This window comes from Bilifractor sp. LCP21S3_F8 (genome assembly GCF_052117805.1).
Classification (GTDB): domain Bacteria; phylum Bacillota; class Clostridia; order Lachnospirales; family Lachnospiraceae; genus Bilifractor.
On the sequence record NZ_JBQKIK010000025.1, the window covers coordinates 1 to 49619 of the forward strand.

General features: G+C 49.1%; 34 protein-coding genes, 1 tRNA gene and 1 other RNA gene. All 36 read right to left on the bottom strand.

Features of this window, described 5'->3' with window-relative positions:
- Window positions 1–148 (bottom strand): type IV pilin protein (locus ACTQ3A_RS10890; RefSeq protein WP_441495319.1); only part of this gene is annotated, 148 nt, incomplete at its 3' end.
- A 7-nt stretch (window positions 149–155) separates the two neighbouring features.
- Entirely contained in the window at window positions 156–335 is a 180-nt protein-coding gene (locus ACTQ3A_RS10895) for a type IV pilin protein (protein ID WP_441494588.1), read from the bottom strand.
- Window positions 336–521: 186 nt separating this feature from the next.
- Window positions 522–1040 (bottom strand): type IV pilin protein, encoded by a 519-nt coding sequence (locus ACTQ3A_RS10900; RefSeq protein WP_441494601.1) that lies wholly within the window; start codon window positions 1038–1040, stop codon window positions 522–524.
- Window positions 1041–1096: 56 nt separating this feature from the next.
- The gene (locus tag ACTQ3A_RS10905; RefSeq protein WP_441494587.1) at window positions 1097–1579 is read right to left on the bottom strand and encodes a type IV pilin protein; all 483 of its coding nucleotides are present in this window, start codon (window positions 1577–1579) and stop codon (window positions 1097–1099) included.
- Between the two features lie 65 nt (window positions 1580–1644).
- Window positions 1645–2091, bottom strand: coding sequence for a pilin (locus ACTQ3A_RS10910; protein WP_441494586.1), 447 nt, complete (start codon window positions 2089–2091; stop codon window positions 1645–1647).
- 157 nt (window positions 2092–2248) lie between these two features.
- A complete protein-coding gene (locus ACTQ3A_RS10915; protein ID WP_441494585.1) occupies window positions 2249–2617 on the bottom strand; it encodes a type IV pilin protein in 369 nt (122 codons plus the stop codon).
- Window positions 2618–2933: 316 nt separating this feature from the next.
- The gene (locus ACTQ3A_RS10920; protein WP_441494584.1) at window positions 2934–3359 is read right to left on the bottom strand and encodes a type IV pilin protein; all 426 of its coding nucleotides are present in this window, start codon (window positions 3357–3359) and stop codon (window positions 2934–2936) included.
- 187 nt (window positions 3360–3546) lie between these two features.
- The gene (locus ACTQ3A_RS10925) at window positions 3547–4179 is read right to left on the bottom strand and encodes a hypothetical protein (RefSeq protein ID WP_441494583.1); all 633 of its coding nucleotides are present in this window, start codon (window positions 4177–4179) and stop codon (window positions 3547–3549) included.
- Complete coding sequence (locus ACTQ3A_RS10930) at window positions 4176–4922, bottom strand: hypothetical protein (RefSeq protein WP_441099988.1); 747 nt, start codon at window positions 4920–4922, stop codon at window positions 4176–4178. The genes ACTQ3A_RS10925 and ACTQ3A_RS10930 overlap by 4 nt, the downstream gene beginning before the upstream one ends.
- Window positions 4923–4937: 15 nt before the next feature.
- The gene (gene pilM, locus ACTQ3A_RS10935; protein WP_441494582.1) at window positions 4938–5939 is read right to left on the bottom strand and encodes a pilus assembly protein PilM; all 1002 of its coding nucleotides are present in this window, start codon (window positions 5937–5939) and stop codon (window positions 4938–4940) included.
- Window positions 5940–6132: 193 nt separating this feature from the next.
- A complete protein-coding gene (locus tag ACTQ3A_RS10940; protein WP_441494581.1) occupies window positions 6133–6906 on the bottom strand; it encodes a prepilin peptidase in 774 nt (257 codons plus the stop codon).
- A gap of 192 nt (window positions 6907–7098) precedes the next feature.
- On the bottom strand, window positions 7099–7674 hold the full coding sequence (locus ACTQ3A_RS10945; RefSeq protein WP_441494580.1) for a hypothetical protein: 576 nt from the start codon (window positions 7672–7674) through the stop codon (window positions 7099–7101).
- Between the two features lie 82 nt (window positions 7675–7756).
- Entirely contained in the window at window positions 7757–8971 is a 1215-nt protein-coding gene (locus ACTQ3A_RS10950; protein ID WP_441494579.1) for a type II secretion system F family protein, read from the bottom strand.
- A 14-nt stretch (window positions 8972–8985) separates the two neighbouring features.
- On the bottom strand, window positions 8986–10038 hold the full coding sequence (locus tag ACTQ3A_RS10955) for a type IV pilus twitching motility protein PilT (protein ID WP_441494578.1): 1053 nt from the start codon (window positions 10036–10038) through the stop codon (window positions 8986–8988).
- Window positions 10035–10223 (bottom strand): hypothetical protein, encoded by a 189-nt coding sequence (locus ACTQ3A_RS10960; protein WP_441494577.1) that lies wholly within the window; start codon window positions 10221–10223, stop codon window positions 10035–10037. The genes ACTQ3A_RS10955 and ACTQ3A_RS10960 overlap by 4 nt, the downstream gene beginning before the upstream one ends.
- A 3-nt stretch (window positions 10224–10226) precedes the next feature.
- Window positions 10227–11903, bottom strand: coding sequence for a GspE/PulE family protein (locus tag ACTQ3A_RS10965; RefSeq protein WP_441494576.1), 1677 nt, complete (start codon window positions 11901–11903; stop codon window positions 10227–10229).
- Window positions 11904–12228: 325 nt separating this feature from the next.
- Window positions 12229–13164: a Fic family protein gene (locus ACTQ3A_RS10970; RefSeq protein WP_441494575.1), complete on the bottom strand. Its 936-nt coding sequence runs from the start codon at window positions 13162–13164 to the stop codon at window positions 12229–12231.
- A gap of 323 nt (window positions 13165–13487) precedes the next feature.
- On the bottom strand, window positions 13488–28991 hold the full coding sequence (locus ACTQ3A_RS10975; RefSeq protein ID WP_441494574.1) for a Spy0128 family protein: 15504 nt from the start codon (window positions 28989–28991) through the stop codon (window positions 13488–13490).
- A gap of 94 nt (window positions 28992–29085) precedes the next feature.
- The gene (locus tag ACTQ3A_RS10980) at window positions 29086–29739 is read right to left on the bottom strand and encodes a hypothetical protein (protein WP_441495317.1); all 654 of its coding nucleotides are present in this window, start codon (window positions 29737–29739) and stop codon (window positions 29086–29088) included.
- A gap of 368 nt (window positions 29740–30107) precedes the next feature.
- The gene (locus ACTQ3A_RS10985) at window positions 30108–30752 is read right to left on the bottom strand and encodes a recombinase family protein (RefSeq protein ID WP_441099973.1); all 645 of its coding nucleotides are present in this window, start codon (window positions 30750–30752) and stop codon (window positions 30108–30110) included.
- 320 nt (window positions 30753–31072) lie between these two features.
- On the bottom strand, window positions 31073–31801 hold the full coding sequence (locus ACTQ3A_RS10990; protein WP_441495318.1) for a YdcF family protein: 729 nt from the start codon (window positions 31799–31801) through the stop codon (window positions 31073–31075).
- 291 nt (window positions 31802–32092) lie between these two features.
- Window positions 32093–32167: transfer RNA gene (locus tag ACTQ3A_RS10995), tRNA-Pro, on the bottom strand.
- Between the two features lie 245 nt (window positions 32168–32412).
- The gene (gene leuD / locus ACTQ3A_RS11000; protein ID WP_441099969.1) at window positions 32413–32901 is read right to left on the bottom strand and encodes a 3-isopropylmalate dehydratase small subunit; all 489 of its coding nucleotides are present in this window, start codon (window positions 32899–32901) and stop codon (window positions 32413–32415) included.
- 12 nt (window positions 32902–32913) lie between these two features.
- Window positions 32914–34179, bottom strand: coding sequence for a 3-isopropylmalate dehydratase large subunit (gene leuC / locus ACTQ3A_RS11005; RefSeq protein ID WP_441099968.1), 1266 nt, complete (start codon window positions 34177–34179; stop codon window positions 32914–32916).
- 409 nt (window positions 34180–34588) lie between these two features.
- Window positions 34589–35608, bottom strand: coding sequence for a ketol-acid reductoisomerase (ilvC, locus tag ACTQ3A_RS11010; protein ID WP_441099967.1), 1020 nt, complete (start codon window positions 35606–35608; stop codon window positions 34589–34591).
- 230 nt (window positions 35609–35838) lie between these two features.
- Window positions 35839–36339 (bottom strand): acetolactate synthase small subunit, encoded by a 501-nt coding sequence (gene ilvN, locus ACTQ3A_RS11015; protein WP_441099966.1) that lies wholly within the window; start codon window positions 36337–36339, stop codon window positions 35839–35841.
- Window positions 36340–36753: 414 nt separating this feature from the next.
- Complete coding sequence (locus tag ACTQ3A_RS11020; RefSeq protein WP_441099965.1) at window positions 36754–38910, bottom strand: RNA degradosome polyphosphate kinase; 2157 nt, start codon at window positions 38908–38910, stop codon at window positions 36754–36756.
- Between the two features lie 256 nt (window positions 38911–39166).
- Window positions 39167–40714 (bottom strand): Ppx/GppA phosphatase family protein, encoded by a 1548-nt coding sequence (locus ACTQ3A_RS11025; RefSeq protein WP_441099964.1) that lies wholly within the window; start codon window positions 40712–40714, stop codon window positions 39167–39169.
- Between the two features lie 165 nt (window positions 40715–40879).
- Complete coding sequence (gene pheA / locus ACTQ3A_RS11030; protein WP_441099963.1) at window positions 40880–42013, bottom strand: prephenate dehydratase; 1134 nt, start codon at window positions 42011–42013, stop codon at window positions 40880–40882.
- A 58-nt stretch (window positions 42014–42071) separates the two neighbouring features.
- Window positions 42072–43412, bottom strand: coding sequence for an ATP-binding protein (locus tag ACTQ3A_RS11035; RefSeq protein WP_441099961.1), 1341 nt, complete (start codon window positions 43410–43412; stop codon window positions 42072–42074).
- A 62-nt stretch (window positions 43413–43474) separates the two neighbouring features.
- Window positions 43475–43912 (bottom strand): aspartate carbamoyltransferase regulatory subunit, encoded by a 438-nt coding sequence (locus ACTQ3A_RS11040; RefSeq protein WP_441099959.1) that lies wholly within the window; start codon window positions 43910–43912, stop codon window positions 43475–43477.
- The gene (gene pyrB, locus ACTQ3A_RS11045) at window positions 43913–44833 is read right to left on the bottom strand and encodes an aspartate carbamoyltransferase (RefSeq protein WP_441100114.1); all 921 of its coding nucleotides are present in this window, start codon (window positions 44831–44833) and stop codon (window positions 43913–43915) included.
- A 202-nt stretch (window positions 44834–45035) separates the two neighbouring features.
- The gene (locus tag ACTQ3A_RS11050) at window positions 45036–45725 is read right to left on the bottom strand and encodes an HdeD family acid-resistance protein (RefSeq protein WP_441099957.1); all 690 of its coding nucleotides are present in this window, start codon (window positions 45723–45725) and stop codon (window positions 45036–45038) included.
- Window positions 45726–45818: 93 nt separating this feature from the next.
- A complete protein-coding gene (locus ACTQ3A_RS11055) occupies window positions 45819–46463 on the bottom strand; it encodes a Maf family protein (RefSeq protein ID WP_441099955.1) in 645 nt (214 codons plus the stop codon).
- Between the two features lie 257 nt (window positions 46464–46720).
- An RNA gene (gene rnpB / locus ACTQ3A_RS11060) (RNase P RNA component class A) lies at window positions 46721–47081 on the bottom strand.
- Between the two features lie 179 nt (window positions 47082–47260).
- Window positions 47261–49619, bottom strand: a 2359-nt coding sequence (locus ACTQ3A_RS11065; RefSeq protein ID WP_441099954.1) for a Cna B-type domain-containing protein, incomplete at its 5' end; no start/stop codon positions are given.

Here is a 49619-nt window from a genome sequence, read left to right on the forward strand (position 1 = left end):
ATCGAAGATTAGCTACGGTAACTGCATCCCTTGCCTTCTCCAGCTGCTTACTGAAGATCGGGATGGATATTGCAACGAGTACTCCAATTATAGCTACTACGATTAAAAGTTCCGCAAGAGTGAATCCATTGTTGTCTTCTCTCCTCATGTTGTGTTCACCTCCGGTCTATAACTTCTGAATATACATTTCGCAAATTTGCCAGTGTCGTTGCGTCCCTTGCCTTCTCCAGCTGCTTACTGAAGATCGGGATGGATATTGCAACGAGTACTCCAATTATAGCTACTACGATTAAAAGTTTCGCAAGAGTGAATCCCTTGTTGTCATCTCTCCTCATGTCATGTTCACCTCCGGTCGCTATCTTGCTATAATCTTGCTCCCCCTATTTTCATTCTTGCTTTCCTGGACTGATGATTGAAATGCTGGTGACGACAAGCGCTCAATTGATGGCAGTCACGGTGAGGAAAGCAAGGAGTTTGAAGTTCTTTGTAACCGCTCCTCATCTCCAAACGCCTGCCTTCCATTACCACAAGCACACAATTGCCAGGAAAGTTCCATCTCCCTGCATGGCAACATCCCAATAGCGGTAAATGCGGTCGGTGAGGACGGTATTAGGATGTTGTTTCGCATCATATTTTACTTGGCTTGTTGTATTCTCATCCCATTTTGAAACATCACTTATACCTAGGCCGTTATGGTTAGGTTGATACCCTATGTTTGCAAAGCTATTATAAACCGTTCCCTTATATGGGCTCGTGTCACTGACTCCCAGATAAGTACATTTCCCTGTTGCGGTATCGTACCTGAAGTACATGTGCTTGGGGTCTCCATTAGGTGTTTTTGCCTTATGTTCCTCCGGTGCATCAATGAACTCAGCCATCGCTGCAGATAAAGCAGATCTCGCGTTTGCTTTGTTTGTTGCAAGTCTAGCTTTCTTGAGCTGGGCGGTAAAGATCGGGATGGATATCGCAACAAGTACTCCAATGATGGCAACCACGATCAGGAGTTCCGCTAATGTAAAGCCCTTCTTATTCTTTTTTATAGAGCATCACTCCTTTCGTTTGATATGGATCTGTACTGCATCACCGCGATACTCTATCAATATGGGTCCCTTACATTTTTACTTTTGTAGTTATCGTTCGCCTGTATCTTTGTGATGGATTCATCTTTATCGAACGTATAAATGTAGTGGTAGAAATAGTAATCTCCAAACTTATAATCCTTATTTTGCGCCAACGGAGTATTAACATTCCATGATGAAATATCAGTAGGAACTATATTGGCATCCGGACTATAACTATTAATTATCAAATCGCTCTCTATATTCGCGCCAGTACTTTTCGATTTTGCGACCTTACCCGAGCGTATATCATACGCAATAATATCGTAAGAAGGATCCTCGAGATATGCAGCATACGCCGCAGCCTCTCCCGCTCTCGCATTTGCCTGGTTTACTGCAACTCTCGCTTTTCTAAGTTGTGAGGTAAAGATCGGGATGAATATTGCGACAAGCGCTCCAATTATTGCGACTACGATGAGGAGTTCTGCAAGGGTGAAGCCTTTATTCAGTTTTCTCTTCATCCCGCATCACTCCTTATCTGATCCGGCCTAAGATCTCATTTCAAGAGACAGATTCCATGTATACCTTAATAGTCGTAGAATAAATAACGTGTCGTTCCAGGCTTGTAATCATTTTTTGAACTATCTCTTTCGATGCCTATCTTGCTGTATACTCTTTCTGTGAGTATCCCGTGAAATGATTTCATAGTCCACGTTTCTGGCTCAGTATATGTCTGAGCAAATAATATGCCACCTTTATCTGCAGCTTGATAGTCCAAAGCATTATTATATTTCGGATCCGATACAGTCCCAGTCTTTATATCATAAACCTTGCATTTCATCTGTTCATTAGTGTCATAGTAAGTTGCAAATACAGCTGCTTTTGCGGCCCGCGCATTTGCAAGATTGGTCGCAAACCTTGCCTTTTTCAATTGAGTATTGAAGATCGGGATGGATATTGCAACAAGGACTCCAATGATGGCAACCACGATCAGGAGCTCCGCTAATGTAAAGCCCTTCTTATTCTTTTTCATAGAGCATCACTCCCTTTCGTGAACAGTTTTATTGAGACCAATAAAGCTCCATAGTGCGGAATTTATTCCCGAACCTGTGAATAGTAAATATATCTAATACTTCCGTCACTATTTAATACAAACGACCATCTCTTCATGATTTGACGATAAAAGGATTCTATATCTTTCGTGTCACTCGGATAATCAGGCCAGCTTTCAATACTTGTCGCACCGGGATCATGAATAAAGGCGCCCAAGCCGCCCCCGGTATTGTTTTATTTATCGTATAATTTTCATACGCTATATCCTTACCTGTTGTGACATCATAAGTGAAAGCCCATCCACCTATCGGCTGTGGCGCACCCATGGAGATATATTCCGCGACTGCCGCTGCATAGCCTGCTCTTGCATTTGCTTGATTGGTAGCCATCCGAGCCTTCCTAAGCTGATTATTGAAGATCGGTATGGATATCGCCACGAGCACTCCGATTATCGCAACCACAATGAGGAGTTCAGCAAGGGTGAAGCCTTTATTATTCTTTTTCATTGGGCATCACTCCCCTCTCATAATTACGCCCACAGTTCTTAAAATTGCGGAAAACGACCTTATTACGCGCAAATGTGCACGTTGAAAATTGCAGGTCAGGTGGTCCATCCCGGTCGTCTCCCTATGGGCTGATGAACCACATTCTTATATTACGCCCGCAGGTTCCGAAATCTGCGGAAAATAGCCTCATACTGCGCAATAGTCTAGGGTCATTACAAGCGATGGACAGGCGCGCGTAATAGCTTATGATATGAAGAAACCCTCCAGATTGCTCCGGAGGGCATTAATTTCTAATGCTGAATAAGTTAATCTTTAATTAATTATATGTTAATGCAGCAACACCAGTAGAACGCGTCACGGTAATTGTAGCAGTACCATTAGCAGTAGGATCACCAGCATCCATGCTACCTATTTTGCTACCTTTAAGGTTGGAGCTCTGCCAACCAGCAGTTGTTTGCGTTAACTGTACTGTGGCTGTCAACGTATCTGAATCAGCCTTTGCATCATTTATTGTAATATTACCTTCAGTAGACGCTGTAACTGCTTCGCCCGTAAGAGCATCAGCGGCAAGTTCTGCGTAAGCAGAGCGAATGTTAGCCGCATCCGTCGCCTCTCTTGCCTTCTCGAGCTGTGCTGTGAAGATCGGAATGCTGATCGCCACCAGAACACCAATGATTGCTACAACAATGAGCAGCTCAGCAAGTGTGAATCCCTTCTTGCTGTTTTTTAATTTTTTCAACATTTTTCAGGTCCTCCTCTTAAATATCATTTCCTCTTAACTAAGGAAATAAAAATTATTACTGATATTATAATATATGCTTTTTCGTCATTTGACAAGTCTAGTCATGTGAATTACTGCCCAAATTTTGTCGATTATTTTAATCAATCTAGACGAAATTAGAGAATCGGCGGAATTTTATGGGCTTCATTCAGTATGATGCAGCGGAACTTGAAGTGGTGTCGTCTGTCTGGCTTTCGTCGGATGAACTATCGACGATGATGCCGCTGGTGTCTGTCGCTCCCTGGAGTGTCTCAAAGAAGGTCACCTTCATGGATACACTGACCGGTCCACTCTGCAGAACGCCGCTGTCGCTGCCGGCTGCGATGTCGAGATCGCTGATCAGGCAGCGGTATCTGCAGGAGTACAGGCTGCTGATTATTTTTTCCGCCTCCGCATAGCTGTTGGAGGTGAAGGTGATGTTGATATTTCTGCGAACCGTATTGTCTGTCGCCTCCGGCTCCTCGAAATCGAAGTTGTAGACGGAGGTTCCGGAGAAGATGTTGTTCAGCTCCGTCATCTCATTGCTGAGGTTGTTGTAGGTGGCGACCTCGCCGGAATATGCCACTGTGCCGTTGGCGATGTCCTGCTTCATCTGGCTGATCATTGCCGCTCTCTTCTGCTCCAGTGTGATCTGGCTGTCCAGATCCGTGGTGTCATAACTGCGGAGCTGTGACTCGAGGTAATCATAGGTGAAAAAATAATAGATGAATCCCAGCAGGGCAAAGGTCAGTATCAGGATGAGGACAGTTTCTTTTTTGGAAAATTTACGATTAAGTTTCATTGATTTTCCATTCCCTCACTTTCTGCTTCCTGCTTCTTGGCCGCAAGCTGATCCGTCAGCGATGGCTCCCCGTCGCCGGACGAACTGGATACGGCACCGGTCGGGGAGGTAAAGGTGATGGTGATCTCCGCCGTCACAACGCCTGTGTCTGTGCTGTCATCTCCTGTGGATGCGGTAGAAGGCGAGACATACTGTACGATGTCGCTGCTCTGGAGTGCCTGGACCACGTCGGAGACTTCAGACAATGTCGTCCGCTCGATGGTCAGCGTCGCGGTGTTGCCGGTAATTGATATGCTCTTGATTCCGCTGTCAACCTGAACATCCTGGTCAATCACCTGCATCATTTTTGCCCGGTCCTGCATGGCCAGCTCGTCGGAATTCATGTATCCGGTTCCGTAGTGGCTGTACTGACCGCTCACATCGTCATAGACGCTGTTAGACGATACAAGTTCCTTGAGCTGTTCCTGCTTCGCGCCGTATTCCGCCTGTGCGGTATTGATCTCGTTCAGCTTGTCCAGCACCATGAACTTGGTGAAGATCCCGAGTGCCACGAGAAAAATGCCAAAGACCACCAGATCGAAGGCGATGCGTTTTCCGTTGTTCTCGTGGAAGACCAGATTGATGCTTGTCTTTGTCGGGTATTTTCCTTTTCCCCGTGCGCCGGTGCTGCTCTTTTGCGGCTTTTTGCCGCTTCCGGAAGCGCCGGGGCCGATTTCCATACTTAACAGATCTTTCAGGCTCAATGCTTATTCCTCCCCTTAGAACATGGTGATTCCGACCGACTGCGGCCCGAGGATCATGCTCTCATCAAACTCCGGTTTCGTCTCGATGAGATCGGCGATGCTGATCTGAGGCAGCTCGACGTTCTCTGCAATTTCCTTCATGAGTCCGTCGATTCTCGATCCGCCGCCGCAGTAGTACAGCTTGTCGATGTTGTTGTTCGGATTATTGAAGCTGTAGAAATTGAGCACACGCATGATCTGAACGGCCATGCTGTTGTACAGGTCCTGAATCTGCTGGTCATCCTGGATGATGTCCTTCTGATCGTCCAGACTGCTCATATCGATATTTTTCACCGTTTTCTCATTCAGGCCGACCACTTCCGCGTAAGCCTTCGCCAGTTCGTGACATCCCGGCTCCATGCTTCGTGTGATTTCGTACTCTCCCTTCGGAAAAAAATGAAGATTGATGGTACGGTCGCCGGCATCGAGGATGACATAGTCTCTGCTTCCTTTTTCGATGCTGTGCCGTTTCTCGAAGTCCTGAATAATCGTGCGGAAGGCGATTACCTCCGGAGCGATGATTTCCAGTCTGAGGCCGGCTCTTCTGCACATGGCGGTGTAGTTCTGAATCAGATTTTTACTGGCAGCCACCGCAAGGAGCTCCATTTTCTTCTCGTTTCGGCCGATTACCGCATAATCGTAGATATATTTGTCGAAATCCTCTGTGATGTAATCGTGAAATTCAAAGGGAAGGTTAACCTTCAGCTGACTGATCGTCATCAGCGGAAGTTCCATCCGCCGGATATAGGCTGTGTTCTCCGGCATCGCGACAGCCGCTGTCCGGCAGCTAATGCCGTTTGCCTTCATCAGTTCCTTGATGAAATCTCCTGCCGCGTCCCAGGATGTGACGCGTCCGTCCTTTACGAGGTGCTCCGGCACCCGCTCGCTCACAAATCGGACCGGGACATTGTTCTGGCACAGCGTCATCTTGATCCGGTAATTCCCGATATCGATTCCCAGTATCTTATTCTTTGGCATAGCACGCCCTCATTCCCGTTATGTTTTTTGCCTCGTGATACAGACTATTCTATATTATATCAGATCAGATCAAGTTCATATACCCTTCTGTTTGTCATATCGCACAGATCAGGTACTTCCTATTGTGGAACGATTCGAAAAACGTTTATGAATTTCTTCTGTAAATCTTACCGCGCGGATCAGGTACCTCCTGTCAGAACAGGCTCAGGTACCACCCGGTTACGGCTTGGCCGAACAGGATGCTGATCCAGGTTGCGATGGAGATTGCCGGACCGAAGGGGATTCTGTGTTCCCTGCGGATCGCGGCAAAAATCAGTCCGATGATACAGGACAGAATCAGATTAAACAGTCCGGTTACCGGTCCGGTGAAGAGTCCTGCCATGAAGAAAAGCTTGATGTCTCCGCCTCCGAGTCCTTCCTTGCCGGTGACCCTGTCAAAGAGAAGTGAAAGCAGAAGCAATGCCCCTGCAATGACGGCTCCGCCCAGAAGGCCTGAGATCAGCTGGTCTTTGATTTTTTCCCCGGTGAAGGGAAGGGTAACCGCCCACAGCACAATACCTGCCACGATGAAGCCGTTCGGAATTTCAAAGGTATCCAGGTCGGTCAGGGAAAGTCCGAGAAGGATACAGGACAGGATCATGTACCGCATCGTGAGAATGCTGATCCCGTATCGGAGATATACACCTGTGAAGGCGCAGGCGAGAATCAGCTCCGCGATCATGTACCGCGGGGAAATCTTCTCATGGCAGTACCGGCATCTGCCCTTCAGAAACAGGTAGCTGAAGATCGGCACCAGGTCCGCCGCTGAAAGCGGATGACCGCAGACCGCACAGTGGCTTCTGCCCTTCAGCACGCTCTCGCCGTGCACAATCCGCCACGCAAGGCAGTTGATAAAGCTGCCGAAGACGGCACCGAAGACGAAGCTGACGACTCCTCCGTATATTGTCAGAAATAGAGTTGGTTCCACCGTGATTACCCCTCATATCAAATACACAATTCAACGCTGTTCAAATACACAGTTCACCACTGTTCAAATACGCAGCTCAAATGCTCAGTTGCTTCCACAGATACTCCAGGAGCCGATCCCGTAAATCGATCAACTGGTGCGGCGTATTTTACCGCAGTGCACGGATGCCACAGCCTCCGATATCTGTCTGCTTCATGATGATGCGGCCGCGCCGAGACCGGCTATTTTCGTCCCGGTTTTCGCGGCATCCTTCTCGATCTGATCCTTCTGCTCTGTGTTCAGCCGCCGTTTCTCACTGATGGTCATGAGGGTGTAGTCGTAGGCGGTCAGTGTGTGTCCCTGCCATCTTGGGTGAACCACCGTCCCGTTGTCCTCCACGGATAGCGCGAGAAGCTGCCCGCCGTTCTTTCCTCCGAGATTCGGAATACCGAGCGCTCCTGTCTCCCCGTTCGCGTTGTGCCTGCGGTCGGAGCGCCCGTACCCCTCGATCTTCCCGATCTCATCCCAGCCGAGCATCCGGCTGTTGACAGAGTCGAAATAGTAGGTGACATCACCTCCGAACCCGTCTTCCATGTACTGGACCTTTGCTGCCTTGATGGCATTCTCGACCTGGTTCCGGTCGAAGGTCATCTTCGCATCGTTCAGGTGACGGATATACATTCGAACCGCAAACATGCCGCAGAAAAAAATCACCGCGATCAGAAGAACTGCGGTCAGGTTCGCGATTCCCCGCTTATTTCTGATTATCGATCGATTTCGCTTCCCCATTCTTGCCGTTCCTCTGTTTCAGTTCATTCTCTGATCTGCCGTTCCCCTGCTTCAGTTCATTCTCTGATCCGCCGTTCCTCTCTTACATCAGGTTGTACATCGTAAACATCGGCAGGTAGACGGAGATGACGATGAACCCGGCAAAGAAGGCAAGAAAAATCAGAAGCGTGGGCTCCAGCTTTGCCAGTGCCTGTTTTGTCCGATAGTCCGCTTCGTTGTTGTAGTACTCTCCGATTGTCTGCAAGGTATCCTCCAGCGAACCGGTTTCCTCTCCGATCGCGGTCATCTGTTTGAGGTTGTCTGGAAAATAGGCGCTCGCCTCGATGCATTTGCCCAGGGGCTGTCCTTCCTCAATCTTCGGCTGCATAGCCGCTACATCACGCCGGAACAGCTCATTGTCCATGACCTTTGCCGTTACCGCCACGGCATTGTTGACCGTAAGACCGGATGCCAGAAGCACAGACATTGTATCCGCGAACTGAGCAGCACTGTTGGCTGTGTTGATTTTTCCCATGACAGGCATCCGAAGCTGGAGTTTTCCCTTGACAAGCGCGCCCTTATCGGTTCGGAAGTAGACGGACAGTCCGATCACGGCTGCCAGGATGATAATCACGAACAGTCCCCACCACTTTGCGAAGAAATTCGAGATCGCGATGGTGATCTGTGTCATCATGGGCAGATTGCCGCCGAGCGACTCAAAGGTGCTCGTGAGCGTCGGGATCACCTTCGCCATGATGATGATCAGGACAATGATCGCTACGATGACGACAAAGATCGGATAAGTCATCGCCGCCTTGATCTTCTCCTGATTTTTGCTTGCGTTTTCATAGTAAATCTGCATCTTGGAGAAGGAGTTCTCGATAGTACCTGACTGCTCACCTGCCCGGATTGTTTCAATAAAGGTCGATGGAAAAACGCCCTTCCCGTTTCGTTCGAGGCTGGACGCAAGGCTGCTTCCATCCTCAACATCAGCGGCGACCTCCTGCAGCATCTTCTTCAGTTTTTTGTCCTCGGTCTGCTCGGCGATCATTGAGATGCACCGCCCGACCGGCATACCCGATCTCAGCATTACGGCAAACTGGGAGCAGAGAACGGAAAGAATCTTGGCGTTTACCTTCGGTTTCCCGCCGAACTCCATGGACAGCACATTACGGGATTCCTTCACAGCGGAAATTTCAGTGATGATCGGGCAGCTCTGCCGGATCTTCTGCACCGCTGAATACTCATCCGGCGCCTGCACGACACCACGGATTGATTTGCCGTCGGTATCAATGGCGCGGTACTGGTATGTAGTCATATGCTATTTCCCTCTCAGAACATGAATTTCTTCTTCATATAATCGGCATCGTTGCACGCCTCCAGTGCGGTCTCCGGCGTGATCTTGCGGTCCGCGGCGAGCTCGAGGAGGAAGTTGTCCATCGTAACACTGCCCTCCGCTGCGGATGTGAGCATCGCGGAATGCATCTGCGGTGTTTTGCCCTCGCGGATCAGATTTCGTATGGAAGTCGTGACGATCATGACTTCCGCCGCAAGAATCCGGCCCTTGCCGCCTGCTCTGGGCAGAAGCTGCTGCGAGAGAACCGCGTTCAATGTGGTTGACAGCTCCATACGGATCTGTGGCTGTCTCTCTTCCGGAAAAACGCCGACCATGCGGTCGATGGAATCGACGGCTGAGTTCGTGTGCAGCGTCGCGAAGACGAGATGACCGGTCTCTGCTGCCGTCAGCGCCGTCTCAATTGTGGTCAGATCACGCATCTCGCCGATCAGAATGACATCGGGGTCTTCCCGCAGAACCGCCCGAAGTCCGTCCTCGTAGCTTCTGGTGTCTGTTCCGATCTCTCTCTGGTTGATGATGCTCTTCTTCGGCTCGTACAGGTACTCGATCGGATCCTCCAGCGTTACAATATGCTCGGCACGGGTCTCGTTGATCCGGTTCAACAGAGCCGCGAGTGTTGTGGATTTTCCGGAACCGGTCTCGCCGGTGACGAGCACGATGCCCTTCCGGTAATTGGCGAACTTCTCTGCCGCCTTCGGAAGCCCCAGCTCCTCGACCTCCGGGATATGATTGCTCAGGATACGCAGTGCTGCTGAGATATGGCCTCTCTGGTGAAACAGGTTGATACGGACACGCTCGCCGCCGATGGACGCCGCCATGTCCAGTTCTCCGATATCACGAATGGAATCGTAATGCTCTCCCGCCAGTTTCTCGGCTATTTTTTTGCAGTCATCATCGGTCAGAATATCACTTGTCAGATCCTGAAGTATTCCGTCCACACGAATTTTCGGCGGAAGTCCGCAGATCAGGTGGATATCTGATGCGCGCATCGCTGCTGCTGTCATAACCATTTGGTCGACCTTCATCATTTCTTTATGCCTCTCATTTCCCAAACCGCTCTATTCATGTCAGCTATCCCTGCCATTCTATTCAAGTCGGCTATCCCTGTAATTCTATCCAGGTCAGCTATCCCTGCAATCATAAATGCATCCCGAATTTTCAAATAAGCTTGTAAATTCCCAGGCTCAGCAAAGAAAGCAGTCTTACCATCCATTACTCAATCTGTAATACTTATTGTACGGATAATTTCATCAACTGTTGTGATACCGTCTTCTACCAGTTTATCTGCATGTTCCAGCATTGTCACGTAGTTTGTTTTTTCTGCCAGCTTCGTGAACTCCTGTTTGTCACCGCCGGAGGTGATGCAGTGACGGAGCTCATCGTTCATCATCAGGATCTCGAATACGCCGATTCGCCCGCGGTAGCCGGAATGGTAGCAGTTGTCGCAGCCTTTTCCGTGGTAGAACTTTCTTCCGGGGTAATTGTGGATTCTGGCCAGGGAAAGTGACGCCGCCTCGGGCGTGTATTCTTCCTTGCAGGCGGGGCAGATTCTCCGCAGAAGTCTCTGAGAGATGATGCCTCGAAGGCCGGCGGAAATCAGGTACGGAGCGACGCCCATATCCTTCAGACGGTCAATGGCCGATACCGCGTCCTCGGTATGAATGGTCGTGATCACGAGATGGCCGGTCATCGCGGCGCGCATCGCAATCTCTGCAGTCTCGCCGTCACGGATCTCGCCGACACAGATGATGTCGGGGTCCTGTCGCAGAATCGAACGAAGTCCGCTGGCGAATGTCAGTCCGACTTTTTCGTTGATCTGCACCTGAGTGGCGCCCTCGATGTGATACTCCACCGGATCCTCCAGCGTGATCAGGTTCGTGTACTCACTTAACAGCTCCTGCATCAGGGCGTACATCGTCGAGGATTTTCCGCTTCCGGTTGGACCCACGATCATGATTACCCCGCTGGTATTCTTGAGCAGCCGGTCGATCTTTGCATTCTCGTCCTGCGGGATTCCGATTCCCTCGCGGGTCAGCATGGAGCCCTCTGTACCGAGAATTCGGATTACGATTTTTTCTCCATAGATCGTCGGAAGCGTGGACATACGCATATCGACATCGTTCTGTTTCAGTTTCAGAATCGCCCGGCCGTCCTGCGGGATTCTTTTCTCAACGATATTCAGATGTGCCATGACCTTCAGTCTTGATGTTACCGAGCCCATCAGGTCGCCGGGGATCGTCATGATCCTGTGAAGCCGCCCGTCTACACGAAGGCGGATGACCATTTCCGTCTCGGTCGGCTCAAAGTGAATATCGGATGCCTTCTCATTGTAGGCGCGCTCGATGATCGAATTCACCAATCGGATCGTCGGCGCATCCTCGACATCCTCTTCCTCCGGTGTCTTGATCTCGTCCTTTGTCAGCCCGGCATCCGCCATCATCTGCGCCATTGCCTCGGCGGCGCCCTCGTTGCTGTAGAGTACATTGATCGCATGCTCCACGGCAGCCTGCGAAGCGATCATCGGAATGATCTTCTTCTTCGATGTATCATGCGCCTCCTCCAGCGCCATGAAGTTCAGTGGATCCGCCATCGCCAGGAACAGCGAGTCCTTGGAGACGGAAACCGGAACGATCAACGCTTTCTTCGCCAGCGACTTCGGAATATATTTTGACATCGTCGGATCAATATCGGCCTTACCCAAATCGATGTAATCGATACCGAGCTGAATACGAAGGGTATCGATCAGCTGCGCCTCCGTGATGAATCCATTATCAATGAGAACCTGTCCGAGCCGCTTCTTCTGCTCCTTCTGCATCCGAAGCGCCTGATTCAGCTGATCCTCTGTAATCACATGCGACGAGACAAGCATATCTCCCAGTCGTTTATTCTTCATAAACAAAGTCCTTTCGTTTGCTGCAGGCGGAAAACTACTACCTTCAGGTGTTGGGCAGTTGACTCCACATTTCCTCTATCGCCAATACTCTTTATCTCATATATTCATCATACCAAAAACTAAACCCAAATATACAACAAACCCAAAATACTGTCAATTTCAGCGGACGCCACGATCCCCCCACGATGACCTGTGCCACGATGAGATGCGCGTTAATAAGCTGCGCGACAATGAGCTGTACCACGATGGCCTGTGCCACGATGAGATGCGCGTTAATAGGCTGCGCGACAATGAGCTGCGTCACGATGAGCTGCACGACAGGTCGCTATTGCTCTGTTTTGCCGCAGGGGATTCCGAGCGTCTCCAGCAGAGCCTTGAAAGTATCCTGACCGTCAAGGCAAATGTCTGTCAACCATCCTTTTTCCTGTTTCCAGTTCGCCAAGCCGCGATAGTAGAAAGCTTTTTTGCTGTTCTCAATGAGAAATGGCACAATGTTGTAACGAAGGCACTCTTTTAATGCCACAAGTCTTCCAACTCTTCCGTTCCCGTCCTGAAACGGGTGAATGTATTCAAACTCCGCATGGAAGGCAATTATGTCATCCATCGTTACCCGCCTTACCTGTTCGATTCCGTTATAACGGTGAAGAAGATCGCTGATCCGTTTATGCACCTCCTCCGGTCTTGCCGTCTCGTGTCCTCCGACCATATTGGGGCGTTTCTTGTAATCCCCGACAGCAAACCAGTTCAGCGCGGCGTCCCTTGTATCATATTTCAGAATATAATGCAGTTGTCGGATAATCTCCTCTGTCAGTTTTTCCTCTGAATGATCAATCACATAATTAATTGCCCGAAAGTGATGTATGGTTTCCATAATATCATCCACAAGTACGCCTTCACCCGCATCAATCGTATTCGTCTCGAAAATCAGCCTTGTCTGATCTTCCGTCAGCCTGCTGCCCTCGATATGGTTGGAGTTATAAGTCATGCGAACCTGAAGCTCGTGGTAGAGACCGCCGGAAATCTTCGCCTCTTTCTCATCCCTGAGTGTCTGAAGAATGATGTTATCAGAAACCTCCCGCATAAGTTCTGCCGAATCACATCGGAGATAATCCGCAATTCTCTGCAGGGTTCTCCCTGAAAGTTTCTCCCCCTTCCCGATCTTTGCAATCGTCCGGCTGGAGAGACCGATGCGTGCTCTCAGATCAGTTTTTGTAACTCCCTTCTCTTTCAGTTTTCGGTTCAGTCCATCATAATTGAACACTGGAAATTCGAACCTCCTTTTAAATGCTTTACTTATTTTAGCATGATCCCGGAATATTAGTAAAGTTTTCTGGCCGTTCGATGTTCCAAAAGTAAAGCATCGGCCACTATTCTGCCTGCACTGTACGTAATCCGTGTGCTTCCTATTATATGGCATATGGCCTTCGCGCCATTTCATCACTCACAAGCAAGGCCGGTGAAATGGATGCAAGGATGATAAGCTATAGTAAAAAAACAATATCTGGCTGCAGATAAAAGAAATGCCGCCGCCCGAAACCGGGCGACGGCATTTCAATTACATTCAGAGTCAAGTTCTCAGGCTATTCAGTTGTTATTCTTATTATGTCTCTTCTTTTCAAATGCCAGAAGTCCAAGACTCATCGATGTAATCAACATGAGTACCCATCCGGCCATCGGCGTATTGTCGCCACTCTGAACGGGCTTACTATTGCTTGTTGAAACCGAATGAATCACCGGTGCTGTACTTGTATTTGACGTTGGATTATTGTTCGGCGTTGCTGTATTATTCGGTGCCGAATTATTATTTGGTATCGAATTATTGTCTGATGACGAATTATCGTTCGGCGTTGAATTATGATTCGTCGTCGAGTGATCGTCCGGTTTATCGTTTGGTTTCGGTTTATCGCCCGGCGTTGGCTTGTTGTTCGGTGTTTCATTTGTTTCGGGTTTGGAATACGTATTCTTGATCGTAAGGCTGTCTGCGCCGTCATACTTCACTGACGCAACAGAAAGCGCATTCGTCGTCTCGTCTTTGATTACCGTTACCTCTACCTCGTGACTTGTGGAATCGTAGGTGATATGACTGATTCCGCCGTTTTCCTCCGTGATGGTATAGCGGTATGTTCCTGCCTTATCAAATTGAATTTCACCAAACTCAGCTGTTCTATGATCTTGCGTTGCTTCTGCTACAGCTCCGGCTTCATTCTCCGGCATCGGTGAATCTCCCTCTGCCTTCAAGTCAAACTTAAATCCGGAAGCCTTGCTCCAGTCATTGAAATCCTTGGTAACCTTGAGCACAGCTTTTGCAGAAGTGAATGTATTCGTGATCTCCAAATTTTTCTGCCCATCGTAGGTGATCGAAGCGGAGAGCGCGTTTGTCTTGTCATCTGTCTTGGTCACAGTAACAACCACCTTGTGAACCTTCGGATTTCCTGTGCTGTCGGTATCATAGTCGACGCCATCCAGTCCACAGTTTACTTCCTGAAGTGTATATTCATAAGTTCCGGCTCTGTCAAAGGTCATCTGCGGGAATGCCGGTGAAGGATTCTCTTTCGTCGCTGTTATAACCGCCTCTGTTACCGGAGTATTGTCTTTCGAAGCATCCGCCTTCGATGTGTCTGCTTTCACAGTTTCCGGCATCGGTGCGTCCTTCGTAACAGGTTTCAGCACAAAATCGAACGAAGCTTTGTCGAAGAAATCTCCATACTTCTCAGAATCTGTCCATCCATTGAAGTTCTTGTGGATTCCATCCGCCGCAATCTTTACCGGAGTAAAGGTGTTCTGAATAATAAGTGAACTCTTGTCTTCCGGTACGGTGTCATTCTTGTCCGCCGCCTCATAGGTAACCTTCGCTGTCAGTTTGTTCGTTGCATCAGATGCTTTCTTTACGGTCACGGTTACCTTATGCTTGTTGCTGTCATAGCTTACGCCATCCCTGCCGTCGTTCTTCTCTGTAATTACATAGTTGTAAACACCTGCGTACTCGAAGGTCATATCATCGAAGACTGCTGTCTGTTTTTTCTCCGTTACGCTCTGTTCTGTCACCTCTCTTCCATCTTTATTCTTCGGCATCGGATTGACAACCAGATTACCATCTGCGTCTTTTGCCGTATTGCCTTCAGCTGCAATTTCGAAGGTAAAGCTGTCCGCTTTCGACCAATCATTGAAGTCCTTTGTAACCTCTGCGTGAGCGGTCACTGGAGTATACGTATTCTTCACCGTCAGGCTGTCCACGGACTTTACCGAGAGCTGATTCGTATCCTTATCTTTTTCAATTACAACTTTCACTTCATGAGCTGCCGGTTTCTGATACTTGCTGTTCTCGGTGTAATCGACACCATCCTCGCCGCCATTTTGTTCGGTAATCGTATACGTGTAAGTACCTGCTTTGTCGAACTCAATCTTACCGAATGTGGCGGTCGGTCTGCCGTTTTCATCCTTCTCACTGTCGCTGCTGATTTCTACAGTCGTTCCATCCGCCGGCATCGGAGCGTTATCCTTTGCCGCCAGGTTAAAGATAAAACTCTTTGCCTTCGTCCAGTCGTTGAAATCCTTGGAGACACTGAGGCTCTGGTAAACAGGGGTAAATGTATTCGTGATCATAAGACCTGTCTTGTCATCCTCTGCCACCTTTACGCCGTCAAACAGAACCTCTGAGCTCAGCCTGTTTGTCGCATCGTTTGACTTAGTAACCTTTATAACAGCCTTATGCGCATTTGTGTCATAGGCGATGCCATCGATTCCATCATTAACTTCTGTAATTTCATACTCATAAGTGCCTTTGCCTACTTCCCAGAATTCGATGTTCTTAAACGAAGCCGTTCTTTCCTTCTCTGTTGCCTTTGCGGTCAGATTCGTCGGCATCGGCGCACCCTCTGTAATAGCCTTTATCCGGAAGGTGAAGCTGTCGGCCTTACTCCAGTCATTGAAGTTCTTTGTCACATGCAGCGGCGGGTCTGCCGGAGTGAAGGTATTCGTGATCTCCAAATTTTTCTGCCCATCGTAGGTGATCGAAGCGGAGAGCGCGTTTGTCTCGTCATCTGTCTTGGTCACAGTAACAACCACCTTGTGAACCTTCGGATTTCCTGTGCTGTCGGTATCGTAGTCGACGCCATCCAGTCCGCCGTTTACTTCCTGAAGTGTATACTCATAAGTTCCGGCTCTGTCAAAGGTCATCTCCGGGAATGCCGGTGAAGGATTCTCCTTCGTCGCTGTTATAATCGCCTCTGTTACCGGAGTATTGTCTTTCGAAGCATCCGCCTTCGATGTGTCTGCTTTCACAGTTTCCGGCATCGGTGCGTCCTTCGTAACAGGTTTCAGCACAAAATCGAACGAAGCTTTGTCGAAGAAATCTCCATACTTCTCAGAATCTGTCCATCCATTGAAGTTCTTGTGGATTCCATCCGCCGCAATCTTTACCGGAGTAAAGGTGTTCTGAATAATAAGTGAACTCTTGTCTTCCGGTACGGTGTCATTCTTGTCCGCCGCCTCATAGGTAACCGTCGCTGTCAGTTTGTTCGTTGCATCAGATGCTTTCTTTACGGTCACGGTTACCTTATGCTTGTTGCTGTCATAGCTTACGCCATCCCCGCCGTCGTTCTTCTCTGTAATTACATAGTTGTAAACACCTGCGTACTCGAAGGTCATATCATCGAAGACTGCTGTCTGTTTTTTCTCCGTTACGCTCTGTTCTGTCACCTCTCTTCCATCTTTATTCTTCGGCATCGGATTGACAACCAGATTACCATCTGCGTCTTTTGCCGTATTGCCTTCAGCTGCAATTTCGAAGGTAAAGCTGTCCGCTTTCGACCAATCATTGAAGTCCTTTGTAACCTCTGCGTGAGCGGTCACTGGAGTATACGTATTCTTCACCGTCAGGCTGTCCACGGACTTTACCGAGAGCTGATTCGTATCCTTATCTTTTTCAATGACAACTTTCACTTCATGCGCTGCCGGTTTCTTATCCTTGCTGTTCTCGGTGTAATCGACACCATCCTCGCCGCCATTTTGTTCGGTAATCGTATACGTGTAAGTACCTGCTCTGTCGAACTCAATGTTACCGAATGCGGCGGTCGGTCTGCCGTTTGCATCCTTCTCGCTGTCTCTGCTGATTTCTACAGTCGTTCCATCCGCAGGTACCGGAGCGTTATCCTTTGCCGCCAGGTCAAAGGTAAATCCCTTCGCCTTCGTCCAGTCGTTGAAATCCTTGGAGACACTGAGTCTCTGGTGCACCGGAATGAAGGTATTCGTTATGGTAAGAGAAGTCTTGCCGTCATACTTCACAACCGCGCTTAGTGTATTTGTATTATTCTCCGGCGTTACAGAAACCAGTACGTTATGACTTGTCGTATCGTAGGAAACACCATCCAGATGATCATTTCTCTCTGTGATCTGATACTCGTAGGTTCCTGCCTTCGTGTAGGTAATCTCACCAAAGACTGCCTCCGGGGACTTCTTTGAAGCCGTTGCCTTGTCGCCGTTTTCTCCTGCCGGCATCGGTGCACCCGCTGATACCGGTGTCAGCGTGAATGTAAACTTGTCATCATTGAAAAGATCCCAGTCATTCCATCCGTTGAAGGATTTCTTCACCTTCAGCGTCTGTTTCAGCGGCGTGTAGGTGTTGCTGATGGTAAGAGATGTCTTGGCATCCTTCGGTACTGTCCCCTCATCATTCTTTGTTACATCATAGTAAACTTTTGCAGACAGCGCATTGTTGTTCGAATCTTTCGAGACAACTACCGCCACCGTGTGTCGAGCAGCGTCATAGCTGACCCCGTCAACCTGGCCGTTGCGTTCCGTCACCGTATAGTAATACGTTCCGGCCTTGCTGAAGGTGATATCGCCAAAGCTTACTTCCGGCTGATCCTTTGTTGCCGTGAGTGCTGTAACCTCCGGCATCGGATTCTTCGCAACACCTGCTGTGTTCGAATCCGCCTTAAGATCGAACGTGAAGCTCGTATCTACCGGCCAGTTTTCCTTCGTCTCCGGATTCGTGAAGCTCTTGGTAAGACCGATATCTGCCTTTGTTGCTGTGAATGTATTCTGAATGGTCAGACTGTCCTGAATGTTGTCATATTTCACATCCGCGGTCAGTGCATTCTTCCGGTCTGTCCCTTTGGTCACTGTTACGGTTACCTTGTGCTTTGTTGTGTCGTAGCTTACGCCGTCCTTACCATCATTTCTTTCAGTAATTGTGTAGTGATACGTTCCTGCCTTCTTGTACGTGATGGCGCCGAAATCTACATTCGGTGCACCAGAAGTTGCTGTTCCGGAAATGGCTCCGTCTTTTGCGCCTTCCGGCATCGGAACCGCCAGATCATTACTCGGCTCCGTTTCACCAGGTTTGCAATAATTCTCCGCCTTCAGTGTAAACGTAAAATTGCTCGCTGAATGGTTCCAGTCGTTGAAGTCTTTCTTGACCTGGATGTGCGCCGTTTCAGAGTCAACTGCATTGGTGATTGTCAGGCTCTTCTGGCCATCGTAGGTGACTTCCGCTGTTAGAGCATTTGTTTCTGAATCCTTCGTTGAATCCTTCGTTACCTCAACGATAACCTGATGTTCCTTGGCCTTCGTTGAATCATTGTCCGCTGTATCATAGGTAATTCCGTCTTCGCCGCCATTTTCCTCTGTAATCGTGTAATTATACCTGCCAGCCTTCTTATAGGTGATCGTTCCGAAGACAGCAGTTGCGTTTTTTGCATTTTCAGCTTTTGCTGTCATCGAACTCTTTCCATCTGCTTCGGCTGGCATCGGTGTGGCAATGGCCTGTCCATCCTCACCGTTTCCTGCATTGTTGTCTTTTGCCGTCAGCGTAAAGGTAAAGCCCTTTTCCGTTCTGGTCCAGTCGCTGAAGCTCTTGGTTACCTCAATTGGAGCAGTAGTCACAGCCGGTGTATAGGTGTTGGTGATCGTCAGACTGTTATGCGTATCGTCGTTTGTCGCATCGCTATTCGTAGCATCGTACTTGATTGATGTAACTTTCAGCGCATTATTATTACTGTCCTTTGATACTTGAACCGTCACCGTATGCGTGTTTCCATCGTAGCTGATGCCGTCCTTGTGATCGTTCTTCTCGGTTATGTTGTAAGTATAGGTCCCTTCCTGCACAAATGTGATCGGTTTGAATGCCGCCGTCTGTGTCGTCTTGCTTGCTTCTGCAGTCTGAACATTCTTTCCGTCTTCTGCTGGAAGCGGAGCGCCTTCTGTCACTGGCGAGATGTTGAACGTAAACTTTGTATTGTCAAAGTAATTGCCATACGCCGAATCCGTCCAGCCATTGAAGACCTTGGTGACCGCAATGTGAGCCTGAACCGATTTAAATGTATTGGTAATTACAAGCGCATCCTTTGTCTCATCGTCATATGTGATTCCAGTGACAAAAAGCTTATTATTCTTTGTATCCTTCTCTACTTTTACAACTGCCTTGTGCGTCTGAGTGTCATACTGAACACCGGACGCCGTACCCCTTTCCTCAGTAATATGGTAGGTATAGGTACCTGCCTTCTCAAACGTAATGTTGCCAAAGCCTGCTGCCGAACCATTTGTTACAATTACAGACTTCTTTCCATCCTTTGTATCTGCCGGCATCGGTGCATTCTCTACCGGTGTCAGGTCAAATGTAAAGCTGCCTGCCTTTGTCCAGTCGTTGAAGTTCTTCTGAACCTTCAGTTCGCCAATGGTCGAAGTAAAGGTATTGGTCACAGTAAGGCCATCATTTAGTTCCTCCCCGTCCTTCCCGTAATACTTTACTGCCGCGCTAAGCTTGTTGGAGGCGTTTTCAGCCTTTGTTACAACAACCTCAACTTTGTAAGGTGTCGCATCGTAGGTGATGCCATCCTCGTCGCCTGCAGTTTCCTGAACCGTATAGGTGTATGTACCGGTCTTCTCGTAGTTGATACTGCCAAAATCTACCGTCCTCTGTTCAGACGTTGCTGTCCTTAAAACAGCTCCATTAACAGCACCCGCCGGCATCGGAGTGACAATATCCTGCCCATCCGCGCTCTTTCCGGCCGTGTTGCTTCCTGCCGTTAATGTAAAGGTAAATCCCTTTTGTGCCTTCGACCAGTCAGCAAACTTCTTCGTCACTTTGATGTTGGCTTGAACAGGATTGAAAGTATTCTTCACAATAAGACTATCTTGACCATCATATTTCACAGAAGCTGCCAGCGTATTATCGCTGTTCGGGCTTACTGTCACTATAACGCTGTGCGTCCGCTGTAAATTATTACTGTCATCCCAGTCATAGGCAACACCGTCCACACCTCCGTTATTCTCGGTCAGTGTGTAATGATATTCGCCAATATGAGTATATTGTATTTCTCCAAAATTAGCAGTCGGATTCTCCTGCGTTGCAATTGCGGTTGTTCTACCAGGCATTGGAACCTTAACTGCAGTACTGGCAACTTTCTCCCCAAGTTTGTAGTAATTGCCCGCTTGCAGCGTAAAGCTGAATCCATTCGGAGCCTTCGCCTTCCAGTCATTATTCCCAAAATCCTTGGTTACGCTGATGGAAGCCGTTACTGGATTCAAGGTATTCTTGATGGTTATTCCGTTGTCAGATGCACTGACAGATTCCTTGTAACCCTTCGGACCGTTTATTTCTTCTGCGGAATACGTATACAGCTTGCCAGACGCATCCTGTTTTGGAAGGTTATTGAACGTATAGGTCCAATTATTTTTCGAATTCAGGGTAATTGGCTCCTTCTGGTCCTTCATCTGATAATTCTGCGAATTCTCAAAATTCTCAAATACCCCATCATTATTCATCCGAGTAAGCTGAACCTGAATATCCATGCGCTGTCCGTTGAAGTTGTTGTCATCCACCCACTTCTTCGTTACCGTAACTGAAGTCGTGTTGAGGGTGTTTTCAAGAGACACGGTAGAGTTCTTGACAACACCTTTTTCATCGGTCCCGGTAACAGCCGAAGTGGCTTTCGTCCCATCATTGTTGTAATCGAGAACCTTGCTCTCTAGTACACGATATTGCAGAGCCACCCGACGATATTGCAGAGCCCCCCGCTGGTCTTTTACTCGTGCATATACCGGAAGGTTATGCCAGGTAGCAGCAGCCGCATTGACAGATCCATCAGTAGTGTTTACATCCAGCGTCTTTCCAGCTGCATCGGTCGAATAACCGGCCGTCACGTCCTCCGCGTAGGCTTTCGCGTAATCCTTATTCTCAACACTGGTTGGTCTCTTGACCGGATTCCAGTTGCTTCCGTCCGTGCTGTACTGAAGCGTTACCGTGATATTGTTCGGACGTTCGTTGTAGAAGTTGTTAAAATCATTCCAAGTCTTCTCCAACGTCAGATCAAATACGGAGATGTCATGTTTATTGGTGATCACGACATTATCAGCTTCAACGGATTCCGCATTATCCGCATTATCCGCATTATTCGAAGAAAGACTTACCGTTGCTGCATTCTCCGTTTTTGAAAAATTATAATTTTCTTTGTATTTGTCCTTGTTTGTAAATTCCCCCTCTGAAATCTTGTAGGCCAGCTTATTTCTATTGCTATCATACTGGTCAACGATAAAGCTGTACGAGTACTCGTCTTCCTCCGAGCTGATAGTTTTCGTCGAGGATGTCGGATCATTATTATTGCTATCTGTCCGGGTATGTTTATCCGCATCTTTATTGCCCGATACGCAGGAAATCGTCAGTTCGTCCGGTCTGTAAGCCTCACGGTTAGCGCCGTCCTGGAACTTTTTGGTTACATTGACGGTGGTACGTTTGATGTTTGTAACCGTTTCCGTTATCCCTTTATTATCGTTAGAAAATTTATACACTGCCCGGAACATGCCTGTAGAAAGATTGAAGTCCCGAACTCCATCTGTCGAAGAAACAGCCGTTCCATTATCCGTCAAGTCTATAGCATTTCCGTCCCTGTCAAGCTCTACGGCTCTATAATAACGTTCGGAACCATCCTTCCCTCGTTTCGGTAGATTACTGATAGTTGCTTCCCAATTATTATCCGTATCCAGGGTTATTATCTCATTCTTGAACGGTGTCCATTTATTCTTTGTCGTCAGGTCCTGATACTCAATCTGGAACTTAACAGTTGTCTTACCATCATCCGAAAACCAATTCTTTTTAACCGTCAGAGAAGTTGAATTCTGTTCAGAATTCGGATCCAGTGTATTGGTGATGACTGTATTTGATCGATAGTCGCCGCCAATCGATTCTGTTGTCTCCGTACCGGTATAGGAGATATTTCCATTATCTGCATGTACTGTAACACCGCTGACATTGTCCTCTGTTCCATCTGCTCCTTCTGCCTTTTCCGTAAAACGATAGGTATACTGCTTGCCATTTGCATCTTGTCTCGGAAGTGTATCTGGCTCATTGTGCAACCAGTTGTCTGCAGCTGTGATAGTAACGGTATATAGCGAGTCGTGTGATGTGTGTTTAACATATTGCCATGTTCCATCCTTGATTCTTCTCTGCAGATATAAGGTCAGGCTGTCCGGACGTGCGAGATATTTATTGTCCTCATCTTTCCATATTTTCTGGACACTCACAGATGCCGGAAGAAGATTGTTGCGAACTGTAGAGATCGTTACATTACTGTCTGGATAATAATGATCTGTTGAACTGTCTTCATCATATTTATATGAAGCCGCGACATTATTATCCATGGCATCTTCGCCGATGGCGGTTTCAACGACCCTGTAGTAACACATCTCACCCTTCTCATACAGCGGCAGATTAATGAATGTCAGACAGTTTGTCCATGCTTTGTTCTGGTCCTGTACTCCCTCCTTTAATGTGTATGTGACACCACCTGGCTCATTTTCTGTGATTTCTCCTCTGCCGGTGTCACAGCCCACATCGTATGTACTTCTTCGCAAAAAATTAGCGTTTACATCATACCACTGCTTACTGTCTGTACTGTACTGCAGCTTAACTGTGATGCTTCTCGGACGCATATCATTCTTATTCGCGTTATCGCCCCACTGCTTGGTGACAACCAGAGATGTACGGCCATAAACATTCTGGATCGTGCCAAGATTCAGTGAATTCTCCTGAGAAGCAGCGCTGGACCAAGCCTGAACATAATGTCCGCCGGTTGCACAGTTGAAGTTCTCCAATGCGCCCCCTACTTTCCAGATAGGCGTGCTGGTATCTTCCGTAATGCGATACAGATATGGCTCACCCTGGGACGTGTAGCGACGGAACTTCATCGGATTTCCATCATTATCATAAATGGTAAACCCACTATCATCCTTCGCATTATCCCATTTGATCTTAAAGTCGGTTCCCTGCGCGTAGCTTACGTTATCAACATTGTTTCCTGAGGCATTGACATATCCATCTACATGGAACGTAAGTTCGCTGTTTTTCACCGTACTTTTCAGTGAAGTAAGGATATTTTCTGGAGACCACGTCTTGTTCGCGCCGATGGTGATGAAGTTTTCTTCTTGATAGTCATTTTTAAAGGTGACTTGATCGTAAACCTTATTCCCATCCTTGCTCTGCATAGCAGCCGTATCCGTCTGTTCCCATTCCGAGCCTGTATCACTTGTGTCAGAACTTCCTATAGAACAGCTTGTGGTATATCCATTGATCGGTTTTTCAACCACATAGTAAGCAAAGCGCTGCCCACTCGGTGTCAGATCATAGAGGTTATCAAAGGTGATGGTAGCAGTACCTTTGCCGGCCTCGAACTGAGTCCCGGATATCGTCGTTGTCTTCAGTTTCTGGCTGTCAGCTTTTGTATATGTGTCTCCAGGCTTCACCCGGTAAAGCGTGAACTCGACATCCGGATATCGTCCTGCCTTTTTCTCATCTTCCGTCCAGCCTGTCGTATCGAAGGTCTTGGTCACCTGAATGTTGCGTCTCTTTGCAATGTACTTGTTCGTCACCTGAAGATCTCTGGAGACATGTGTCATCTCAAAGACCTGATCAAACGAAGTCGCCGCATCATCCGGGAAGGACTCTGTTACGCTGTAGGTATATGGATCGCCCTCTTCGTCATACTTCGGAAGCCGCAGGGTCTTGCCGGCATGATCCTTGAATGTGAAGGTGAAGGAGCTGCCCTTTACCTCCAGCTCCGCCGTCGCCTGCTGCTTTCCGTCAACCAGATACGGCTGTCCGTTCTGCGTCAGCTTAAAGATGATGGAACCGTTTTTCGGCATGACAATCGGATCTCTTTCCATGTCATACGGTACGCTGCTGAATACCTTCGTGCCGCTGGCCACCATCGTCGCATGCATGGTATTGGTGAAAGTAGAGCCGTTTGCGAGGTAGGTCTTCTCTCCGGATGTAACGGCTGTGGTTCCATCTGCCGGCGTGTCTTTCTCCTTATATTTGTCCGCACCGTCACCGGTCATCGTCTCGGAAGCATAATAGGTAACCTCGGCACCGATATCGTCATCTGTCAGCGCATCGTTCGAGGCATTGACCAGATCCTTCGTGACATACTTCGGCATACTCTGTGCAAAGGTATATCTATAAGTATTCGTTTTTCCGGATACGGCTTCCGTGTAGGTATCGCCGGAAATCGGGATCAGGTCAAGCTTGTCCTCCTCTCCACCTGCCTTCTGAATCTGACTTGCACTCTTCACCCTGGCTGCCAGGTTCAGCGTGACCTCCGGACGGATGTTTTCGCTGTTGCTGTTATCCTTCCAGATCTTTGTGTAGGAAATCTTCTCAGACTGGTCCACGCGACGGTTTCTGAAGCTTGTCGTGATCTTCAGGTTCTCCTTATTTTTGCCGGCAGCACCAGTTGTTGTCCTCGGGAATCCGGGATCAAGCGGGCTGTTATTGATGTAGCCGCTCTCAGAAGGCAGACTTTCCGTGCAGGCATACTCATACCTTGTCCCCGCATCCACGTTATACAGCGGGAAATTATCGAAGGTAAGCGTATAATCATTGAAACTTTCGCCCTGCCCAAGCTTAAAGGTATAATCTTTCTCTTCTACGGCATCCTTCCCGTCGATGGTGACCTTCGTCGAGACCTTGCCATCATCGTCTACAGTCACCACGCAAGTCGCATAAGGATTTCCGTCTCGGGTAATGTTGAAGGTTACATCCGGGCGTCCCTTCAGGTAGTGGCCGTCATACCATTTCGAATTGATCTCGTAGACAACACTGCCCTGCTTGACGTTCTTCACTTCGCTGTCGTTCTTGCCGGTGTAGGTAACCTTATATTTCTGTGTGACCTCAATACCGTTTCCAGCGCTCAGCCTGGTGGTATAGCTGTCATAGCTGCAGTTTTCGCCTTCAAGAACATCCGTATCTCCGACCTTCACCTCGCGGTAAACAATATCGTTCTGAAGAAGGTTGTCAAATGTGCGTGTGTTTCCATTTTCGTCAGTAAGGGTTCTTACCCCATTCTTTTCGCTGCCGAAATAGGTTGTCAACTGTTTTTCACTGAAGCCAAACAGGTTGGTGACATGCCAACCATTATCGGCAGAGAGCGTGTAGACGCCAATATTCTCCTTATCCCATTCTGCCGGACGGTCTATCTTTCCGGCTTTATCTTTGCGGAAGACCTTGATCACCACCGGACGGCGCGTGGAAGTATCACCGCCGTCGACCCAGGTCTTATAAAGATCCACATCCATGTTCTGGCCATCGCCGCTAGCGTTGGCATTGTTGTTCGTCATCGCAACGGATTCAACGAGGTCTGCCCTGCCGGTATCATCCTTCGTAAGAGTATAGTCAAAGTAATGGCGGGATTTATCATTCACCTCGTCGACAAAATAGGTATAACGAGACGAATTCTCATCATACAGTGGCAGAACAATGTTTGTATCCGTGGTGCCCCAGTCTCTCTTGTCTGCGGCGCCCTTCAGCTCACCCGTATAAATCTCTTTTGCGTTTGCCAGGGCAACCCATGTTTTACCGTCATGATCCAGAACCTCTTCTTTTCCATACGGATCCACACGGTGAATCGCATACTGAACCGAAGATTTATTCGGCGCAACAGCCCACTTTTTGCTCAATACAAACCGGATCGTGCCGCCCAGCGTATTCGTGATCTCCGCGACTCTGGTTGTTTTCATTGGTCTGGAGCAATCCGCGGAAGTAACATTTGTGACCTGATACGTGTCATATTCACCGTTGCTGTCCTTGATGGTAAAGGCATCTCCTTGATCCAGCGTACCATCCTCAGCTCCTGTGGCGATATAGCTGCTTTCGCTGACTTCGTACGGCACATAGGTGTAGAAGTTGCCGTCTTTGTCGGTCATCGGCAGATCACTGAAGGTCGTGCCTGAAGTCAGATCATTATAATCAGCAAATCCGGAGATATTTTTCACAACCGGATTCCCGTTGACATCTTTTACAATTTCTGCGTTTTCCGGATTATTATTCGTGTATCGTTTCAGTCCGACACGCACGGTATAGCCTGCGACTTTTAAGGTTGTACCTTTGGCAACCCAATGTTTCCTGACATAAATGCTGGTTGTATTTTTTACATTTTTATTCAGAATTATACCACCATTCGGGCAGCCAACTGCGCTTTCCTTTCCAGTAGCATCCTGATAAATTGCCTTATAATTTCCATTATCCGACGCAGGAATAGTCTCCTTTACAACGTAAGTATACTGGTTTCCGTTTTTGTCATAGGCATCCAGATTCTGAAATCTAACCGGGTAATCATTTTTTCCTTCAATCCCTTCATTTGGCGTAGCTGTTACAGACACCAGCTCCATGTTCTGTGGGTTCGAGGTATACCGGTACAGTCCAAGCTGTGCCTTCGGACGCAGAGTCGGGAAGAGATCCTCCCATATCTTCTTCGCTGAAAAATCCATCTTCTTGGATATGGTACAGGTGATCGTTGCGCCGTTCCAGGCATCCAGGCTGTTCTCGTGAACGCCGGATTTATTGGAAATCACCGTTGAATATTGAACATTCTGACCAGAAGACGCCTCCTTAATATCAAACGCCTTGATATAGTAGGTGTTCGGGCTGTCCATGGAACCGTTATAGGATGGCAGACCATGAACAGAGACGGTATACGTTCCATCCTTATTGTCAGTAACGACGATATTATTTAGGCCTACTGAAACAGGTTCTTGAGTTGAGTTTTCTCCATTACAAACTTGTATGAGTTTCTGGATCTCATCTGCAGCTGGTCTTACACCTTCCGCGTTATTGGAATCCTTCCAATTGATCGTGGCCTGCAGCGTATATTCCTTCGTGTTGACAAGGTTTTGCCCCTTGTTCTCCTTGCTGTAACCAGACGGAACACGACTCTCATCAATTCGATAAGATATCTTCTGCTCCGTGTAGTTACCATTGTCATCCTTTACTGCCAGATATTCCGGCAGTCCTGTATAGCTGAATGTATAGACGCTCTGATTGCCATTTGCTTTTGGAGTCTTCGCGATTGAACCTGACGGAACCTTTAAAGCCGATTCGCTGACATCTTTCCATTCACCGCCATCACTGTCAACCTTATACTGAAGCTTCACAAGGTTCGGGGTATTCTCATGGGTTGCTGTATCCGTCCCATCGTCCAGCCAAGTCTTGGTGAAGGTCGATTCCTCATCGGCTGCCTTCTTTACCCAGACGAAATCATAAGAAACGTTATTTTCTATTGTTGTATCTGGCACAGAGCCCTTATTGGTCCCTTTATCCGTCCGCGTAATTTCAGAGGAAGACAGGGTAGAAAGAATATACCCATCCCGTTCAGCGTTGATTGCGAACGATGCTCCCTTTGGCATTCTCAACGGATTCGGTTTTCCATACCCCCAGAAGGCGATATTCCTGTAATATTTGTGCCCGTGTCCATCATCCATCGTACAGGATCCGTTATTATACAGTGTATTTCCTGTGTCTCCCAGGGCAACATCATTGACTGTTACCGAAACTTCATCGATGCTCAGCGTCAGCTTGCCCGCATCCCATTTTCCGTCTTTCACCGTAGATGTGGTTTCTGTCGAGTTAAATCCATAGCCACTGATCGACGAATTCGGAACACATGTAACCGATACCTTATCTGTGTCTTCAAGTGAAATTCCTGTGATTGTAAAATTATAATCAAAATCGACAGATGCATGACAGTCCTGGCTGGAAAGAGAGGTCGTATACTCTTTCGTTGTTCCATCTGCCTTTGTCACTGTAACCTTGAACTGGAAAAAGTCCGTATCATTGACCGTGTCAAAAAGAACGTTTTTGGCCAGGTCATCTTCCCAGTAAATGGAACCCGTAATGCTTTGATCCGAAGCGGGAGCGGGTGCTTTCATTGCAAGAGCTGCCGACTTCGCTTTTTCCGCTGCCGGCTCTTCGGTTTTCTCACCTTCAGAAGTCGTTTCTGTCTTCTGATCGGAAACAGCTGCCTCGTCACCCAGGAATCCCTGCAATATTTTATATGCGCTTTTTACATCGTTGTCTTCTTTCTGCTCATCTGATAATGTCTCGTAGATAGCCTTCAGGCTATTAAGATCAGCCTGATACGATGCGGAGTCCTTATCGGCTTCCGAGTTTGCATTCTCCTCAGATTTTGAAAAAGCCTTAACCCGTTTCTTGAAATACTCCTTTTCAAACGTACTAAGTTTTTCGGTAATGCTATTCAGCGTCTCTTCCGCATTCTGCACAGATTCATCTGCACGGTCTGTGTCAGATAAAGCCTGATACGTATTTTGGAGTGCAGTCAGCTTGTCCTGAACCTGCTTCATGTTGCTGTCCGCACTCTCTGCCGCACTCTGTGCCTCTGCATCTTCAGAATTGTGAATAAGCGCAGAATCAGCTTCGAACTTATCCTCACGGGTCTTTTGAATCTCATCCCAGTTCAGCGAAGCAACATCCTTTGTAAACTGTATTCCTGCCTCAGACAATGCTGCTTCCGTCTGATCTTCCGCAGGAACCTGCGAAACACTTTGAGTCTCTGTCTGTATTTCATTTTGTGCGGAAGCATCTGATACAGGATTCGTATCATCCTGCGCGTCTTTCTGCGATTCATCCACTGACTCAACCTGCGTATCTGACTGTGCCGCAGCCTCGGAATTCTGATCTGCGAAGGCTGTTACAGGCGACGCTATCTGGACCGAGCCGAACAGCAGAACAACCGCACAAATCAGCGAAACGATGCGGTTAAATTTCTTTCGTAAATTTTCTTCTTGTCTTTTCCTGTTCATAAAGTATCCCCTCTCATTTCACATTTACCGGCAAAATCTTCTGTCCTTGGAAATATAAGGTTTCCGGGGCATCCACTGAGACTTCTGCCTATGATTAATTGGTGTATTTTTCTAGAAATGGTTTGTGATATTTCTCCACCCCCTCCTGTCGAGCTTCTACTGCCTGTTCCAGGCTCGGATATGTCCCTAAGTAATGCCGTACCTTATTCAGCGTTATACTTGCCATGTAGGTTCCATGTTTGGTTCGGTATACACCGGTATGACCGGTCGTGTTGTCCACACGCTTTTTTCTTTTCAGAAATTCGATGCAGCTGTTTTCGGCATAATGTAATCTTTCGTGGAGCTTTTTCCCATTTTCTATACGGATGTGTCCGCAGCTGACAATACTGCCGCTAAGCAGTTCCCCGGCAGAATAATCCTTTTCTTTTCCGCAGGAACAACGGCAGTGCCACATAATACAGCCCTTTGGATCCCTTTGGCTTGTCTGGTATAAGACTGTCAATTCGCCAAATTTTCGATTGCTTAAATCAATGAAGTGTCCTTCCCGTTTTTTGTTCGGATCTGTGCCGCATCCGCATCCACAGTCACGACGATATCCTCGTATCAGATATCTTCCATTTATCTCAAATTTTCTGCCGCACCCACATTGACACATCCAGATAATTGACCCATCCTTGCTCCTCTTTTCTGTCGGCCGAAGAGCCAGAATCTGTCCGAATTGTCTGCCAGTTAAATCTTTATGCTTCATCCTGTTCTGTTTCATCAGACAGCCGCAGCTTTTCGTTCTTCCACTGATGAGATTGTTGTAATAGACGGTTGTATCCCTTCCACAATCGCAATGACAGCGACACATCCGATACCCTTTTTCTGAACAAAAAGTACCTATTACCGTAAGCCGCCCGAATTTCTTTCCAAGAATCTTCTCGTATCCAGCCACTCGCCTCATCCCCTTGCATCTGCACCTAAGGGTTCTTTTGAATATCAGAACGCTGACCATAAAAGCAGACTTTATTTTTCGGCTGTGTTAGAATGAAAAAAGTAAAAAAATAGGAAACTAATGCCTGTAAAAGCTCATTAGTTTCCCGATTCTGCGTTGTTAAAAAAAGTCTACGTTTTTTAACAAGTTCTATAGTATTCGTTATTATTATCGATGTTTTCCTGTTCTTTTATCCATTTTTTCAACGTTGTATGACTCACGCCAAGTACTTTTGCCCCCTCCCGGAGACTCATTTTTTGTTTTCTGACCTTGTCTGCTACCGCATAAAATCCCTCCGGTATCGGAATGGACGGTCTCCCCAGATGTACGCCTCTTTTTCTGGCTTCCCTGATCCCCTCCATCTGCCGCTGATGAATATTCTCTCTCTCAACCTGTGCAACATATGAAAGAATCTGCAGCACAAGGTCGGCAATAAATTCTCCGGTAACACCTCCTGCAGAACATCTCGTATCCAGAAGCGGAAAATCCAGAACAATAATATTGATCTTCTTGACCTTCGTTAAATACCGCCATTGCTCGAGTATCTCATCATAATTTCGGCCCAGACGGTCTATGGACTTTATATACAGCTCATCTTTTTCATGGATGTCGCAAATCAGTTTTTTATAACTCGGCCTGTCGAAATCCTTCCCCGACCACTTATCGCTATAGATATAATTTTCCTCGATTCCTGCCTCTTTCAATGCCGAAATCTGCCTGGCCAGATTCTGGTCTTTGCTTGAAACCCGTGCGTATCCAAATTTTCGATTGGTTCTGTCGCTCAACGATACTGCCCTCCAAATAATTATCCAAAATTATATCCAAAATTATCTTGATTATGAATCCTGAAAATATCATTGGCTCTCGTAATATCATTGCCAGCAATCGCTCTCATCACATTAACGCCCTGCAAATGTGTGAAGCAGAAAACCGATGCCCTCACCCCAAAAAGAAAAGCGTCCCTGAAACCACCTTGTTGAATGTGTTCAATAACAGAACACACCATATAGTAGTTTCAGGAACGCCTTATATATACGGACGGACCATGCTATCGATGATACTGCAAGCAATTATTCACTTGGAAAAATGAACGAGAGAAACTGTATCAAAAGTTCCCCCACACGACTTCTTTCACGATACCGAGACACTCCCTGAGGATGTTATTCGGAAGATACAGCGGTGTGGAGCCCGCCGCAATCCCCCGGCAGTTCCGGTATCCGTTTTTCTTCGCGAGCTTCAGGCTGCGGAACACATGAAAATTGTTCGTCACGATTCCCACGGAATCCTCCTTCCGGTTCAGAAACCGGCTGCTGAATTCCAGATTCTCCACAGTTGTCGTGGATTTGTCCTCCTCCAGGATCTGGTTCTCCGGGATGCCTTTCCGGACAAGATACTCTTTCATTGCCTCCGCTTCCGTGCAGGGCTCATTCGGTCCCTGCCCTCCGCTGACGATGCATACCGTATCCGGGTTCTCCGCCAGATACGCCGCCGCTGCATTCAGCCTGCTTCTCAGCACCCGGCTCGGCCCTGACTCTCTGACCTGCGCGCCGAGAACGATAATCTCGTCAAGTCCGTCCGGCGCCCTGTCGTGGAAATGAGTCATGATGCATGCCGTTCCTGCTGCCACGATAACCACAGCGGCAGTGACCAGAACCGCCAGAGCGATCCGGACGGCAAGAGGAACGGCGCGCCAGTGATTCCCATTCGTCATATATCCCACCCAGATAAAAAATGCCCCGATCAGAAACCATATCGCAAAAAATTTCGTACCCGACGCCGCGGCAAGGATCAGAAAGCCGTAACCTATGGCAGCCGCTCCGATAATAAATAACAAAATGCCCACTTTCCTCACCTCATGCTCACCTCAATATCAGACTTCCGGTTTGTTTTAAATTGTACCATATTCTGTGTAAGCTACACAGCATTTAATACGGAGTGCTTTCAAGTCGGAAGCATGACGCCATATATTGTATGCGCTACGGATTGTTTTATGCTCCGCGCTCCCGCAATCCTTCTGGCATTCGCATTCATTTCCTTACGTGTGCCCCGCGGCAGGCAGCCGGTCTGTGTTTTCAACGGGTTAACGCAAAAAAAGAGGACCTCCAAACGGAGATCCTCAAACAGATCGGGGTAACAAGATTCGAACTTGCGACCTCACGGCCCCCAGCCGTGCGCTCTAGCCAAACTGAGCCATACCCCGGTAATCAGATGCTGTAGATGAACATTGATCATAGTACCCTTGCTCACAACACTTGATCATTATAACGCAAAGATCACACAATGTAAATCTATTTTTTCAATTGCTGACCTGGAATATTTTTTCAATTGCTGACCTGGAATTGCTGACCTGGAAGTAAGTGCACTTTAATATTCTGACGCAAAAGTGCTGCGGGATTTTCCCACAGCACTTTTTGTCAGACGGCAGCCGAAGCCTTCGGCTGCTCCTCAGTTCTCCTCGTTGATGTAGTTGACGAGGCCGCCGGCGGAAATGATCTTCTGCATAAACGGCGGGAAGGGCTGTCCCTGATACTCTGTGCCCTTTGTCAGGTCGTAGATTTTTCCGGAGTCGAAATCCACCTTCACCTTATCTCCGTTCTCGATCGCCTTTGCCGCCTCCGGACATTCAATGATCGGCAGTCCGATATTGATCGAGTTGCGGTAAAAAATTCGCGCAAAGGTCTCGGCGATGACGCAGCTTGCGCCTGCGGCCTTGATGGCCAGCGGCGCGTGCTCACGGGAGGAGCCGCAGCCGAAATTCTTGTTCGCCACGATGATATCGCCCTTCTGGAATTTGTGCACAAATTCCCTATCGATATCCTCCATGCAGTGTGTCGCGAGCTCCGCCGGATCTGAAGAGTTCAGATATCTGGCGGGAATGATTACGTCGGTATCTACATTGTCACCATATTTGAATACTGTTCCCTGTGCCTGCATCTTACATCCTCCTTATAAGCCGAGCTCTGCCGGAGAGCTGATCTTTCCAGTGACCGCGCTTGCCGCCGCTACCGCCGGGCTTGCGAGGTAAACCTCAGATTTCACGTGTCCCATCCGTCCTACAAAGTTACGGTTTGTCGTGGAGATGCATCTCTCACCCTCTGCAAGGATTCCCATGTATCCGCCGAGGCAGGGTCCGCAGGTCGGTGTGCTTACGACAGCGCCGGCCTCAATAAAGGTCTCGATCAGTCCTTCCTTCAGTGCCTGCAGATAAATCGCCTGTGTCGCCGGAATAATGATGCAGCGAATGTTCTTCGCCACCTTGCGGCCCTTCAGAATTTTCGCAGCCTCACGAAGGTCCTGAATTCTTCCGTTCGTACAGGAGCCGATGACGCTCTGATCAATCCGGATCTCTCCGCAGTCATCGATGGTATGGGTATTCTCCGGCAGATGCGGGAAGGAAACCGTAGACTTCAGTGTGGAGAGATCAATCGTCACCGTTCTCTCGTACTCCGCGTCCGGATCCGCTTCATAGACAGTCCAGCTCTTTGTGGAATGCTCCTTCATATACGCGATGGTCTTGTCGTCTACCGGGAAGATTCCGTTCTTGCCGCCCGCCTCGATCGCCATATTTGAGATCGTCAGACGGTCGTCCATCGTCAGATCCGCAACTCCGTCTCCGGTGAACTCCAGGGACTTGTAGAGTGCTCCGTCTACACCGATCTCTCCGATCAGGTGAAGGATGACATCCTTGCCGCTGATCCATTTATTTTTCCTGCCGGTCAGAACGACCTTGATGGCGGAAGGCACCTTGAACCATGCCCTGCCGGTGGCCATTCCCGCAGCCATGTCCGTGCTTCCAACGCCGGTGGAAAATGCTCCTAACGCACCGTAGGTGCAGGTATGGGAATCTGCTCCGATGACAACGTCGCCGGCAACCACGAGTCCCTTCTCCGGAAGAAGCGCATGCTCGATGCCCATCTGTCCGACGTCAAAATAATTCGTGATGTCATACTTCTGTGAAAATTCACGCACCTGCTTGCAGTGCTCCGCGGATTTGATATCCTTGTTCGGGATAAAATGATCCATTACCAGTGCGATCTTGTCCTTGTCAAAAACCTGCTGCTTTTTGAAACCGTCCATGACGTCGATGGCTACCGGTGTGGTAATGTCATTTCCAAGTACGAGATCCAGCTTCGCCTCAATCAGCTGACCGGCAGTTACACTGTCCAGTCCGGCTGCGTGCGCGAGGATCTTCTGCGTCATCGTCATTCCCATCTGTTTGTCCTCCATAAACATTCATGTAAAAAAATGCAGTAACTGCCATGCTCCGCCCTGCTGCATAACGAGATACGGGCCGACTCTTATTCCGGCATCCTGTTCCGGGTATCGATATACGGTATCATCCAATGCCATACAATATATCATGCAGTGCCATACTGGCTGCATCACAAATACGGCCACGACACTGTGCATAACGCCAGATCTTGTATATTTTACAACAATTCGCGGATTCCGGCAACGAGATAAAACACGCTGCGCGAGTTTTATCTCGCTATCGCGACGCTCGCCGCACACGAATACTTCGCATTCGGCTGCGGCTTACTGTTCGCGTAAACTAAAACAAGCCAGGGGCATTCTCAGCCCCCGGCTTATATGGATACTTTTGTATATGTGGAAATGGGGATTAGTTGTTGATCAGCTTGTCCTCATCGTTCCAGCTGTACAGCTTGCGGATCTCAGCTCCGACCTTCTCTGACGGATGCTCGGAAGCGAGCTTACGAAGCGCCTTGAAGTGTGCCTGGCCGCCTGCCGGGCTCATGTCAAGCAGGAAGTCCTTCGCGAAGGTGCCATCCTGAATGTCGGACAGGACTTTCTTCATTGCCTTCTTTGTCTCAGCGGTAACGATCTTCGGTCCGGTGATGTAATCGCCGTACTCAGCAGTGTTGGAGATGGAATATCTCATTCCTGCGAAGCCTGACTGATAGATCAGGTCTACGATCAGCTTCATCTCATGGATGCACTCGAAGTATGCGTTTCTCGGATCATATCCGGCCTCGCACAGAGTCTCGAATCCAGCCTGCATCAGAGCTACAACGCCGCCGCAAAGAACAGCCTGCTCACCGAACAGGTCAGTCTCTGTCTCGGTTCTGAAGTCGGTCTCCAGAAGTCCTGCACGGGCTCCGCCGATTCCTGCGCCATATGCAAGGGCAAGATCCTGTGCATGTCCTGTGTAATCCTGCTCAACAGCGATCAGGCAGGGAGTTCCACGTCCTCTGAGGTACTCGGAACGAACAGTATGGCCTGGTGCCTTCGGTGCGATCATGGTGACATCGACATTCTTCGGCGGGATGATCTGGTTGAAATGGATGTTGAAGCCATGAGCGAACATCAGCATATCTCCCTCTTTCAGGTTTGGCTCGATGTCCTTCTTGTACATAGCTGCCTGCAGCTCATCGTTGATCAGGATCATGATGATATCTGCCTGCTTTGCAGCCTCAGCCGCTGTATAAACCTTGAAGCCCTGCTCCTCGGCTCTCTTCCAGGATTTGCTGCCCTCATACAGGCCGACAATGACGTCGCATCCGGAATCCTTCAGGTTCAGTGCATGTGCATGACCCTGGCTGCCGTAACCGATGATGGCGATTTTCTTGCCGTCAAGCAGAGACAGATCGCAATCTTCCTGATAAAACATTTTCCATGCCATAATACAAGTTCCTCCATATAATTTTAGATTTTGCCGTATACAGTGGCTTATTCTGCCGTATACAGCGGCTTATATATGTTAAAGAGTAAACTCTTTAGCTAACTGATTCTATCGGGTGTGCCGCAAGTGCCGCAGCAAATCTGCCGGTCCCTGCGAAAGAGTGACATTGCAGGAACGTTTGCTGCCAGACAGCACACCGGTCAGCCAGTTCCGGCGAACGGGTGATATTTTCAGTCCAGATATGTGACATCGTCCATTCCTCTGGACAGTGCGGTGATTCCGGTACGCGCAAGCTCCAGCGTCTCGTATTCCTTTGTAAGCTCGAAGAATGCCTCCAGCTTGCTCTGAGATCCGGTCAGCTCAATGATGATGGAATTCAGTCCCACATCTACGATCTTCGCGCGGAAAATATTCGCAACCGCAAGAACCTTGTCTCTCTCCGCTTCGCTGACCCGAAGCTTCAGCAGCGCCAGCTCGCGGATAACGCTTGTATCTGCGTCCAGGATCTTGATGTCTCTGACATCTACCTGCTTCTGCACCTGGTTCTTGATCTGCTCAAGAACGAGCTCGTCTCCGCTGGTCACAATTGTGATTCTGGTGAACCGCGGATCCGCGGTCACACCTGCGGTGATGCTGTCAATGTTATAGCCGCGTCTCGCGAAAAGTCCCGCGATTCTCGTAAGGACTCCCGATGTATTGTCAACCAGGATCGATAAAATTCGCTTTTCCATAACTGCCATTCCCTCTATTACTTCAAACTCTTTGTATTCTACTATGTGGAATTTCATTTGTCAACAAGTTGAATGATTTTCATCTTGCTGAAGTCTGTATTATCTCTCCAGCTGCAGACGTCTTCATTTTTCCCTGTCTGTCATGAAATCCTGCAGGAATGCATTTGAAATTTTTTCGCTCCCTGAAGACGATATTAGAATACATTTTCCCGGGTACGTCTGCAAGTCAAAAATTTTCTGTATCTGGACAAGTCTTGCTGAATTGTGCTCATGTTCAACATGAATACAATTATTCACGACCAACAAAGCTTCCGGCTCATTATGTGATCTCTGCCATGCGTGCAAACCGACAAAAGGGGACCTCACTTTCGATCCGGTTCTGTCTCCCTGATGTATGTTATATTTTCACAAAGCTTAAGCTTCCTCCGACCCGGTCACAGGCTCCGCGGGGATGAAGACACGGCTGTCGCCGCTGTTCTTCTGCTGCTTCGCCATCTCCGTTGCCTCCCGGCAGAAATAATCCTGCGCGATGATCCGTTCCTTGCCTTCCAGATCCTGCTTCTTGTAGGTTCCGTCCGGCTGGAGGATACTGGCCTTTACGGTATCCGCAAGCTGAATCTCCAGGATGTGCATTGCCTGCTTCTTCGTTTCCGGCTGCAGGAGCGGGAAGACGATCTCGACACGTTTGTCCAAGTTACGGGGCATCCAGTCCGCGCTGCCCATGTAGACATCCTCGCTGCCGTTATTATAGAAATAGAAGATTCTGGCGTGCTCCAGGAAGTTTCCGACAATGGAGCGGACGGTGATGTTCTCGCTGATGCCCGGGATCCCGACCTTCAGACAGCAGATTCCGCGGACGATCAGATCGATCCGTACGCCTGCAGCGGAGGCCTTATAAAGGGCCGCGATAATTTCCGGATCGCACAGGGAGTTCATCTTCGCCACGATTCTTGCCTGCTGTCCCTCGCGCGCATGTTTTTCCTCCATACGAATCAGATGCAGGAAGCGGTCACGCATCCAGATCGGCGCAACGATAAGATCATTCCAGCGGTCCGGCTCGGAGTATCCGGAAATCATATTGAAGACCGCGGTGGCATCCTCGCCGATGTTCTCGTCACAGGTCAAAATGCCGCAGTCCGTGTACAGCTTCGCGGTGGAATCGTTGTAGTTTCCGGTTCCGAGATGAACATATCTGCGGATGCCGTCTTCCTCCTTCCGCACAATCAGCGTGATCTTGCTGTGTGTCTTCAGTCCGACCAGTCCGTAGATGACATGGCAGCCGGCTTTTTCCAGCTTCTGCGCCCAGACGATGTTGTTCTCCTCGTCGAACCGTGCCTTCAGCTCGACCAGAGCCGTCACCTGTTTGCCGTTTTCCGCCGCCTGCGCGAGCGCAGCGATGATCGGGGAATGGCCGCTGACACGGTAGAGCGTCTGCTTGATGGCGAGTACATTCGGATCGGACGCTGCCTGCTTTACAAAATCAACTACCGGCTGGAAGCTCATGTAGGGATGATGCAGGAATATATCGCCCTTTCGGATGTTGGTGAAAATATCATCATCATTCTGAAGCGCCGGCACATCCGCCGGGGTATACTTCGGAACCTTGTACTGATCGAATCCATCAATGCCGTATACCTTCATCAGGAACGTCAGGTCGATGGGCCCCGGAATGTAGAAAATATCCGGCTCCCGCACCTGGAACTCCTCTTTCAGGATCTGCAGAAGCTCCGCCTCGATGCCCTCTTCCACCTCAAGACGGATGACCTCGCCCCACTGTCTCTTCCGGAGCGACTTCTGAATCTCAACCAGAAGGTCTGCGGCCTCATCCTCATCGATGCCAAGCTCCGCATTTCTCATGATCCGGTAAGGGTGCGCGCATACAACCTCGTAGCCGAGGAACAGGCGGGAGATATTTCTCTCGATGATCTCGTCCATCAGAATGATGGCGCGCTCAGACGCGTCCTTCTCCGGCAGCTCGATGAATCTCGGCAGAACAGACGGCACCTGCACAGTGGCAAAAAGCGTCCGCCCGTCGTCGCTTCCTTTCTTGCGGATCAAGGCTCCGATGTTTAGTGTCTTGTTCCGGATCAGCGGGAAGGGTCTGGAGGAATCCATCGCCATCGGCGTCAGTACCGGGTAGACATTCTCGTTAAAATAATCATCAATGTACGAAGCCTGCTCCGGAGTCAGCTCCTCATGACTGTTGAACACATGAAGTCCCACTTCTCTCAGCTTCGGAACCAGCTCGTTGTTGTAGTTGTCGTACTGATCCTTTACCATTGCGTGCGTGGCGTCAAGGATCGCGTCGATCTGCTCTCCCGGCGTCATGCCCGCGATATCCGGCTTGTTGTAATCGCTGTGCATCTGGTCCTTCAGGGACGCTACGCGGACCATGAAGAATTCATCCAGGTTTGAGGAGGTGATGCTCTCAAACTTCAGTCTCTCAAACAACGGGATGGTACTGTCCTTTGCCTCGTGCAGAATCCGCTCATCAAAACGGATCCAGGAAAGCTCCCTGTTCCAGTAATATTCCGGCTTTGCATATTCTTCGTACTCAGCTTTCATTTTCATAACTATATTCCTTTCGATTGTCACAGGCGGAAACCCACCGCCTTGAGGCCGTGGGCAGCTGACCAAAGTCTCCCATGCCTGTGCCTTCTGCACCCTGCTGTACATTCTGCACATTCCTATGCTTGCTGCACCTTGCTGTGCGTTATGCACCCACGCTGCGCTTTCTGCACCTTGCTGCGCTTTCTGCATCTTGCTGTACATTCTGCACATTCCTGTGCTTTCTGCGCTTTGCTGTACATTCTGCACATTCCTGTGCTCAGACGATCCGTTTCAGCTTGATCACCGGGCGGACGCCAAATACTTCGTTGAAGAAGTCAATCTCCGGCTGGAGCATGCCCTCTTCAAGGGCAAAGCTCTCGCGGACCTCAACGCGGATGACAATCTTCTGTTTCTTCATCTCTGTGCTGATGTTCAGGATCTTCTGTCTGTGGCTCCGGTCAAGTCCGTTTGCCAAACGGATGATTGCGACAAAGGCAGCGACCTTCAGATACCGCTCCGTATCCAGACTGGATTCCATGACGATATCCTCGTGCTGTGGAAAATCCTCCTGGACATACCGGGCTGACAGAGCGATGATCTCCCGCTCCGCGTGAGAGAGACCGATGATTTCATTGCTCATGATGATGTTCCTGGAATTCTCTCCGATCTGGTTGAAACCGATGAACTTTCCGACATCATGAAGCATGACAGCGACCCGGAGCATCAGCCGGTCCCGGCTGGTCATGCCCGTCAGAGGAAGCGTCGCGTCAAAAAGGCTCATGGCCGTTACATCCATATTGTTGATGTGCGGCGCGCTGACCGCGTAGCGGATGGCGATATTCTTCGCGCAGGTTACGATGTCATTCTCAAAATCATGCTTTGCCTTGAAGATATCGTGTGCCTCCGCGAACTCATAGGCGAGGCCCCGCTGCAGATGCGTGCCCGGCGTCCAGATGTTCACGGGATCCAGATCCGTCACAATTTTGTGATAGATGATTGCGGACGGCCGGAGCAGGGACGCGTACTCCACTGCGATATTATTCTCCATCGCAAGGTCGGCCACCGATTTTCCGCCGATCCTCCTGTACCACTTCTCGAACTTATCCCTGGTCAGAATGCGCGTCGAGCGGTCTCTGTGCTTCGGATCCTGGAAAATCATCTCTGTGATGAAGTCGCCGTTCAGAATAATGTTCTCAATCTTCAGATCCCGGATATACATGCTGCGGAACAGATTGAGATCATGCTGAATCAGCTGCTCGACCAGATCCTCATAATTGTCTGTCCTGCCCATGGCATTCTGCAGTTTTTCCCGGACACGGAGATTTCCGATCTTCATGTTCTGTGTGACGATCAGCTCGGATTTGTTAAAAATCGAGATCTGAATACTTCCTCCATCCAGATCGACGACAGCGGTTCCCTCGCGGATCATGTCCTCGAAGCATCCCGCAATGGAGGCAATCGCCTTGTAGCTTAAAAACCGCTGCTCCGAGTTGCTCAGAATCCGGACATTCAGTCCTGTCGTCTGACGGATCTTGCCCAGAATGAACAGATCATTTTCCGCCTCTCGAATCGCACTCGTCGCGATCGCACTGTAGCCATCCACCTTGTAGGTGTCCATGATCTTCCGAAAATCCGTCAGGACATCACAGAGCTCATCGACCATTGCAAAACCGATTCTTCCGGTGGAAAAAGAATCATGGCCAAGCTCAATCTTGTGCGCGACCTTATCAATACAGTGAATGCCGTTCTTCCTGGAGATTTCAAAAATCTCAAGAGAAACCTCATAGCTTCCGATGTGGATTGCGCCGAATGTTAAAAATGCCATTTTATATGACCCCCAAATGACTAGAATAAACCTGTTACAGTATAGGCAATATCTGCCGGAATGGACATATTTTGTATTCTAAATTCCTGTTAACTCTGTGTAACAATTTTAATTTGCCGCTTTCGCGTCTCTCCATGCTCAGACCTGTTGCCTTCGAAATCGCAGTCAGTAGTTTCCGAGGAGGCGAAGTCCGACTGCTTCGGCTTCGAGCCCGCGGAGTGCGTTCTTTACCGCGGGATCGCTGAGGTTTCCTTCAAAGTCGATGAAGAATCGGTATTCAAAGGGCTTCTCCGGAATCGGCCGGGATTCGATCTTGTACATGTTCAGTCCGTTGTAGATGAAATGGGAAAGCATGTTGTAAAGGGTTCCGCAGGCGTGCGGTACGCCGAAGCATACGCTCATCTTCTGCGCAGTACGGACAAAGCGGCGGCTGTGAGAGATGATGATGAATCGGGTGGAGTTCTTCTCCTTCGAGAGCCCCCCTTCCTTCAGGATCTGAAGGCCGAAATACTCTGCCGCGGAACGGCTGGCGATGGCTGCCTGGTTCTTCAGTCCCTCGCGGGCCACCTTCTCGGCTGCCATCGCGGTGTTCAGCACATTCTGCTGCTTCCAGTCCGGGTGCTCGCTCTGCAGATACTCCCTGCACTGCGCAAGTCCCTGCGGGTGCGAATAGACAACGTCGATGTCATCGATCGTTGCTCCGGGAAGTCCCATCAGCATATGATCGATCTTCAGCACCTGCTCTCCGACAATATAGTTGTTGTATTCCAGGAGAAGATCATAGATGTCCGATACACTTCCTGCCGTCGAGTTCTCGATCGGCAGCACCGCGAAATCCGCCTCTCCGTTTGTCACAAGCTCCATCGCCTCTTTCCAGGTTTTTACATGGGTGCTCTCGATCGTATCATCAAAGAATTCCTTCATCGCCTCGAAGCTGTACGCTCCGTAGACACCCTGAAAGACAACCCGGGCATTGTGAAAATACAGATGATCCATCAGCGCGTAATCCGCCGGAAGGGTAATCCCGTTCTCAGTCAGAAGCTGATACTGACGTTTCCGGCTGATTGCCATCAGCTGCTCGAAAAGTTCCCGCACACCCCTCCTGTTGAATTCCGAATGAGCCAGACCGGACAGATTTTGCAGTTTTTCCTGTTCTCTCTTACCGTCAAAGACTTCCTTTCCGCTCTTGATCTTGTAGTCCGCGACGCCTTCCACAAGCTTCATGCGCTCCTCAAAGAGGCGGACAATCTCCTTGTCCGTCTTGTCGATTTCCTCGCGATAATGATCCAGTTCTGACATGCTGATAATTCTCCCGTTTGTTCTTAGTCAAAATATTCTGATTCGATTTATCCGATCGTCAGATATGCGCCTGCTGTATTGCCTCTTTCTCAATTTCCGGATCCCCCAGCAGATAATTGATGTACTGCTGTGCGGTTCTACCGGAGATTCCGCCATGGGTGAGTTCCCACTTGTTGGCGCCGGCCTTCAGCTCTTCGTCCGACAGCCTGATGCCGTTCCTTCTCGCCAGGCCGATGACAATCTTGAAGAAATCCTGCTGACCCGGTTTTGTGAATCCGATGGTGACACCGAAGCGGTGAACCAGCGACAGCTTTTCCTCCATGGTATCCGACTTGTGGATACCGTTGTCGTTTACGACATCATCGCGGTCACTCCAGGTTTCCTTGATCAGATGTCTCCGGTTCGATGTCGCGTAGATCAGAACATTTGCCGGTTTTGTCTCGACGCCGCCCTCGATGACTGCCTTCAGGAATTTGTACTCGATCTCGAATTCCTCGAAGGACAGATCATCCATGTAGATGATGAACTTGTAGTTCCGGTTCTTGATCTTCGCGATCACATTCGACAGATCCTTGAACTGATGCTTGTAAATCTCGATCATGCGCAGACCGTCCGGATAGAACTCATTGACAATTGCCTTGATACAGGTGGATTTTCCGGTCCCGGAATCGCCGTAGAGCAGGCAGTTGTTTGCTTTTCTTCCCTCTACGAAGGCCTTCGTGTTGTCCACCAGCTTCTTCTTCTGGATCTCATAGCCGATCAGATCATCCAGCATCACCTTCTCCATGTTGTTGATGGCGTGGAAGGTAACATCGTTGTTCTCATCGGAAGCAATGCGGAACGCCTTGTTCAGGCCGAACATTCCGACTCCGTAATCCCGGTAAAATCCGGTCACCGCGTCAAAGAACTCATTTTCGTCCCCGGCCTGCTCCAGCTTCTCACTGAGCGTCCTGACCTTTTCGCTGACGTTCTTGTTGTACATCAATTCCGGCTTTACGATGGCCTTGTAGTCCAGAATTCTCGAGAAGCAGTCAATACCGAGCTCCTCTTCCAGCCAGCTGAAATCATAATCGAAGAGTTCCTTATAAGCCTTGAAGTCATTTCTCGCAAAATAATTAACGCTTCCGTCGCTTGCGCCGACCTTCTCACAGGTCAGACTGAAGGAGTTCTCATCCGTGATCAGCCGGAAGGTCAGATAATTGTGCCAGAGGTTCTTGTCAAAAGCGTAGTCCGTCGCGATATTGAGAATCCTCTTCACCTCATGAAAGCAGCGTGTGCGAAGCACATCCTTCGACTGCGTTTTCTCCCGCGCGTTCCGGCAGATATCACCCATCTGCGCGAGAATACAATCCTCCGGGATGCTTCCATATATCAGTAATTTTGAAATAATGTGGTCCATAGTCTCCTCCCCAGAATAATCTTCCGTTCTCAACTGCTGTCTTCGGAAAGCGCTCTTTACTATCAGTCTCTCCGATGTCCGTGATACTTCTCCTCGCAGTACTTGCAGCGGTATACCGCATGCTCCGGATCCGTCAGGATGAACACCTGATCCAGCCCCTGTTCGATGGATGTGATGCATCTGGGGTTCTTGCATTTGATGACGTTGCGGATCTCCTTCGGAAGACCGAGTGCCTTCTTCTCGACGATCTCTCCATGCTCAATGACATTGATGGTGATGTTCGGATCGATGAATCCGACAATGTTCAGATCCAGCTGATCAACGGGGCACTCCACCTTGATGATGTCTTTTCTGCCCATCTTACTGCTTCTGGCATTCATGATCATCGCGACACAGCAGTCCAGCTGATCCAGTCTCAGGTCATGATAGATGGTCATCGCCTTGCCGGCTTTGATGTGATCCAGTACAAATCCCTGCTCGATAGAACCTACATTCAGCATTTATTTTACCTCCAGCTCAAGAAGCGTGAACATCAGTGCCATTCTCATATACATGCCCCAGTACACCTGTTTGAAATAAGCGGCTCTCGGGTCGTCATCGACATCGACCGAGATCTCATTCACACGCGGAAGCGGATGAAGCACATACATATCCTTCGGCGCGAGCTTCATTTTTTCCTCATTCAGGATGTAGAAATCCTTCATGCGGATGTAGTCGTCCTCGTTAAAGAAACGCTCCTTCTGCACCCGGGTCATGTAGAGGATATCGAGCTCCGGAAGCGCATCCTCCAGTCGGATCACTTCCTTATATTCAATGTGGTTCGGATCCAGATGTTCCTCCTTGACATACGACGGAAGCTTCAGCTCCTCCGGCGAGATCAGCACAAAGCGGATGCCGGGATAACGCACCAGAGCGCTGATCAGCGAATGGACGGTGCGGCCGAATTTCAGGTCGCCGCAGATGCCGACAGTCATGTTGCCAAGTCTTCCCTTGGTCTGGCGAATCGTCATGAGATCCGCGAGCGTCTGCGTCGGGTGCTGATGGCCTCCGTCGCCGGCATTGATGACCGGAATCGAGGACTTGGCCGCGGCCACCATGGGAGCCCCCTCCTTCGGATGACGCATCGCGCAGATATCTGCAAAACAGCTTACAACGCGGATGGTATCCGCCACGCTCTCTCCCTTTGTAGCGGAACTGGTATTGCCCGAGTGAAATCCGATGACGTTTCCGCCCATATTCAGCATGGCCGTCTCAAAACTGAGCCTTGTTCGCGTGCTGGGCTCGTAGAAAAGAGTCGCCAGCTTCATACCATCGCAGACATGCGCGTACTTCTCCGGATTCTTCTCCATATCCGCCGCGAGCTTCATGATATGCTCGAGCTCCTCAACAGAAAGATCCAGCGGTGACATGACATGTCTCAGATTCTTCAACTGTCTGTGCATTATAAGCCTCCTTAAACGTAAGCTAAATAAATGACAATGGCTACTATGGCACCACAGCCTGATAAGCTGCGGATTGCATTCGAGTTATTTTACCGCAAATGCATAGGCAGAATCAAGGGACACGGAGCAAAAACCCGCAGTCGCTTCTCCCCATTCCGGGGAAAAACGCTGCGGGTTGTTCTTACTTCCGATCATCGACGTCTTCCTCCGTCGCTGTCCCGTCGATGATTTCCTGACCATTCTCGTCATAATGCGGGCGCCCGGTCATCTCATCCTCAAATTCGTCCTCCGCACGGCGGAACTCCTCCGCCGCGTCGTGCACTCTGGAGGCAAAATCCGCGGCACGCTTATGAAAGACGAAGCCGCAGATCGCCGCGTAAATCATCGCCGCCCCGGCAACCTGAACCAGTACGGAGGTCAGCCGCATCGGATGGAACAGGAATACCACACCGAGAATAAGCGTCACGATTCCGCCGATCAGACAGAGATACCATCTGTCGTCATGAAAGGTCCGGAGCGTGCTCATCTCCACAAACTGACCGCAGGCATACGAAATCAGGATCACGGCAAATAGAATTCCAGCAAAGGCAGCAATCACATCCGGTCTCGCCACAATAAAAATTCCGAAAGCCGCAAGGATGACACCGCCGGCCAGTGCGCCAGCCGCCACAGGTTCACCGCGCATATTGATATAGCTGGCGATCAGCAGCGCTCCGATCACGATCATCGCCACGCCAAGCAGTCTGCAGATCACAAACAGCGTGCTCTCCGGCCGCACCAGCAGAAAAATTCCGACGATGAGCAGAATCAGCGACCAGATATTGACCGCGAGCAGCTTCTTCTTGATATTTTCTCCAAGGTTCCTGAACATGTTTTCTTCCTCCTGCAGTATCAAATGTGCGTTTTAAGTTCAATTTCCGTCTGCACTATGCCGCGTCACAAAACCTGAAACATCGCGCTGATATTATTCCCGCGAAATGCCCCACTCTTCAAGCTTATGGTAGACGGCTGAAACGGGAAGTCCAACCACATTATAATAATCGCCTTCAATTTTTTCTATATACCTGGCGAAAATGCCCTGGATCCCATAGCTGCCTGCCTTGTCCATCGGATCCCCCGTCTCGACATATTCCCGGATTTCTCTGTCTGTGAGCTCACAGACATATACTCTGGTCCGCACGGAAAAGGTTTCCTCTCGCTGTATTTCACCCTTCTCCACCTTCACAAGAGTGACGCCTGTATAAACGTCGTGGCTTCTACCGGAGAGACTTCGCAGCGTCTCCACTGCCTCCTCCGGACTCGACGGCTTCCCGAGGATATCCGCGTCACGCGCCACAATCGTATCGGCGCCAAGTATGATACATGCAGACAGTTGTGATTTGTCGGGATTTAGTATTTCGCCGGCGACATCCTCTGCCTTTCGTCTTGAGAGACAGCGCACCACCTCGTCCGGCGTTCCGCTGCTTACCTTCTCGTCCGCGTGGCTCGGAATCACCTCGACCGAAAAGCCCGCCTGATGCATCAGTTCCAGGCGCCGCGGAGATCCTGAGGCAAGGATAATCCGGGGCATAACTCCCTTACTCTCTGATCTGATATCATTTTCCCTCATTTCATCCCTCACTTCAATTCTCACAAAAACACGCTCTGGAAAAAGGCATTGTTTCCATGGATTCAAAATCAGCCGCCAATTCAAAAACAGCAAAAAATCTCTGAAAATAAAAAAGCCTTGTTTCCATGAATTAAAAAAACAAAAGTCTCTCTGAAAATAAAAAAGACTTTGTTTCTATGGATAAAAAATAGTGTGATCATCTCTCACTATTCTTCATCCATTATGAAACAAAGCCTCTGAAATCTCAACCACAATTGACTGCAAGCAGGACGATAAGCCGGGTTATGTCGCGTACGGTCATCTATCTGTGTCCTGCCGTTGCCGGCAGGCTCAAGCGACCTACCTGAAGACGTGACGGGCAGCCACATTGCCTTCTGTTCGGTCTTGCTTCGGATGGGGTTTACATGGCATCCCCTGTCACCAGGGGATCGGTAGTCTCTTACACTGCCTTTTCACCCTTGCCCTTGTATCCTTACGGAGCCATGGGCGGTATATCTCTGTTGCACTTTCCCTGAGGTCACCCTCGCCGGACGTTATCCGACACCCTGCCCTGTGAAGCCCGGACTTTCCTCAGCCGGCACCTTTCGGCCCGCCGGCCGCGACCGTATGTCCTACTTGCAGCCAATCTTGATTATCTTACCACAAACTTCCGAAATATACACGGATTTTTAACAATCCATAATATAATTTGAGCCTGTATTATAATTCCGTATATTTTGAGCATTCTTATTCTAAGGTTTTCAGGCTTCTGCTTAACAATAGGTTTCCCCTTCCCTTTTCATTCAAGCTTCTGCTGTTCATCTGGGTTTTCTTCTGCTTCGTACGGTCATGAACAGAAGGATCACAAGAAGGATTGCTGATGCAGTGAGTGAAACCTTCCAAATACGGGTATTCGAGTTGTCACCAGTTAAAACTCCACCGGTTTTCCCTGTTCCTGCAGATCCCTTAGAGTTATTATCTCTGCTTCCCGGCATTGTCGACACTGATGGAGCACCAGGTGTATTCGAGGGAGTTAACAATACTGTCGATGCAGGTGTTACTGTCGGTGTCGTTGACGGCGTAGATGTCGCTGTCGGTGTCGTTGACGGAGTTGGCGTTTCTGTCGGATCCGTTGACGGCGCAGGTGTTTCCGTCGGTGTCGTTGACGGAGTTGGTGCTTCCGTCGGTGTCGTTGACGGCGCAGGTGTTTCCGTCGGTGTCGTTGACGGAGTTGGTGTTTCCGTCGGTGTCGTTGACGGAGTTGGCGTTTCCGTCGGATCCGTTGACGGAGTTGGCGTTTCTGTCGGATCCGTTGGCGGAGTTGGCGTTTCTGTCGGATCCGTTGGCGGTGTATACGAATTTGTGATCACGTAACCACCTTCAGCGCTTCCCGTTACAGAAGATGTATAACCATCCGGAAGTTTAGAAGTTTCCTGAACTGTATATTGAATTTTTGTTCCTCCGTCCTCATACATAGGAAGTCCGGTCCAAGTGTAAAGCCAGTTGCCTGATTCCGTCAGGGTCACCGGTTTACCGCTCGCCTCGCCATCCGCATAGAGCTGAACAGTAACCGAGTTCGGGCGTTTGCCGTCCTGATTCTCACTGTCATACCATCTCTTCAAAACGCTCAGACTGGTCTTCTCCGGTGTATAACTGTTCGTGATATCGAATCCGTTGATTGTAGTCGAATAATTCTCAACAGCGCTCTCAGCAATAGCATACGTAATCTTCTGACCATTCTTATAAACCGGGAGATCCTCAAATGAATACTTCCAGCCATCTTCCGCTTTCACTGTCTTCTCAGCAACCTTGTCTCCGTCCGCCAGCAGTTTCACCGTGATACTATCCGGACGCTTCCCATCCTGATCGTTGTTATCGTCCCAGGTCTTCGTCCCGGAAATCGTTGTCTTCTCCGGCGTATAGCTGTTCGTGATCACGTAACCGCCCTCGGCACTTCCTGTGACAGAAGATGTATAACCACTCGGAAGCTCTGACACTTCTTTAACTGTATACGCGATCTTTGTTCCGCCATTTTTATACATCGGAAGTTCGGTCCACGTGTAAAGCCAGCCGCTTGATTCTGTCAGGGTAACCGGTTCACCGCTCGTCTTGCCATCCGCATAGAGCTGAACAGTAACCGAGTTTGGGCGTTTGCCGTCCTGATTCTCAGTGTCATACCATCTCTTCAGAACGCTCAGACTGGTCTTCTCCGGTGTGTAACTGTTCGTGATATCGAATCCGTTGATTGTAGTCGAATAATTCTCAACAGCGCTCTCAGCAATAGTATACGTAATCTTCTGACCATTCTTGTAAACCGGGAGATCCTCAAATGAGTACTTCCAGCCATCTTTTGCCGTCACTGTCTTCTCAGCAACCTTGTCTCCGTCCGCCAGCAATTTCACCGTGATACTGTTCGGACGCTTGCCGTCCTGATTGTTATTATCGTCCCAGGTCTTCGTCCCGGAAATCGTTGTCTTCTCCGGCGTATAGCTGTTCGTGATCACGTAACCGCCCTCGGCACTTCCTGTGACAGAAGATGTATAACCACTCGGAAGATCTGACACTTCTTTAACTGTATACGCGATCTTTGTTCCGCCATTTTTATACATCGGAAGTTCGGTCCACGTGTAAAGCCAGTTGTTTGACTTCGTCAGGGTCACCGTTTTACCGCTCGCCTCGCCGTCCGCATAGAGCTGCACATTAACTGAGTTCGGGCGTTTGCCGTCCTGATTCTCAGTGTCATTCCATCTCTTCAGAACGCTCAGACTGGTCTTTTCCGGTGTATAACTGTTCGTGATATTGTATCCTTCGATGGTAGTCGAATAATTCTTAACCGCACTCTCAGCAATAGAATACTTAATCTTCTGACCATTCTTGTAAACCGGGAGATCCTCAAATGAGTACTTCCAGCCATCTTCTGCCGTCACTGTCTTCTCAGCAGCCTTTGTTCCGTCCGCCAGCAGTTTCACCGTGATACTGCCCGGACGCTTGCCGTCCTGATTGTTATTATCGTCCCAGGTCTTTGTCCCGGAAATCGTAGTCTTCTCCGGCGTGTAGCTGTTCGTAATCACGTAACCGCCCTCGGCACTTCCTGTGACAGAAGATGTATAACCACTCGGAAGATCTGACACTTCTTTAACTGTATACGCGATCTTTGTTCCGCCATTTTTATACATC

Coding starts and splice junctions, on each gene's coding strand:
- ACTQ3A_RS10895 (WP_441494588.1), bottom strand. CDS start 335: ATGAGGAGAGATGACAACAAGGGATTCACTCTTGCGAAACTTTTAATC.
- ACTQ3A_RS10905 (WP_441494587.1), bottom strand. CDS start 1,579: ATGAAGAGAAAACTGAATAAAGGCTTCACCCTTGCAGAACTCCTCATC.
- ACTQ3A_RS10910 (WP_441494586.1), bottom strand. CDS start 2,091: ATGAAAAAGAATAAGAAGGGCTTTACATTAGCGGAGCTCCTGATCGTG.
- ACTQ3A_RS10915 (WP_441494585.1), bottom strand. CDS start 2,617: ATGAAAAAGAATAATAAAGGCTTCACCCTTGCTGAACTCCTCATTGTG.
- ACTQ3A_RS10920 (WP_441494584.1), bottom strand. CDS start 3,359: ATGTTGAAAAAATTAAAAAACAGCAAGAAGGGATTCACACTTGCTGAG.
- ACTQ3A_RS10925 (WP_441494583.1), bottom strand. CDS start 4,179: ATGAAACTTAATCGTAAATTTTCCAAAAAAGAAACTGTCCTCATCCTG.
- pilM (WP_441494582.1), bottom strand. CDS start 5,939: ATGCCAAAGAATAAGATACTGGGAATCGATATCGGGAATTACCGGATC.
- ACTQ3A_RS10945 (WP_441494580.1), bottom strand. CDS start 7,674: ATGGGGAAGCGAAATCGATCGATAATCAGAAATAAGCGGGGAATCGCG.
- ACTQ3A_RS10950 (WP_441494579.1), bottom strand. CDS start 8,971: ATGACTACATACCAGTACCGCGCCATTGATACCGACGGCAAATCAATC.
- ACTQ3A_RS10955 (WP_441494578.1), bottom strand. CDS start 10,038: ATGATGAAGGTCGACCAAATGGTTATGACAGCAGCAGCGATGCGCGCA.
- ACTQ3A_RS10960 (WP_441494577.1), bottom strand. CDS start 10,223: ATGGATGGTAAGACTGCTTTCTTTGCTGAGCCTGGGAATTTACAAGCT.
- ACTQ3A_RS10965 (WP_441494576.1), bottom strand. CDS start 11,903: ATGAAGAATAAACGACTGGGAGATATGCTTGTCTCGTCGCATGTGATT.
- ACTQ3A_RS10975 (WP_441494574.1), bottom strand. CDS start 28,991: ATGAACAGGAAAAGACAAGAAGAAAATTTACGAAAGAAATTTAACCGC.
- ACTQ3A_RS10980 (WP_441495317.1), bottom strand. CDS start 29,739: ATGAAGCATAAAGATTTAACTGGCAGACAATTCGGACAGATTCTGGCT.
- leuD (WP_441099969.1), bottom strand. CDS start 32,901: ATGCAGGCACAGGGAACAGTATTCAAATATGGTGACAATGTAGATACC.
- leuC (WP_441099968.1), bottom strand. CDS start 34,179: ATGGGAATGACGATGACGCAGAAGATCCTCGCGCACGCAGCCGGACTG.
- ilvC (WP_441099967.1), bottom strand. CDS start 35,608: ATGGCATGGAAAATGTTTTATCAGGAAGATTGCGATCTGTCTCTGCTT.
- ilvN (WP_441099966.1), bottom strand. CDS start 36,339: ATGGAAAAGCGAATTTTATCGATCCTGGTTGACAATACATCGGGAGTC.
- ACTQ3A_RS11020 (WP_441099965.1), bottom strand. CDS start 38,910: ATGAAAATGAAAGCTGAGTACGAAGAATATGCAAAGCCGGAATATTAC.
- ACTQ3A_RS11025 (WP_441099964.1), bottom strand. CDS start 40,714: ATGGCATTTTTAACATTCGGCGCAATCCACATCGGAAGCTATGAGGTT.
- pheA (WP_441099963.1), bottom strand. CDS start 42,013: ATGTCAGAACTGGATCATTATCGCGAGGAAATCGACAAGACGGACAAG.
- ACTQ3A_RS11035 (WP_441099961.1), bottom strand. CDS start 43,412: ATGGACCACATTATTTCAAAATTACTGATATATGGAAGCATCCCGGAG.
- ACTQ3A_RS11040 (WP_441099959.1), bottom strand. CDS start 43,912: ATGCTGAATGTAGGTTCTATCGAGCAGGGATTTGTACTGGATCACATC.
- ACTQ3A_RS11050 (WP_441099957.1), bottom strand. CDS start 45,725: ATGTTCAGGAACCTTGGAGAAAATATCAAGAAGAAGCTGCTCGCGGTC.
- ACTQ3A_RS11055 (WP_441099955.1), bottom strand. CDS start 46,463: ATGAGGGAAAATGATATCAGATCAGAGAGTAAGGGAGTTATGCCCCGG.